The organism is Bacillus sp. PSXD-155, from assembly GCF_049310765.1.
Classification (GTDB): Bacteria; Bacillota; Bacilli; order Bacillales; family Bacillaceae_G; genus Bacillus_A; species Bacillus_A cereus.
The window spans coordinates 57,672-111,689 of the sequence record NZ_JBMOWC010000003.1 but is presented as its reverse complement, the minus strand read 5'-3'; the positions used below and the strand labels follow the sequence as shown (position 1 = coordinate 111,689).

The window sequence follows — 54,018 nt, the reverse complement described above, 5'->3', positions numbered from 1 at the left end:
TTGTTTCTTCCCTGTCCCGCTAACAACAACATTTTCTAATTCTTCTGCTACAACTTCTTTCATAAATGTACGAACATATTTATCTAACCAGCTTGGACCTAATTCAAACATTGCTTTACATACAACTAGGAATCCGCTTAGTTTAAACATTCCTTGATCTACTGTATAGAATCCTTCGTCTGTCATTTCCTTGATGTTATCACACACATCTCCCCAAAATACTACACTTGCACCCTCTTTACGTAGTACCCATTGTGTAGTAGCTCCAGTTGTTTGGAAATTAATTAAAGATAGTAGTGGATGCTCTTTTTCAAGATCTTCAAAAACTCGTTCAAAAATAGTTGGTGGCATTAATTTTGTTACTTCATCAAATGACTGTACCTCAATAGCGGCATTGTAAAATTTCTGTTCTTCATTTGTTAAAGCACGCACACCACGAGCGGCCAATACTTGAGCATCCCATTTCTCGTCTTTTGCTTGTTGCGCTTCGTTAATAATACTATTCATCATGTCTTGAATATGCTGCATGTTTCCTTCCATGTTTGTCACGATACGTTCAGCGACCGCTTGCGCATCACCATTTTCAAGCGCTTCTTTCACATTAGTGATTTGCGATTCCTTATTTTCAATTACACTTCGATCTAAATTTTTAATCGTCATTTTATTACCTCCTGATTTTTTCCAATAAAAAAAGCACTGCTTTATGCGCGCTTAAATTTACTTAATAAATTTGAAGTTGTACTTGCTACTACTTTTTCATTCTGCTGTTTATTTTTATTTCGGAATTTCTGAAGTACATTATTTTTAAATCCCTCTGGATCTACCACTTCATCATTATCTTCTACATGTTCATTTACTTTATGGGCCAATCCAATTTCTACTGCCTCATTGGCTGTAAACCATGTTTCATTCTCAATCATCGTCTCAATTTCTGAACGTTCTCCTTGATAACGAGTCATATAAATATCTGCAATTGATTTGTCAATTCCCTCAAGAGCATTCAATGTCTTACGAATATCTAATTTTGTTCCCCACGTCCATGTAGAAGCTTCATGAATCATTAACATAGAACCGGTATTCATAATTAATTCGTCTGCTGCCATCGCAATAATAGATGCGGCGCTTGCTGCCAGTCCATCTACATTAATGATGATTTTTGCCGGATGATTTTTAAGTTGGTTATAAATCGCAATTCCATCAAATACATCACCACCAGGACTATTCAGATTGATATTAATAACATTTGCTGAAGTAGCTTTCAATGTTTTCTCAATATCAACCGCTGATGTAGAATCACTCCACCATGATTCACCAATATCACCATAAATCGTTATATCCAGTGAATCAGCTTTTGATTCTGCCTTAAAGGTATGTTGGACATTGACTAGATGATTATACTGTTCATTTTTATAACGTCTCATTCTTTTCACCTCCCTCCAAAGAATCAGCTTCTTGATAATTCTTTGTAACAAAGCGCTTATTTGCCCATTTTTCTTCAATCGGCTCTCTACCAAGAATAATTAAAATGTCATTAATAGATAAACCACCGATTGCAAAGAGCTTATCTAATGCTGTTGCTAGTTTCGTAATATCAACAACCTTAATTTTTGTTGTATCAATCTTTAAATATGTGCGGTCTATATATTCTTTTTTACTGTACATCTTCCGGTTAAATTCATCTTGGATCAATTCAGCAATTGGATTAATGCAAAAAGCTAAGAACGAATCCAATTGTTTTTCAATGTCCGCTACATCACCTTTTAAAATCCCTATAGGGACATGAAAAGCAACTGCTACATAGTTAAATATGTCATTGATCAAATCGCTAATATCACGACTTGTGCTATTATTTGATACACCATTTTTACTATCACTCATATCTTCAAAAACATAACCATCTTGTAATTGAAAAGCTGAACCCACTTTATCAGCATTAAACCAATTTTTTAACTGTCCTTCGAACATTTCATCAATGGCGGCCTGCGTTTCTGGATCTTGCGGTCTCAAAAAATCACCTTTGATTAACAAACGTTTATTATTCTTTCTTTTATAGTAATCAATTGACGATGCAAGTAGTTTCCCAAAACTACTATACATTCCATCTATAATTTGCATAATATTACGATCATTGAGTTTAAAGTGAAACACTTCTGATTCATTAAATGATTTTTCAAAAGTAAGCTCACCAACAGTTATGTCCTTGTACATATTCTCTTTTAATGCAAACTTATTAACATTAAAGGAATCTGCAATGTACAATTGCTCATTTTGCATAATAACTACACATTCGTTTTCCATGATTAAATGATTTACCAAACTATGCATAAATTCCGATGCATTTTGATTTTGATTTGGTTGTACATTTAATAAATAGTGATTTTCACCACGTTTTTCTTTCCCTTTTTCAAAGGTTTGAAATTCACACCTTGTTAAAGCATTTGCAATTAAATCAATACAACTTTCTACAGCAAGCTTTTTATAGAAATAGTCAATTCCTAGCTCATAGAAACATGAATCTAGAGTCATTGTCTTCCTACTTCCAAAAAAACCTCTTACCCAATCTCTTAATCCCACATTCTCACCACCTTTTATATACTAAATGATTTAAATATCTTTCTAACATTTTCTTTTGTTAAAGTATTTGACTCTTTTAACTCACTATCACAATTAAGAGCATGTAAAAAAGCGAAAAAACCATCTGTTTTTCGCTTCTCTTTATCAACCTTTTTATATTCAATATTGCCATTCATTTTCTCTTCTTTATAGACATTTCCAACATACCAACGCATTAACGGATCATCACCAAAAATAATAGTATGTTTAATAAAAACTTCTTCTACAAGTGGAGCGAGTTTACTATGAGTTGCTGGACCACGACGGACGATTTCAATTTCAAAGCCAGCCTCTTCAAGCGATTCTTTTAAAATAGCCGAACGGTATAAATCCATGCTGACTTTTTTTATACGGTATTCTTTATTCATCATTACAAACCAATCCCGCACATGTTCTGCACTTATCGATTTGTCATAAACAACAGTAAGTAATTCTTTTTCAATTGCAATTCGAATGATATCAGGATTAATATCTTGCAACTTAGGCGCTGTATGATGCATGAACGTATGCTGCTTCCAATATCGTTTTCCATCTTTTTTAAATAAGATTCCAACTGAACAGAAATCACGTATTTGCGCGAAGTCAACTGCTCCAATACATTCTATCCCTTGTACATTTTCAGGGAATGGTTGATTTGTTGCTAATCGTTCATCATAAGTAGCAACTTCTTTCCTCGTATCCTCAACAGGTAAATTCATTCTTTTCGTCATGAACTCAATACGTAATGCACTGTTACGTTTCATATCATGGTATTCTTTTCGCATTTCATGTTGTAAATTTTCATTGTATCTATATGAAGGATTTGCTTTTTCCCATTTAGACTCGTCATGGACTTCTTCTTCATCATCAAGCTTACATATGAAAGGAAACAGTGTGGAATGTGGTAATTCTTTATTCAACACCATCTGAGCTTCGTCTTTCATATCATCCAATACTCCACCACGGACATTCCCATCTGTTGTAATATAGAAAATCCTTGGATCTTTCTTTTTTCCTAAACCTGATGTAAAAACTTTTATATTTGAATAATCTTCATACTCATGTAACTCATCAAATATAACAGTTCCACTTCGCTTACCATCTTTTGTACGAGCATTTGACGTATTAAATTCAAATTTAGATTTAGTTTTATAATGTTTAATTAGTTTTTTTGATTTATAAAAAACCTTTTTTAATTTCTTTGCAAATTTTGGTGTTTCTAAAATATTTAAAACATCTTCGAATGAGGTTTTCGCCTGATCTTCTGAAGTTGCCACAATATCTATATCATAATTCTTAATCCCGTGATGACCACTTAGCATATAAAAACAGTCATAACTGATATATCCGTTTTTACCTGCTCCACGACCAAGTAGTAACAGATATCTGTCAAACATAAGACGACCGTCATCATAACGCACACCATAAAAAATGGCATTACAGAACCTTTGCCAAGCAAATAGTGAAAAAGAAAAATAAGGGGCTGGCTTTTCTACTGATTTTTCAATAGCATCTGCATCAATCACTACACCAGGTTGGTCTAACTTCCAACGAAGAAACTCCATGAGTTGTTTTTGTTCTTTACAACTTTGTATTTCCTCATTTTCAACCATACGCATATACTCGTCGATGTAAGGATGATACTTATATGTAGTTGAATTTCTAGATGTCGTCATCATCATCATTACCTTCATATACTGGTTCTTTCAAACCAAGAACTTTTAATAATTCTGTCATGCGCTTGTTTGTCTCACGAAATTCTTTTGTAGCTGGATTCGCTTTGACTCCCTTTTGACTCTCACTATTTTGCCATTCAATCATTGGTCCATTCTTTTTCATTTCTCTTGCTAACTTATTTTTCACATCAAACATCGTCATGTAGTCATCAACAAGATCAATGTAGTGCATGCCATACAAACCACTGTTTTCCAATTGTTGTAATAAATCTTGCTTTATCTGTGCTTTTTTTGATAGTTTCCGCACAAGTACCCCCCCTCTTACTTTTTAATTCGCAAAAATGTTTTAACCGCTCTCCTCCCCCCGTTGAATGGTCCTCCTACTAAAAGCCAAACTTTTTGACCGGGGGGTGTTTAAGAAACTAATTCAAAGTAAGTTTCGATAAAATCCAAAATAAAAAAGACTTCTTCAATAGAAATCTTTAGAATGTCTGTCGTAAATATTAAATTCTCTTCTTCTTCCAATCTTTCTCTAACATCATTAAGTTTAAGCCGTTTGCACTTTCTTGGGTTCACACAGTCTCTTATTTGGCAGTAACGCCAGTAAGAATACTTTCGGAACTGATTAAGCATGTCGCGCTCATATGACGTACGCTCGGCCTTCTCAGCGTATTGAATCATTAAGTCAGTATCAAATGTCCAACTACCATCCACAATAATCATAGCTACCACCGTTCCTCATTCATGAACTTAGGTACCTTCTTCTCAACCTTATCTAACCGATCATGTACTTCATTGTGACATCGAATACATAAGCATTGCAGGTTATCTAAATCCATTGCTAAGTGTGGATGTGTCTTCACCTCTTTAAGATGATGTACATTCTCAGCAGGCTTATATTTACCTTTCGACTTACACATTTGACATTCGTGATTATCACGCTGTAGAGCCTTGAGCCTTAGTGCTCTCCACTCTTTAGACTTATAGAACTTCATAAGCTTACCTTCTCTTATGAGCTTAATATAGTCCATTGTTAACACACCGTCCTTGCTCTTATGCATCTAGGCTTACGATCTAACACTTGAGACTTCAGAATATTTACCACAACAGTATGAGGAAGACTATTACGTTCTTTATATTCCAGTTCTTCTTCATATCTAAAAGCTTCTTTGATTAGATCATTAAACTCTTTGGCCTGTTCACTCATAATAGTAAAAGCCTCACGGATTACCTCAAATACTTCTCTTAATGTTACACTACAAACAATTATACCTTTCATCTCTTCACCTCTTCTTTAACTTCCTCCAAAAAAATATATCTTCTTTGAATGTATAAACTACAATTAAAGAAAGTGTCGGACTTTTAATGATGCCGAATTTATGTAGCAAGTATGAGAGCAATCCATTTTTATAATATCTCTTAGCCCATCTAACTTGAGCAATCCACATTCCTAATAAACTCTTCACTTACTCACCTCTTATCTTTCTCTAACAGATCATCCAACAATTTATTGATTACACTTGTTATAGCTTCTTCTTTATCTTCAAGCGTTGTGTTTTCTTGTAGCTCATCTAACACTTGAATTACATCTGGTAACCTTTCTAATCCCACATACTGTTTTATTTTCTTCTTGCTACGAAGAACGCGAAGGATTATTCCAATGACCATTGCTTTTTCAAGCTTATTTAATTCCATCCTCTCACCCCTTGTCTCTATATAATGCAACACGTTTGCGCCTTTCTTTACCTAGATAACTTCAAGAACTCTCTCATGCCATCTACAACTTCTTTATCGTTTTCAACAAGCTTACCTTTAACATAGATATCTCCATTGCTTTTCAGAGATACCATTTCTTGTTCACCAACTCTCAAGATGATACTGTCATGTGAAGTATCTCTTGCTAACTTATTCAAATCTCCATTATGTAACGTTAGATTCATCTCTTCTCCTCCTCCAAAATAAAAAGCACCCGAATGGATGCTATTTTTGTACTAACACTTTTCTAGGTTGACTTCCTGCATAAGGCCCTACAATCTCATTTTCTTCGAGACGATCCATGATCTTAGCGGCTGTCATATAACCAATTCTAAATTTACGTTGTAATGACGATACTCTCGCTATTTGATTTTCAATCACGAACTCCTTAGCTGGTTCATATAACCTTTCTATAACCTCATTAATGTTTACTTCCATTCCCATTTCCTCCCTTAAAATAAAAAAACACCCTAACGGATGCTTTTGGTAATGATTAATTTAAGTTTCAATTGCGGTACGTGAAGTTTTATTCTTTTTCCAATTACCTAATGTTGCTACATTCAACTGCGTCAACATTATTAAGTAACTGGAAGAAGAGCAAAAGCTCTCCCTAATAACGGTGTCATTCAATCGTTACCATCTGCTGGTTTCGGATTTTATTTGCCGCTATTACGAAACCGTTTAAACAACATATATTATAAAGAAATTTATGAGTTGTGTTTTCCGCCACTTCTCACCATACAAATATATCATGTTAAAAACCAAAACGTGTCCGTAAATCGTTCGCAAATAGTCCGCAGATAGTTCACAAATAGTTCGCGTTTTTTATTTCTTTATTTTTTCACATCGGTTTTCAGCCTCTTTTCGCATAGTTTTGAATAAATATGTTCTTTAATCCTAGAAAATGAATTAGCTATAATCTGGATTGTGTTAAATTCACCTATTCCGTTTAACCTTAGATATACCAATCTCTTTCGCATTTTATAAAAATGAATTTGACACTTTCAGTTTAAAGCTAATTCAATAAATGTTAAAAAAATAAAGGAGCTAGATTCTAAACTTCCTTTGATAATCATTTAATGTATCTTGTTCCATTCCAATGTATCTCAATGTTTCTTTTTGATCTGTATGATTTAACATTTTTTGTAGAGCGACTACATCTTTAAATTGTTTGTAATGATGATACCCATATGTTTTTCTAAGTGAATGAGTACCTATACGTTCCAACCCAAACTCTTCTGCAGCTTGATTCAATATGACATATGCCATTGCACGAGTAATCGGTTTGTTTTTTCCGTTCCTACTCTTAATGAGGTATTCATTCTTTGGCTTTCCTTCAGTATAATTTCTGATGGCTCTCTTCAGCTCTGAAGGCATCTTCACATCTTTGATCTTCCTTGTTTTCTTTTCGCGTATCACAATATTCCAGCCTTCTACATCACGAACACGTAAACGTAAAATATCCGATATTCTGAATCCTGTATTAATACCAAGAAGAAACAGAATGTAGTTCCTCTCATTCTGTTCCTTATAAAACTCTTTTATTTCTTGTATTATTTCTTTATCTCGAATCGGCTGTACAATATTCATATACTTTGCCCCTCTTTTTGTTTACGCGTTTTTTGAAACACCTCTTTCTTTAGATTGAAAGCTAAACGCAATATCGCTCGTCCTTTTAACTTATAATATTTTGTTTTACCTATACCTAAATCCATCCAGATATCTTGATCATATCCAGAATCATGTTCCATATAAAATTTCACAATCACTTCACGTTCATCATCTCTTAGACGATTCACACCGTCATACAACCAACTCATAAATTTATTTCGTTCTTGTTCATACTCTATTCTTTCTATTGCAATATTTTCAGTCGAACTGTTAAACTCATTTGTATTCGATGGAGGAACAATAGAATACGACGCTGTCACTTTTGGCAGCATATCACATGGCATAGTTGCTAAATATCTACGATACTCATTAAATACTTTTTCGATTTCTTGTTTTGTTCTTTTTCCATCCACAATTGGCATCTTGAATGATAGTTGTTTATTCATATTAAATTCCTCCATTGTTATTATTTTTGTCTTAATGCTCCACGTCTACGCTCATAACGCGGTCCACGAATCCCCATTAAATCTTCAATGTCACGAGTACTTAATTTTTCTTTTCTTTTTTTCTTATCTTTCTTCTTTACTTGTTTTGATTGCTTTTTCCATTCACGTAGCTGATCCTTTAACACCTTCATTTCCCCATCTCCCTTTTCAAAATAAAAAGGACACCTATTCCTAAAACAGCTTGGATTGCCGCTTTAATGAATTGGTGTCCTCTAGTTTTCTAGCCGGACTATATTCATTTGTAATCTCGAATTTTGTCTAAAATTTGTATTTTTTATTCATTTAGATGCTACATTTGTCCTGTTATAATAAATGTAACATTGCCACTCGAAAAAAGTGACTTGTCCCCAATACAAGTTGCTTTTTTCTTTTTTATTTTAAAAGGATTATTTTGTTCAGTTTTCTATAGTCTCATCAATCTTCTCAATAAACTCGTACAATTCTGATTCCGTTTCTAAATCTGACGTACTTTTCGCAATCTCTGTTAACTTTAAAGATAACGCCATTAAAAAATCTGTTGATGCTTGCATCTTCCTCTACCTCCAACTTTCATATCTTTGAATTTCTTCTTCATTTCTTTTCTTTAATAATCTAAGAAACTTTATAACAGTTTCATCTTTTGTTTCTTTCATTTCCTGTTTAATTATTTCTAACTTATCTTTATGTGTTTTTTGTTTTATTGTTATCCAGTCCATCCCCTATACCTCCTATTTTTCAGAAACATATTCATAAAATTCGATTTTGTTATCAATCTTTTCAATTGGCCATTCATCAAAATAATTAAATTCAATCTTTACGCCTTCAACGAATTCAATCAAAGACATTAAATGTAAAACTTTTTTATATCTATCCATTTCTCTTCCTCCCCTGAATAAAACTCAATATCCCGTCAATACTGTAGACAACCCATTAAGTTACTTTCTCCTTGTTCCCCCTTGGAGATGAGCAGTTAGCTTTTGCTAGCTGCTTTTATTCTGTAAGTACATCCCATCAATAATTACATCTTTTTCAATCAGTTCTTCTTCCTCTACAAGACCATTACGAACTTTATCGATCGCCTTATCCGCATCAGGAGCTTCAACGTACGCTTCATAAGATTTAGTTTCAGTAAATTCAACACGATATCTTTTCATATCCATTCCCCCTTTTCTACAAAATGAAATTTTTATAATAATCTCTCAGCAATTGCATGAATTACATTAACGGTAACCGAATTTCCTGCCTGTTTATAAAGCTGACTATTCGAATTAACTTCTTGTGCTTTATCAAACGCCCAATCAGGAAACCCTTGTAATCTCCAACATTCCCTTGGTGTTAATTTCCGAATACGATAAGGTGGTTTATTTTCAATAACCGCTTGATTACAAGCTGTATCTAATGTTTGAGCAATCTCTTTCCCTGCACGTCCTCTTCTTGTTTCACTTCCTGGTACTGAATAGTTAATACTGTCACCAATTTGAGCTTCAGCATAACCTTTCTTAGTAGCTTCACGAACTTTAACTAATGTAGTTTCTTTGCGCGCGACATTTCTTGGCAAGTAACATGCGTGTGTTCGTGTAGTTAAACAGTATGCGTTACCTTCTTCGGTAAGCGGAAATGGTTCTAATAATACTTTAGGTTGTCTTCCACCACCTTGCATTGTATCTAGAGTAGGGGAAAGTCCTTCCATTCCATAAATTCTATTTAAAGCTTCTTGTGAATAGTGGTTAAGATCTGCCGCTATTTTAATATTAGTTTTTCCACTATTTTGTCGGATAGGAAATACTTCTCGTCTACTTCTTCCTCTAAGATGTCCGATAATGAACACCCTCTCACGGTTTTGGGGAACTCCGAAATCTTTGCTGTTAAGTAGCTGCCATTCCGCATCATACCCCAATTCATCAAGCGTGGAGAGTATTGTTCTGAATGTGTTCCCTCCGTCGTGATTGAGTAAGCCTTTGACGTTCTCAAGGAATAAATATTGTGGTTGGATTTCTTTGGCGAGTCTAGCAATTTCGAAGAACAAAGTTCCTCTAGTTTCTGCGAATCCCAATCGTTTTCCGGCAATGCTGAAGGCTTGGCAAGGGAATCCACCACAGATAACATCGACTTGTCCTCTAAGTAATCGTAAATCGTCGTTTGTAACAGTTGTAATGTCATGTGCCGTCCACTCTCCTTTTGTATTATGAATTGCTTCGTATGATTTTCTAGCAAACTTGTCCCATTCTACATATCCCAGGCACTTATGACCTGCAGCTTCCATTCCCAATCTAAAACCGCCAATTCCGGCAAATAAGTCTATAAAAGTAAGACTCATATCACCACCTCGCTTTCTCCAAAAATGAAGTTTTTGTTTAGTTTTTTACTAACTCTGGGTTTTCGTAAGTATTCCCAATGACTTCAATCTCTGTTGCTTCGTTAAATATCGACCATCCGTTACTTCCATCTGTCTTTTCAAATAGAAAAGCACATTCTATAAACTTAACTATGCCAATTTCGTCAATGTCGCATCCCGGCATAACGCTATACATATGGACAATATCCCCTTCATAAACCTCCTTGCCGTCCTTGTCTTTTAGGCCTGTATATTGCATCGGTATGAAATCTTCATTCAGATAAGATCCGCAAATATTACCGTATTGAATATCCAATATTCTTCCTCTATTAATAATTACATCGTAGTCCATTTTTCTTTCATTAACGTCCCAACCTCTAAACTTAATTTCTCTCATTCTCCATTCTCCTTTTCTAATAAAATAGCGTTTTTATTACAATTCCATATTCATTATTTCTCATTGAAGTTCAATCGAGAGAATTCAAAAAATAAATCGTATAAAATCAATTATTTTTATAAAACTAAAATTTTACCTAAGTGACACATCACAACCTTAATGCATATCCTATGTACTATGTACCATCTACATTTATATAAATTCCAAATTTAAAGTGAGGGAAAATAAAAATGGCATCTTGTACAGGAATAGCTTGTTATTTACTTTCTAATTGGCCGATAGGAACTATCATTACAGTAACAACCAAGTCTGGACAAATAATCGGACCTGCTGCTCTTTCTAGTTTTTATCCAACACTTTGTTTAGTTATATTAAAAGAGGAAGATGTAATAACCCCTGAATCTACTAATATCATATTTATAGGTTGTGAAGATATTGAAAGTGTTACCTTAACATCTTAATGTAGTATTTCTATTATTTGAAAACTTCCTATTCTATTTTTAATTGTGTTATATCAAGCATCCTTATCAGGGTATTTCTAATCCATTTAAAATACCCTGAACCAATCTTTTGCAATCAAATTTAATATCAAAAGAACTATTCCTAATTACACATTTCAACCTTTTCATTTCACAATTCCCCTCCAAATAACGATTTTGTTATAGTTCACCTTCATGTTTTTTTATGATGCTTAGAACTTCCTCTGCATACGGTTCGTCTTGATTAACTACATAATATTTAGGATCTGGATTCCGACCTTCCTCCTCCCTCATGATCCCTATTTTCCGTACAATACCATCCAGAACTGCCAATTCGCTTTGAGTTGACACTTTTAGGACATCCTCAATTTTCAATACCCCAAACTTCATATTGTTTCTTCCTCTCTCCAAAATAAAGATTTTGTCTAAACCCATTCACTAATCTCATACTTTGGCATACAATAATATTGCCTTTCTATATAATGTGAGCTCGTCACTTTCGTTATAATGAGACATAAGGAGCGCTCTCGATCAGCGCTCTTTAGTTTTCATGTGAAAATTCTGGTCAAATGATTCACATTCTTAGAAAAAGGTACATATATTATCATGTACTCTTTTACAATAAGAGTCTTGGTCTTAAGAGCACTTTTAAAAGTGCTCTTTTAAGTTATTTAGATGTATCACGTTTTACATACAATAGACATAGAATACAATGAGCACGCAAGACATAGTTTCTATATAATCGTGTACATTTTTTGTACACGATTTTTTTATTAAATAAGAAGTCTGTTTAAAATTCAGTAACCTTATTGATTCCTTTGCATACATTATTATTGTAAGGAATTTTACAGGTTTCTCCGGTCCAGTTACCTTGAATTTCTTGCACACCTCATCGAAATAACCCGTTTTAAATAGCGGGTTATTTTATTTTTGGTCATAAAAAATTTTTGTTTAACTTTCATTCATTTTTTTACTTATTTTGAATACATTACTATTAAGCCAAGAAATACACAGGTTTCTCTGGACCAGTTACCTTGTATTCCTTGAACTCCTTGTACACAGAACCTGTTAGTAATAACAGGTTCTTTAATTTTTTCATCATACAATAACTATTTTGTTTGAATTTAGTTCTTGCATAAGACCGACTAGACACTAACCTTTTTCTGTAGTAAAATTCCTATCAGAAAAAGGTTAGGAGATTTATTTATGACTTTTGAAGATAATCGTAATTTAGGCATTCAACAAGGATGTATAGTAATAACAGATCATTCACAATATCTTGTTGTTAAAAAGAATGAAAATTATTCTTTATTAAACATCGCAACTGCGGAATGCATGAACTTTGAAGTTTCACTTGAACATCTTGAAGAAATGGTCCAAGTAGATTTAAAAGAAAAAATTCAAGATATCATTCCGCCAGAGAATATTAAAATCGTAGCTCAAAACAGAATATAAAATGTATTTTCTAAGAGCACTTTCGATAGTGCTCTTTTTTCATGAACAATTTCAAATAACGCTTTTGTTTAGTTTTCCTCTGAAAAACTCCATGAACCATCAATGTAATTGTTTGACCACTCTCGCCATTGTTCCTCAAGAAACTTTTCTACATCCTTATCTACTTTCGGATCATAACCTAATTCATCTAATGTAAATGTTTCATCATGTTTTGCGCCTGCATAACCAATGCTTAATGTAAAACGCACTTTTTTATTTGAATCCATTTCTTATTCCCCATTTCTGTACAAAATTCAAATTTTGTCTTACTTTACATCGACACGTGCTTTACTTGCTTCTCGACTAAAACCATCCGGATATCTTTTAGCTAATTTTGCGATATTCATTTGAGCGATATCTTCTAAGGTATATCCCATTTCGTGAGACATGATCGAAATGTAGTACAAGATATCTCCCAGCTCTAAAGCGATTTTATGCGTATTCCCTTCTTCTTCTCCTGGACAATGAGCTGGATCAAATCCATGACCATGAAAAATAGCTTTTTTTACAATATCAGCAACCTCACCAGATTCTCCCGAAAGCCCTAATGCTGCATTTAAAACACGTCCACCAAAATCCTGATTTGTATTCCATGTACGTAATGCCGCTTCTTGATATTGATCTAATTCACAAATTTGATTGTTGCTCATAAAGGCTTGTCCTTCCTTTGATTTACTGATTAATTTAGTTACTTCCATAACGCTGTTTTTCATTGCTTTCATTTTGATTTCCCCTTCCTATTTAGCAAATCCCTAATCCTATTGGACGATTTTCAATTAAATACTTATCAGCTTGATCTATTACAAGAAGCGCAACTTCCGCTTGGTGTCTCCTTAACGCTTTTGCCATCTTTGGTAAGCTCATACCTTGACTCCACATTTTACGAAAACGAACTACATCTCTTTCATCCCAAATGAAGTTAGCCTCTTCTAAAGCGATGTATACCTTTAAGCGTGATTCCTTCATCGCTTCATGATTTCTTGCTACACTCATAAGCGAACCTACTTTCTAAAAATGATTATTTTATCTTTTCAGTAAACTTAGTATCCACACGATCAACCTTACCGTTTACCCAAACCGCAACTTGCTCACCGAATCCGCTCATTGGTGGATTGACTGCTGTAACATTTCCGTCCTTCACTATTAATAGTTTGTTGCTACTAACATCAATTTCTATTTTTTTCATATGTCCCTCTCCCTTTTGCTCAATCCATGTACTGAACGACATCTGGCTTAAATCCACTGCCTAAATAAATCCTTACTGGAATATCTTCCTTTTTATCTCTTGCTGCCTTACATAATTCCTCGGCTGTTTCCCAATTACACGAACTATCAATTGATCGCTCATATCGCCAAATTGCCATTGCGTATTGTTCAAATAATTCATAACGTTCATCTGGCTCCGTTTTACGTGGTAACTCATCTGTACATTTTGCATTTTTAGGAACATGAACGCGTACATCTGCATATGTAGTGCGTCCAGTTCCCCTTTTTACATTTGCTTTCATTACATCGAACTGACAAATTTCCGGCTCTACATCGAAAATATTCAATTGTTTAGGCATGTTCCTTCACACTCTTTTCAAGAGAATTAAGTAACTCAAGTGCTCCTTCCTTACTCAAAAACATTCGGCCACCTAACAATTCGATGTTGGAATCAGATACTTCACCAGTTACAAAGCATGACTTTTCTTGTTTTTTCAAAATGATGTTTTCTCCATAAACATGAAAGTCTACTGCTGTACCTTCAGCAATACCCAAAGTCCTGCGTAACTCTACCGGAATTACTACACGTCCTAGCTCATCAACTTTTCTTACAACACCTGTGTTTTTCATAACTTTCTCCCCCTTGTTAACTTACTTTTTGTTGTTGGTTCCGTTTCAACTCTTGTTTCATTAATTCAAATTTGATTAACCATGCTTGCCAACGCTTATCGTTTTCTTCTTGCTGCTGTATTGCCAATTCACAATTACAACCGCTCGTTTCAATTACACCTGGATAAGTTTCTTTACGAATAATTCCTGTATCATGACATAATGCACACATGTTTATTCCTCCTTAGAAACCAATATCTAAATTTAAAATTCTTTTATCTGTCGTTGTTTTAAACACGATTGTTTCATCTTTTGATACTCCATTTAACAACCTACTCGCTAGTTTTGGATCATACTTTTGAAAAAGCTGTCTACTTGCTAAATTTGATGTAGTAATCGTTGTTTTATTTGCTCCTTGCCGTCCATTAGCAACACCGTAAAGTATTTTATGAACAAAATCGCTTGCTTCTCCGTTTCTATTCATAGAACCACTTTCAGCCCCTAAATCATCAATAACTAGAAAATCGGCTTCAACCATCAAGCTAATACAGTAATCCATCGTGTACTTCGACTCTTTATTCCGAAATGAGTCTTGTATTAAACGAATTAATTTTTCTATCTCTACAAATAAACAACTTTTCATTTCCTTAAATGCGTATTCATCATTAAGAGCTTCACCATCAGAGATTGTCCAATAATGTCTTACTAGTTCATATAACATCGCATAAGCTAAATGGCTTTTTCCTACACCTTGAATCCCTGCAATATAAACATTTAGGGTTTCACCTTTTTTGATACGCTCCAAAATCGCTATAGCTTTTTTCTTATTTGCTGTAGTTTCTGGGCAATCCGTTTCATATGATTCTAGCCTTGATTCTGTAATTGACTGATTTTCGATAACACTATGTTTAAAAAGAAGATTCTTCTGTCGTTCTCTATTGATCTTCTTGTAGTAATTGTTTGCTTGCTGGAATAGGATTGAATCCTGCTGTTCCACTTTGCATCTTGGGCAATAAATCGAGCCATCATTTTTATCAATCATCATTCTTACGGGCTTTACAGTTACTTGTCCGCCTTTGCTGAATGTATGATTTTCGCAATATTCATCTGCAAATTCTAATGCTGCTATCTTTTCAAATGATTTCTGCATTTTTTGCACTTCTGTTCACCTCGTTAAAATGGCATATTCCCCTTGAAACCTGGGATATCTATGTGATTACCGTATTGTTGTTGAGATTCCTTACTTGGTTTTTCATTTAAATAACTTTCAAATTTAGTTCCAAATAATGTGATTGGTCTCAAGTATCCACACATTTCTGTGTTGCCGATCCATTGTGAAGTTTTAGTATCAATTACTTGTTGGAAATGAGATAATTCGAACCCTTCTTTCCACCTTGCTTTGATTAGATCCTGTGTTTTTTTAGATGTATGTTTATAATTGGTTTTTGCTTTTATGTTGAGATAATCAACAATTTCTTGATATGGAATAGGTTGAGTGTTGTCCTGAATGATTTCAGGACTATGTTTTTCTTTTAAATCTTTATCTAAATCTTTATCTAAATCTTTATCTATGTCCGTTACTTCTTCGTTACATGTAACGTTACAACCAAGTGTTTTTTGTTTTTTTCTTTCTCGATGTGCCGCTACGCGTTTTCTAGTGTCTTCCTTAATCTTTTCTAAACGGTCTAAATTCTGATGGTTTCCCCAATTAACAACATTGATGTAATGATTATCATCAATATCAATCATTCCGAATTTCTTAAATACACTTAATGCCATTCGAACTGTATTTAAAGGTCGATTAAAAAGTGTTGCTAGCATATCCTCCGTATATGGGATATTCTCGTTCAGAAAGATATACCCACTTGCATTTGTCTTGCCAGCTTGAGCCAACAACTTAATCCAAATTATTAACAATGTATCAGCTTCAGGCATGCTCTCTATTAAACGTATTTTTTCATCCTCAAACATTGTTGTTGAAAGTTTAATCCACTTCACTTTTACTTCAGACATATTCCTTACCTCCTTACGCAAACCGCTATATACGCTTGTCCACTTTTGATTATTCGTTGAATTTCATAATGCGGATAACCAACGCTGAAATACTTTTCAACCATTTGTTTTAATTCTTTTTTGCTTTTTGCTAAATCCCAAAATTTATTAGGTAATAGCACTTGGTATTCAATTAAACGCATGTACTATTTCCCTACTTTCCGTGATATACTTATAACAAGTGTTTTTTCTTAAAGGACCCACTGCCATGGGTCTTTTTATTTTGTTTCACATCACTCCAAGCCCATTGTTTTATTGGCTCATAAGTGATGTAAAGCAACCATGAACCACATGCGATTAACATTGCGAATATAACTAATGATGTTGTATCTTCCACGAAATCACCTCCTTATTTATCAAACGGTAATTTTGTTAAAAACCTGAAATTCTATTTTAACTAGCATTTGTTCCCACCTTTTGCGCTTCTACCCATTTAAGAAAGTCTTCCGCTTTAACGCGTTTGCTTTTTCCAATTACAATTGTTGGGAAGTCCTCTCTCTTCATAAGTGCGTATGCGGCTGATCGAGAAATATTTAAGAATTCCTGTACATCCTCCGCTTTCAGTGAAAATGGTAGTTGTTTAATTTGGTACATGTTTTTTCACTCCAATCATTTTTTTAGTTTAAATATGGATACACTATCTTATAACGTCGCCCTCAATTGTAGTCCTAAGGGCGACTTAGGTTGTAAAAAAAATCTCTCTCACTTTATTAGATCACTGATCGATACACCATAAAGTTCCGAAAGTTTTTTTAGTTTCTCTACTGATAATCCTGATTCTCCTTTTTCAACGTTATGATAAGAACGTTTGAATTTCAGACCTAAAGCCTTTGAAACGTATTCTAAAGAATAACCATTTTTTTGTCTTAGAGATTTAATTCGTTGTGTATTTAGCATTTTAAGTCACCACCTTCAACTTCTAAACTTAGTATAACCAAAAGTAGCCCTAAAGGCAACTTTTTATTTTCAAAAATTTATTTTTTATTTTTACGTTGCCATTAGGGCTACTCATTGTTACATTTAAACTAGATACTTTTTTACAAGTAGCGCGAAAGGATGTTATAGATGAATATCATAGGGGAGAGAATATTCGAGTTAAGAAAAGAACGAAAACTAACACAAGAAAAAATAGGCGAAAATATTGGTGTGAGCAAGCAAACTATTTCCAAATATGAAAAAGGGACAAAAATCCCCTCACGTGAGAACATTGAAAAATTAGCTGATTTCTTCAACGTTCCCATTGATTACTTATTCGGGAAAAGCGATAATTCCATTAAAAGTAGCAATAATATAAAAGAAATATTTGAAAGTGATGAATTGCATTGGGATGGAAGAAAGCTGTCTCCTGAGGAAATCGAAAGCGTCAAAGCGCTTTTAGAAGTAGCTATCCAAAGAATGTTAAAACAAGAAAAAAAGGATTAGCATGAGGCTAGTCCTTTTTTTGGTTCCATTTGCTGCATGACTTCACTTAATTCATTATCAGTAATGAATCCTTGTTTATGTATTTCTTTCAAAGCATGAAGAGTGTCATTTTCTGAGACTTTATCCCCTAATAAATATTTAATCATGGATTTTATTTTTTCTTCGCCGCTTATTAACAATACGAACTCCTCCATCCCAATAATTATGTGATTTTTTTAACAAACTGTGCATTTTTGTAACGTTTTTCAAAAATGCATACCCCTTAAAAAGCACTCAAGACGCTACTTAGTAGTAGCGTCTTGAAAAATAATTTATAAATTTCTAATGAGTTCCTGGATCAACCATTAGATATGTAGTTTCTACTTTACTTGAATGTGCTTGTGAAGTATCTTTGTTTTGTTCAACTACTCCTAGTAGTCCTAAAACACATATCATTGTAAGAATAACTTTTTTCAACCTACTTCACTCCCTCTTTAATTAAAAGACGTGTTACCAAATTTGAATAGAATACATTCCCATTATTAGCGAATTTTTCTAAAGCCTCTTTGAGAACCATTATATCATTTCTATCTACAAAAAATAAATAATATAATTTAAATGCGGACAAAGTTTTTCCTTGTTTTTTTAAGTCTTCAAAATAAGCTCTAGCTTTAACTCCTGAACCAAATTTAGCATCAAAGAAAGCTTTTTCCGCTTCTCCTACAAAATCCCAATCTATTTTATCTACATTTATTCCATACTCAATTCGCAAAAAAGCTAATGTGCTATGAACTGCACGATACATTTTACTATAAGTAGTAATACCTAAGCTTTTTATTAATTTTAGGCTTTCCAAAAAGTACGTTTCCGCTTGAAAAGGATTTTCAAGTATAAAAGACTCCCCTAAGCAACTCAACGCTTTAGCCTTTATAACTGAATCTTCCGGAGCGGATTTTATTATACTATTACAAATGTCCCTGCATTCTTTTGTTTTATTACTAAACAAATTAATATGAGACTTACGATCATCATGTTGCAAATCCAAATGTTTTTTTATAAATGCATTCTCTACTAATGGTAAGTTTTGATCGATTTTTTTAGAATACGGGACCATAGCCATGAAATTACTACTATCATACAGCGCAAACCCATGTAACATGTCTACTATTATTTGATAGTCTACATTTTTAGAGTATGGTAATTCATCTAATTTTCTTTGCAATTCTTCTCCTTCTAATTTGTTCAAATTTCTTTGATTATATAAATCATACAAATGTAGATATTTGTTTATTTTCCCTTTTTTATCGCTGCTAATATGTTTTTTAATTAATTTTTTCATTAATTGATACTCACCGACTGTTTGGCAGTAAGACAGTGCCTTTTTTATGTTTAAATCACTCTGGCAAAGTAATATAAATTCTCTAATTTTCTTTCTACGTTCCTTCCAATTTGGATACAAGTCGGGAGCAATTAATAAGAATGACTCCAACTTCATTTCTTTAATTTTCCCATTTAAAATCCTATTAAGATTAGTTCTATCAATCTCTGCTTTTTTAGCTAATGTACCAACATCCAACTTAAGATAATTGATATGCTCCTGTAAGTTCTTGATAAAGCTCTTCATTCTAAAATTCCCTCCCAAATCAGAACCCAAAACATATCCCTTTTTTCTCAATAGGAAAATGAATCATAATTTTCTTTACACTTATGAAGTATGCTATACTATGTACTGACTCATGGAAACTTTCCCTATCTAGGCTAGGGTTAAATGTTATAGCTGTGTGGCCTCACATCTATAACACCGTGGGTCTTTTTTTATTCCTTCTTTCGCTAAATTCAGTTTATCATAAGATTTAGAATGTTCGTTCTGATTATGGTCAAATCATGTTGAGAAAGTTTTTTTCAAAAATTCTATTTTTCATTAAGAATATTTTACCACCAAAAGAACGTTTGTTCTATATGTTTTTTGTTCGGATGTCAATTTACGTGACATTTACTATTATAAGGACAAATTTCGTGACATGTATAGTCTAAAAATTCTCATGTATTTATACTAAAACTATGAATACATTTGGAGAAAATTTAAAAAAGTTTAGATCAAGTCGTTCCCTTACTCAATCAGAGTTCGGTGAAAAGGTGCAGTTAAGTCGTAGTCAAGTTGGCAATTTAGAAATTAACTATAATCAACCTGACCTCGACACTCTCGATCGCATTGCAACATATTTAGGTGTTTCTGTTGATGCGTTAATGGGTAGAACGAGCACACCACATGAAAAGAACATAGCAAATGCCCTCGATGAAATTCAAACGGTTTTCGCAGGCCTGGATGAATCTCAACGAGAGCAATTCTGTAAACAACTCGTTTTATATGCAAAGTTCCTTAAAACTCATAACGAGCTGTTATGAGTCGATTGTAGTAGAAAACATTTCCAATCGCAACGGTAAAAATTAACAAATTTTTATCAACAAAAAAAGAGAGCACTTAGCTCTCTTTTTTTATATTCCTGTGCCTGGATCTTTTATGTATCCTCCACCTGCCCCAGGATCATACATACCCATTCCGCCACCTGGATCTTTCCAATCCCCTCCACACGGATTTGGGTCATACTTCAATTGACTTCCACCTAAACCGCCTGGATCAAAGTTATCTATTTTCATTTTCTTAAACCTCCCGGTTCTTTTCGCCATCCACCACCTGGATCAGTTGTATATCCCCCGCCTGGTCCTGGATCGAAAATCCCCACTCCTGTCCCCGGATCGTATAACTTCCATCCTGTACCAGGTTTCTGTGATTCTTTAGAGTGTAATAACATAATTACCATCCTCCTGGATCAGTATTATTTTTTAAACCTCCACCACCTGGCTCATTCATTCTATGTCCACCTGGTTCTATTTTTAATCCTGCGCCCCCATTACCTGGATCAAGTACTAATGGACTTCCACCTGTTCCTCCTGGATCAGAAATTACCTTTGAACCTCCTGGGTCTTTTATATAACATTTCATAATCTCGTTCTCCCCTTTCTTTTATATACCTGTCCCCGGACCAGAAATTGATTTCCATCCTGTTCCTGGGTCTTCGTTGTATTTCCAACCACCACCGCCTGGGTCGTTATGCCAACCTACACCAGGATCAGCTACTCTGTGACCACCAGGGTCCTTTGTGAATTCCTCCATATTTTCCCCTCCTTTATTTAATATACAAATATTGTAGCTCACTTCTTTTATATCTGTAAATTAAAGCAAACAGAGCTAATATTAAATAGCTCTGTTTAATCATTATCCTCTATGCCGTTACTAAGTTTTTTCTTTCATTCCTCTCAAAATTAAATCGATTTTTTAACAACATATTGAATGAAGTTAAAGTATTATCGACTATCTAGCTCTTGTATCATTCATCTTGTAAACCTTTACTTACAAATAAAAATAGCATTTTAACATTACGAATTGAAATGAAAATAGAATGCATAAAAATTGACATCCAAATAACTAATATAGCCCACAACCATATTGGAACAACAAATTTTAAAAGATATGGTTGAATTAAAAATTGACTACAAAAATGTAATAGTATACCAAACAATACAATAGTCAGCTGTATTGAAATAGCCCATGTGAAAAATATAATCAAAACAGAAAATTTTGAAATAGATGGATCTATTGAACTCCTAGTTTCTTTAAGGCGATTTATCATATCAGATTGCGAACTCGATATTACAGCAATACTCGCCATATTAAACCCCGCTAAAATTGATATTGCTGTAATAACTATATTATTTAGCGATTGAAAATTAGCTATAAACTCTTTCACTTTTATATCTGAAAAATAAGCTGCTGCTATTACAAATAATAGGGATATAAAAAATGCTATATAAATATCAAAAGCTTTTTCTGATTTTGTAGAAAATTTTCTATAGTTTCGAAAAGATTCAACTAAAAATTTATTAGCTTTAAAAAAAGCTTTCGTTTTGGTCATTTAATTACTCGCTCCTTTTTAATACCTCACGACCTTTAGCTATAATTGCTACCTTATCATATAAATCTTCACTGCTTGGATTATTATTTTTATCTACTTTTATTTGAGGCCTAAAAGTCTCATGAGATGTATTAATATTTATTTTCTTCTCAGCGCCTTTTTGATCACCGACTACTTTGATAGACGTAACTCCCTTTTGCCCACGAAATTTTTTAATAAAGGGGACTACCGCCTGCAATCCTTCTTTCACACGTCTCGCTTTAAACTCCAGTGAAACATGTGTAGCTTCTAATTCTCCCATTTCTCCTTGCATTTCTCTTATAAATTCATTTTCATCAGATTCTGTTTTGGAAGTTATTTCAATAAGAGTAGACTTAACTGTGTCTAACTTCTTTAAATCTTCAATAAAATCTAAACTAAGAAGTGTACAAATATTAAAGCTAAAGTACTTAGAACTTCCAATTACATCTTTTCCAAGCTTCTCCAGATAACTTTGAAGTTTCGCCCTTGTCAGCTTTCCGTCATACTGTAACAGCATAAAACCATCTTTTTTTCGAATTACAAAATGGACCAGATTTTCTTCTCCCTCTCTAAGTTTCTTCGGATTTAATCTGCTTTGTAATGTATCTGCATGAATCAAGTCTGCAACTTTTCCATAATCAGCACATTTAAAGTTTCCATATATATTATGTTCATCTTCCTTAACTTCATTTAATATCATAAACCACTCATCTGAAACAGCATATTTCTTCTTAGATGCTTCAATATGATTTATATTAGTCAATAACTTATACATAAACTTATGATTCCATGTATTCTTAATCTCATCAGCTCTTTGATTGTCTGATTTCTTTATATACTGTATATCTATTTGATATGCAGAAAAACCCACTTTTTTACTTGTCTTTTTCGCCAAAATTCTCACTCCCACATTATATATGTACTATTCTCTAAAGTATTAATAAGTGCCTTATCTCCTTGATGAATTTTAACGCATTAAATTAAATAGATTTATATTTCTCCTCCCTTTCAACACAATATTCCATATATTTCATTATACATATTTATTTTTTATTTGATGGAATTTTTTTATTTTTCAACACTTTGTTCAGCGTTTATCTACGTAATTTGCCTTTTACAAAAATTAGATTTACATGCTATCATTTCTTATACCACTTATCACATATCACAACTTGTATCTAGAAAATGATTATGACGAGGTGAAAATCATGGCATACTTTCGTAAACGTGGTGAGAAGTGGTCTTTTACTATGGATGTTGGCAAAGACCCGCTCACAGGTAAACGGAAACAAATCACTAAAGGTGGTTTTAAAACAAAGAAAGCTGCTCAAGAAGAAGTGGCTAGAGTGACAAATGATTTAGCAAATGGAGATTATGAGAATAGTGATATTCGCTTTTCTCAGCTCGTAGAAATCTGGATGCAAGAAAAAGAAGCATCATGTAGACCATCAACATTGTATCAATACAAACGCATTCTACGCTCACGTGTTATGCCTGAATTTGGCGAGAAGAGGTTATCAGATATAAAACCTCTAACTGTTCATAATTTTCATCAGAAGCTACTTAAAGAGGGTCTAACTACGAAATACATTTCATCTGTTGATGTTATGTTAAAACAAATCCTTGATAAAGGTGTAGAGCTAGAAATGATTAACTCTAATCCAGCTAAGAAAGCAAAACGACCAAAAGTTAAAAAGAAAGCGCAAGCTAGTTGGACAATTGAAGAAGCAATGAAATTTATGGAGTATGCAAAAATACAAGGAAGTTACTATATTACATTTGTTTTAGCATTGCATACAGGCATGCGTATCGGAGAAGTATTGGCTCTAAAGTGGAATGATATTAATTTCGAAAACAAGACTATCCATGTTCAAAGAACGTTAACACTTGTGGATGGTAAGTATGAATTAGGCGAGACAAAAACCGAAGCATCTAATCGGATGATCCCAATGACAGAAGAATTAATGGGAGAATTGTTAGAATATCAAAATCACAAGAAGGAAAATTCTTTCGACCTATTAATTTGTACAAGAAATAAAAAAATCGTGCATCCATATACGATACGCTATCAAATGAAAGCTTTGTGCGAAGCAATTGACGTACCGTATATTAGATTCCACGATATCCGAAGAACGTTTACAACTATTTTAATCGATTCTGGAGCAAATGCAAAGGTTGTTTCGAAATTACTTGGGCATACAAATGTTTCTACAACTTTAAATATTTATACTGATGTTTATGAAGAGCGCCAAATTGAGGTAACTGAAATGCTAGGAAATGTCTTGAAAAGTGGTCGAAGTGGTCAAAAAGTGGTCGGTGATGAAACAAAAGAAGGTTAAACCCTGCGGTACAAGTGATATAATGCATTTATAGTGTAAGTTTTTTCTTTACACTATAATGAAGTCATCATAGTAAATAATATATAGAGTATCACGTTTTTCAAAAAGATGCTACATCGAAAGGAGAGATTACCATAAAAGCTGGTGGTATTGTTGTTGAATATAACCCTTTTCATAACGGTCATCTTTATCATGTGCAAGAGACAAAAAAGTTAACACAATCCGATATAATAATTGCCGTTATGAGTGGTCCTTTTTTACAGCGTGGTGAGCCCGCACTCATTTCCAAATGGTATCGCACTAAAATGGCCTTAGCAAACGGCGTAGACCTTGTTGTAGAGCTTCCATACGTCTTTGCAACACAAAAGGCTGAAACCTTCGCAAATGGTGCTATTTCCATTTTAAATGCCCTACGTGTTTCTGAAATTTGTTTCGGTAGTGAGGATGGACAAATCGAAAATTTTTATAATACCATCTCCGTACAAAAAAACGAAGAAGAGACTTTTAACTGCCTTGTAAAACAATTCATGGACGCTGGAAATAGTTATGCAAAAGCAACATCGGATGCTTTCTCACACATTTTAACATCCGAAAAAAACATAGATATGTCACAACCAAATAATATTTTAGGCTTCCAATATATGAAAGCAATTCTGTCACAAAATAGCTCTATACAAGCTCAAACTATAAAAAGATTCGCCTCTCATTATCATGATGAAACATTTAATGACCAACATATTGCAAGCGCGACAAGCATTCGGAAACAACTCTTTAGCGAAGAAGGATCATTTACAACAATTGAACCTTTTCTCCCACAGGCAACCACTTCGCTTTTAGCAAATTACAAACAAAACAACGGGATATTACATAATTGGGAACAATACTTTTCATTTTTTAAATATAAACTCATGACAATGTCTTCAGGAGACTTACGACATATATATGAAATAGAAGAAGGTTTAGAGCATCGTATTTTATCAAAAATACAAAACAGTTCCTCCTTCTATTCATTCATGGAAGCATTAAAAACAAAACGTTATACATGGACTAGACTACAAAGAGCTTGTACACACATTTTAACAAACACAACAAAAGAGGAAATACGTAGCGCAAATATAGAACAACATGCACCATATATCCGCCTGCTAGGCATGTCACAAAAAGGACAAACTTATCTTTCAAAAAACAAGAAAAAAATCGAACTTCCAATCCTTACTCATACAAAAACATTTGACCATGCTGCTTTAGATATAGAGAAAAAAGCAAACTCTGTATATTTCTCCATCATGCACGAACCGTTACGCACGCAACTATTAAAACAGGATATAACACACCATCCTATTCGCTATGATGAAACAACTACAAAATTCCTATAAAAAACCTCTCTATTTCAGAGAGGCTTTTTCCTTATCCATCTTTTCTAAATATGTTAACGCATCATTCAGCGTATCCACTGGTACAATTTTCATTTTTGTTTTAATGTCCTTTGCAGTCTCAAGTGCATCTTTATAGTTCGATTTCTCCGCTCCTTTTTCATTTGGCGCAAAGAACACCTCAGCCCCAGCATCGCTAGCAGCCACCACTTTTTGATTTATACCACCAATCGGGCCAACTTCTCCTTTTTCATTAATTGTACCTGTTCCAGCTATTTCATGTCCTTTTGTTAAGTCTTCTTCCACAAGTTGATTATATATTTCTAATGTGAACATTAAACCTGCGGATGGTCCACCAATTTCATGAGAATTAATTTTCACTTTCGGATCGACCACTAATTCTCTTTCCGTAACGATAGAAACACCTATACCGACACGTCCATTCCCATTAGGAATCGTCTTTACATTTAAATTTTCTTTCAATTGTTTTCCATTTCTCATGTACTCAATACTTACAGCATCGCTTTCTTTTTTCCCAGTCATATATTCAATAAATTGCTCCGTCTTTTCAAATGTTTTTCCATCAACAGCTATAATAACATCACCAAGCTTAAGCTTTCCTTCTGACGGCATTCCTTTTGCCACACCAGCAACTAATACACCTTTATTTTCAAAAGAAACGGAGCGATTTGCACGTTTATATGCATTATAAATTGCTGCATTTTGTGAATCTTTCATCGCATAATTTTGGCGAAATTGATATTCTTCATTACTCTCACCTTTTTGCAATATTTCTTCCGCTTTTGAAATATGTGTATATTTATTAAACTGTGCCGCTATTAAATTCACCACATTTGCTGGTCCCATTGAAACCGTAACAAGCATAAAATCACCAGATTCTTTCGTTCCACCCTCAACTTGAACGTAAGGCTCTAATTTGGCAGCCATTCCTGGTTTTGTTACATAATACGGTAAACGCACGTAAACAAGTAACATCGCCAATATAACCCCTATTAAGATTGCATATATAAACCGAAAACGCTTAAACATTATGTTTCTCCTTCCACTGCTCAATTAATAAATAAATATTTGAAACATGTTTTTCCGCTTCTACTTCTCCAACTCGAATAATGTCTTCAATGTTTGTAAAAGCACGTGAACTAAATTGCTCTACAGCTGGTCGCATCATTAAATCCGATGCAATTTGCCGATTCATTACAAGCTCATGCTGCATAATTTCTATGCTTTGCATGATTACATCATAAATGGACGTAACATCGCCATTCACCTTAATTGGAGACACATCCACAGCGATAACAATATCGGCCCCTAATTCTTTCACAACCGATACTGGGATGCGATCAATAACCCCACCATCCACTAATAATCGTCCATCTATTTTTTCTGGTACAAACACTCCAGGAACAGATATGCTAGCCCTCACCGCATCTGCCACTGGTCCACTTGTAAAAACCACTTTTTCCCCCTTCAATATGTCAGTAGCCACAACAGCCGTCGGGATATCTAACTCTTCTAAATTTTTATTATATGTAAACATTTTAATCATATCTTTGACACGTTTTCCAGCAATAAATCCCATTTTCGGTACCGTGAAATCTAAATAATACTTCCGCTTGAAAACAGATGCCAATTTATACAATCTTTCAACGTTACTACTTGCCGCATAAAACGTACCTATTAGCGCCCCCATACTACTTCCTGCAATCATATGAATAGGAATACCAGCTTCCCTTAAAACCTTTATTACACCAATATGAGCAAACCCTTTCGCTCCTCCAGACCCAAGTGCTAAACCAATCTTTGGTTCTTTCATTTTTCTCACCCTTTAATTTTTTTCATTCCTTTTTCATACTTATGGTCTAAATTCACTACGTATCCACGTATACTGAAATGAACGTTTTTTGGGACAAAGGGGGATTTACTTACATGTATGAAAAATGGAAAACCGCTTTCCTTACCATATCAACGCTTTTTTTAACCTTTTCTCTTGTACTCCACCCCCAAGCCGCTTTACAAGCTTCTATTCGCGGGTTAAATATATGGTGGGAAGTTGTATTCCCTTCACTACTACCGTTTTTCATCATTGCGGAACTTCTAATTAGTATCGGTGTTGTAAAATTTATTGGCGTTATATTAGAACCACTCATGCGCCCACTTTTTCGCGTTCCAGGGATAGGTGGATTCGTTTGGGCAATGGGAATGGCTTCAGGTTTCCCTGCAGGCGCCAAACTAAGCGCTAGACTACGAAAAAGCAACCTTTTAACTCAGATTGAAGCGGAGCGCCTCGTTTCTTTCACAAATTCTTCTAATCCACTTTTTATTTTCGGTGCTGTGTCTATCGGTTTTTTTAATAATCCGAAATTAGGGATTATATTAGCGGCTGCCCATTATTTAAGTAACTTTGCTGTCGGATTAATTATGCGTTTTTACGGCCATAATACCGCTTACAAAAATAATACACACACTACAAAAAAACGCCGCTTTCAAAACCCTTTTTTAATTCTTCACGAGACACGCTTACAAGAAAAAAGACCAATCGGTAAATTACTTGGGGATGCTATCGTTTCTTCTATTCAAACATTACTTATGATTGGCGGATTTATTATTTTATTCTCTGTGTTAAATAAAATGATTACTGTATTCCACATTACAGCAGCTCTTTCTTTTATTATGCAACATATTTTATCATTCTTCCAACTAAGTACAGATTTTAGTATACCTATATTATCAGGTGTTTTCGAAATGACACTCGGAAGCCAAATGATTAGTCAAATAAATGAAACACCCCTCTTACAACAAGCTATGGTAACAAGCTTCATTTTAGCATTTAGCGGTCTTTCTATTCAGGCACAAGTTGCTAGCATATTAGCTGAAACAGACATCCGATTTAAACCCTATTTTTTCGCACGAATTATTCAAAGTATTCTTGCCCCTATTTTTACATTTATATTTTGGACACCATTTTATGAGAAAGTAAGTTCTTTCTCACCTATGCAAAAAGATATTCCTGTATTTTTATCCAAGCATCCTTCTATACTACATGAAATTTGGACATCTTTTATACATTACGGACCAATTTTCACATTATTTTGTCTATATTTATATGTTATTTTATTATTTTTTCGCACGTATAAAGAAAAACCCCGTTCACTTTAACGGGGTTTGAAACTTTTCTTTTAAAGCACGCTCTACAATAGGAGGCACAAGATCTACTACACTGCCTCCATACCTCGCAACTTCTTTCACAATACTCGAGCTTAAAAATGAATATTGGTTGTTTGTCATAATAAAAAATGTTTCAATATTTTCATCTAATTTTCGATTCATAGAAGTAATTTGCATCTCATATTCAAAATCAGAAACTGCTCGTAAACCACGTAATATTGCATTTGCATTACGCATTTTTGCATACTCTACTAACAGCCCACTATGCGAATCTACTTTTACATTCGGGATATCCTTTGTCGCTTCTCGAATTAGTTCTAATCGCTCTTCAACTGAAAAGAATGGTTTTTTAGATGAATTGTTTAAAACGACTACGTACACCTCATCAAATACTTTTGCTCCCCTTTTAATAATATCCAGATGCCCAAGGGTAATTGGATCAAAACTTCCTGAAGAAATAGCTATACTTGTCATTCTGTCCCCTCACCTTCATACTTATAAATCGATATTGCAGTAATCCCATAATTCTCAGCTCGTACTTTTACAAGCTTTCCTATTGAATCAGGTAAAACCACATCATTACCATGCTCTGCCATAATTAATCCATCACTATGTAGCAATCCATGTTGATCCATTACACTAATTAAAGATACAATTTTTTGCTCTTTATATGGTGGGTCTATTAATATAAGATCGAATGACATTTCACGTTTTATAAGCGCCTTTACTGCACGTTCCGCATCATTTCGATATACTTCAGCTTGTTCCTGTATTCTACAACTTTCTAAATTTTGATGAATTACTTTTATCGCTTTACTATCCCTATCAACAAAAATCGCTTTATCGATCCCTCTGCTCAAAGCCTCAATTCCAAGGCCACCACTACCACCAAATAAATCAAGGGCGATACCACCATCAAAATAAGGACCTATCATATTAAAAATAGATTCTTTTACTTTATCTGTCGTTGGACGTGTTGTATTACCAGGAACCGCTTTAAGTGGGTGTCCTTTACATTTTCCTGAAACTACTCTCATCTGTTGTCACTACCTTTATTTCAATCTATCGAGCGATTATAGAAAGCCATTCCCACTTCGGTAACCGTTAACAAATTACATTCACCAAAATATTAGAAAACTCAGCATCAAATAACCACTCATTATTTTTATGTATTCATCTCATCATTCACTAATATGAATCCAATATGTATATTAGTTCCACTTTATCTTTTTTATCCTATCACAAAATAAAAAAAAGAAAAATAAAAAGCCTGACATAAAATTTAATTTCATTATGTATATCTTCATTTAGATTGGACATAAATAATTATAACAACATCACCTTCGATGTTGTTGCCAACCGCGGAGAAGACTTACGTTTCCCCATAAGTTCTTCCTCCGGTTTCTCCTCTCCCTTTGCCTTCTTACTAGTACATGCTAGTATAAGAAGGGCCCTGCTATGCAGGGTTTTTTTTCTTTGTGTGCTTTTCATTTAAAAAGTGAAATGGTACAGTAAAAGAAAGAGGAGGAAAAAATATGATTCAACGCTTTATAGAACTCGGAGAAGGCTACTCTGATTTATATGAATTACTTGAAATTGCCAAAACAAATCAAGAACGTATAGCACATATGTTACAATTTGAAACGATAAAAAACGATAAAAAAGTGTGTTCGCTTGTTGTAATATTAAAACCAACTACTACTGGTGATTTCCAACCATTATACATATGTCGTGAAGGCATTCCTGTATTTGAAAATAAAAAAAGTAAACGTGTCATTTTATTTGAAGAAACGGCAGAGCAACTCGGAAAAAAAGTGGCTACTTTTACTGTAAAGCCATCTACAACTTTCCCAGAAAAAGAACTATTTTTTAATCATTTAATTGGTATTTTACGAATGAACAATTTCATTCCTCCGATGAAATAACACTTTATTTCAATTAAAAAATCCCCCGCTAAATTTAGCAGGGGATTTTTTCTATTAGCTATAATCGTATTCTTTTGCTCGATCAGGACGGGAATTTTCAAATTCCGTTTTTAAATACGGGCGATACGACTGTTCTATCTTTTTCACAAAAGGAAGTTTGTTCAATTTATGCATCATATGCTCAATTTGTTCCATGTCACAATATACTACAGCATATTTTAATCGTTTTGATATGTAATGTATGTTACCATATTTCCTTAAAATCTTGGCATGTTTCAATGAATGTAAATAAACAATCATACTTTGTCGTTGCCCGAACATAATCTTCTCCATCTTCTCCTTTTAAAAACATATATTTTATATTCTATGAAAACCAATCAGAAATTTATAACATTACAGGACAAACTCTGTATACGTTTCCTTCCAACTTCTAAAAAACGGGGTACATCACCCCGTTTTTTTACAACCACAACCTCCGCCAGTACCACAACCTCCACCACAGCCACCAGCATCAAAGAATGGATTCCCTGTTGGCACTTTAATGGAAGAAGACACTTCCGAACCGATTGCTACACTAACTTCATCTAATAACTTCTGCAAAGCAGTTTCTGCTCTTTTAAAAGCTGCAACCTTATCATGTAAGTCCACAGAACGCTTTAATTCTCTCATTTTCATCGATACGGTAGTGTAGTCAGGATGGTATTTTCCAAAACGCTGTACTTCCTCATACCGTTCTTTCATCGCTGTAAATTGCTGAATTAACGTCTGAAGTTCCATATCTTCATGTAATTCTCTATAATACTTACGATAATCTTCTGCTATATCTGAACAGATAATCGCTTTTGCAAGCTGCTCTGCCTTATCTAATATTAATACGCTTTCTAGCGTCGCTACAATCATGAGAGACACCTCCGAGTATCCATCATACCACATTTAGATTAGAACTACTAATTGAAGTGACTTACTCAAAAGAAAGATATAATGAAACTATTTTCACACTATATCCGTACACACTTATACATTAATATGTTCCGCTATATTATATTTAAGAACATCCCATTTCCCACTATTTTGTTTCACATAACTAATACACGCATTTTTTAATGGTGTCTTAAATGTAATTTCATCTGGTTCAATGGCATGTAAAATTGCTTTTATCGCGTGTGAGTGAGCAACAATAATAATACGTTTGCCAAAATGAGTTGTTGCAACATCTTCTAAAGCAGCAAAGCAACGAGCTACAATCTCTTCATCTTGCTCCATACCTTCTACTTTACCCTCAGCAATCAACTCTCTAACAGTCGCAACTGGCTTCCCTGAAGCTTCTCCAAAATTCCGTTCAACAAATCGATCATCTAATAAAATCGATTGTAATCCAGCCGCCTTTGCGATTTCATTAGCCGTTTCTTGCGCTCTAATTAACGGGCTACTTATAATGATATCCCACGTTTCTTCTTGTAAAGCAGCTGCACTTTGACTCGCTTGCTTCTTACCAACTTCATTAAGCGGAATATCTTCTCGCCCCTGAATAATTTCTTGAAAATTCCAATCAGTTTGTCCATGTCGTACTAAACAAATTTCCGTCATGCTGCAACTCCTTTTTAAATAATCAATCTCTATTGTAACAAAAGTTCTGCATGACGGACATATTTTTCACTTGTAATTAGGTTGCATTTTGTTGCTTCATATACTGAAACATATCAATCATGATCGAAGCAACAGCCAATTGATTTTGAAATTTTTCCACTTTATCTGGTATTGTTTTTTTGAAATGTTGCATCGCCGCTAACTCAAAAGCCTCTTTTTCTTCAGGATTTCGTGTTAATTTTCTATACCAGTACGGTTGCTCTCTAATATAGCGAGATAAATCCTCATCAGCCTTTATAAACTCCATAATTTCTGCTCTCATCATCTTTCCCCCTAATCCTTTTGAAAGAAAAACGGGTTATTTTCTGAAGTACTTTGTTCTTGCTGCGTACGGTTACCTTGAAATTGCTGAATAACTTGTTGCACGCTCCCAATAGCACTCGTCACATTAGCTAAATGGTTCTGCATTTGTTCCACGTCCAACTTTTTAAAAAAAGAAAGCATTTGCCCCATCACATCAGCAGTTTTTTCCTCTTCAGTTCGATTATCTTTTTCTTTTTTATTTTCTTTTACCGAAGAAAACGCAGGCGCTCCATCCGGTCTATAAGTTGCCCATATTGGATCTTCTTCACCAAGTAAGTACCATTCTTCATAAAATTGTTGCCAAGTTTTGTGACCACTTCTAACCTCATGAACCATTTTAGGGTGATGGTTTACAAATTCTTTAAACTGTTGAACCGATGGATGTAACGGCCCTTTTGTTGTTGGCATAATCCTCACCTCTCCATGTATATCTACTATATAGTAAGAAAAAAAAGGCGCATGGTTCGCCTATTTTTAGACGATTCATGCACCTTTTTTTCTGCTATTTGCATACGGTCAGATTCCCACCTACAATTCAGTGAATACGAAGTAACTAATTAGGTGATGTAACACCCCATTGCTTACAGTTTCGCTTTATTTTCGAATAAAGTTTTGTGTATAAAATTTATCGTATACACCAACACCTAATCCTGTAAATTGTTCATTTAATAAATTCTTTCTATGCCCCTCACTATTTAACCAACCTTGCACTGCCGCAATTCCATCACTATGTTGCGCCGCTATGTTCTCACCAGCAAGTTGAAATCCTACTTTCCCGCGCTGCAAACGATCTCCTAGCGTACCTAATGTAGGTGAGTCATGAGAAAAATAATTATTGTCTTTCATATCTTTACTGTGACCAACAGCAACATCTGCCGTTTCCTGATCCCATGTTAATAATGGTAATTTATGACGACTTCGAATGATATTTGTTAAATCAAAAATTTGTTGCATATTCCCATTTTCTACTTGTTTTATCTTTTCTGGAGTCAATGGTTGTTCTGCTATTAATTCACCTGAATAAACGAGCTGATACGGTCTTTGGCGTAATAAAGTTTCATCATCCATATAACGAACACCCACAAGCTCATGTGTAAATTGATCAAAATACAATTGCGCCCATCCATCTTCTACAGGTATTAACGGCTGTTCCATGACTTCGGTATCAGATAGTTCAAATTGATAACTATTTTTCCCTCTTTTTAATGAAATTTCATGCGAAAGCGGACTTTTTTTATATACTTCTTCATATTTTTCATTTATATAATAAGGTGGAACCTTAACTTGTTCACCAGCAGCGTACGCCGTTATAACTTTACGTTCAGAAACTCCGAATTGAACATACTGAGTTAAATCCTGATTGTATACCCACCATTCATATCCGTATGCAGATGGCTCTATTCGAGAGGGTTCTCCCCACTTCGCTAATAAATTTTCAGAGTCTTCACCAATCATATTTAAAACAGTGTCTGAGGAGTCTTCCTTAATTTGCTTTTTCTTTTTCACAATTTTATTTTCTTGCTTTGATTGAGATGGGGTTAATATATATTGTGAAACGAGTAATTTCCCGTATAAATCAACAGCTAAAATTAAAATTGTAATCATTACGATACGCAATAATTTCTTCAAACGATATACCTCCTGAACAAAACATAAAATTGAGATATACACAAATCCTTTTCTTTCTTTTTGTGTGTACCGTACTCTTTTCACTATATCATATTTTTGTGAAAAAAGTCTGGATTATCCCTTTTCTCTCAATATGAATTGCACTTTCTTATTATTCATACTATTATAAAAATAATGGTGTAACATTAAAAAAGGAGGTATTATATGCAATTTACAAATACGAAATTTAATGGAGCCGTCGTTGAATTAACTCTTTTAACTGAAATCATGGAAAACAACCACTTCGTACTTGCTGGACAGTGGGATTATGAACGGGTTACATACGATTATAAATTTGAAATATTAAATGATGTTTATTATTTGCGAGTGCAAGGAGTTGCTGTTGAAGGTGACATCGGCAGTAGACACGCTGAAGTAAAACTACTCCCTCCCTTATTAGGAAAACATTATTATCCTCACGGCGTTGAATATGGCGATGATGAGACTTTCCCAACGAATGTACTTCAAAAAAGTGAACAACTCCTACAAAATGTCGAAAAAGAGTTAAAAGAACTTCAAATTATTGATTAACAAAAACAAGCGCATCAATATGATGCGCTTGTTTTATTTCCCTTCCCTAAGAATGTATCGTTTTTTTTACTGGATATCCATAAAGAGATCCATCTTTTACTTTAATCTCATCTTCCCAAGGAACCTTATATTTACCTTCAGCTAAATCTTTTACAAACGTATATGGGTTTTCTTTCACCCCACCAGGAGTTGCTACATATCCTCTTGAACCTAGATTATATATATTATTTTCTAATCCCCATCCTAATCTAGCCTGATCTGCTAGTTCTGGATATACTTCAGCAGTAACAATCTCCCAAGGATTTCGATGCCCCTGTACTAAAGTAGTCCCATCAAAATTACATACTTGTCCTTCACCAAAGTAATAAAATACACCATCATAACCCGCTAAGTTTACCGACAATGTATACATTAAATTCTGCCATGCATTTGAACGATTGGTTAGCATCCATTGTTCACTAACTTGTGTGCTATACCCAGAAATACGAATCAAGACATTTGCACCTTTATAGGCCGCTTCACGAGCTACTTCAGGGAACATGCCATCATGACAAATACAAACAGCTAATTTACTTCCTCCAGGTCCATCACAAACAGGCAAGCCTAAATCTCCAGCTTTCCAAGGCTCGACTGGCACCCAAGGATTTAGCTTACGATACTTCAAAATCATTTCACCTTGTGGATCAATAATAACTGCTGTATTATATGGCTCTCCACCATCAGGGTTTTTTTCCATTATTGAAAAAACACCATATACTTCAGATTCCTTACATGCCTCAGCAAATAAGTCTGTTTCTGGCCCAGGCACTGTACATAAAAATTCTTCTGTAGTCCATTTTTTTGTATTGAGCCCTTGTGTACTATATTCAGGAAATACTATCAATTCTAATCCAGGGTAACCTGATTTGGTCGAATGAATTGTTTTTATGATTTGTTGAATTTGTTTATCAATGTCTGCACGTGACTCTACTACTGGTACTGGATATTGAATTAGCGCTGTCAAAAAACCACTAATCGGCTTTACCATACTTCCACTACTACCCATTTAAATTCCCCCTTAAAATAGTTCGTATTTATTAAAGATAACAATATATATTTGTAACTCTCTAAAAAACTTGCACTACATATGGAATTATTGCGTATGAAAGCTAGTAGTAAATTTTATATCCACTTTTAGTACACGCCTACACTAACTTAACATAAATAATTAGAAAATTCAATCTTTTATAAAAAGCTAAAACTAAAAAAGAAAAAGCATATGGAAGCCCATACACTTTTTTTTACTTAGTTTGTAAATACGGCGGCAATTGCTGTAACTGCTCCTTATCCTTTTCACGTTCTCTACGTGCCCATCTAAAGAATACATAGCCTATAATTGTACCGTACACTATTTCCTGGACAATTTTCATTATGATACCACCAGTTTGCTGGTCTTGTACTACTGGCATCCAGTGCAAAAATTCCGGTCCCGTTATATTTAAATCTGATAAAGTGCCCGCTGGTACACATAGTTCCATCGCTTTCATCCAAGCAGCCGGATCCGTATACGTTGCAAATAACGGGGCTGTCGCAAAAATTATTAACGCACAAGCTGGCGTTAATAATATACCATTAGCAAACATGTAACCAAGTTTCTTTATATCACTTAACGTTTGATATTCTGGTAATGGATTTAACATCGGCCACCACATCATGATTGCTGTAAAAAATAATATAGCGAGACAAATAGGATGAGCAATTTGACTTTGTTTTACCGTATCAAAAACAACTGGTAAATGATAAAAAGAAAACAGGCCGTTAAATACAAACAACGCAATAAGTGGTTTAGCAAATACCTTTAATATAATTTGAACGAACTTAAAAGAAGTAATGTAACGATATAACCAAGTTGGTATACCAAGCAACAGTAACGGTGGAACTGCAATATACATGACTGCCATTTCAAACATATGAGCACTAAATATAATATGGCCAATTAAATCAATAGGCCCTCCCTTTACAAAATACAAAAGAACAATACCAGTCGTAAAATAAAAAATTTGCTTCTTACTTACCTTCGTCGCATTTTCAAATCGCATTCTATAAGATCCAATAATTAAGAAGTACCCAATAAGAATCGAAAGCATAAATAATAAAAAAATTGGACTCCATAAAGCCTGAAAACCAAATATCCACAAGTTACTCATTTTCACACCTACCTTCGTAAGGTTATCCCATAATATGAAGAGGGAGCTGTGACAACACAAGCTCCCTTATATTTCACTTTTCAAATCCACACAATTGTCATAAAAGCTAAAATTGTAATTAACCCTATTAGCAGGCCAGAGTAAAGAAAGAAACTTGCTGCTTCATGTCCTTTATGGCTCATATGCATAAAATAATACAATTGAAAAATTACTTGTACCACTGCTAATAGTAAAATAAATGGCACAGAGAAAGTCGGACTAAAAGTTTTTGGATACGCCACTGCTACAAATGCAACTAATGTTAAAAAAATCATTAATGCAAACGTAATAACTTGATGCTTCATTTCCTCCGCACTTTTTCTCTTCCGATAAACAAGATCAACTTTAGGATTATTCGTTTGCTTTATCGCCATTGTTTATCCCACCATTCCCATTAAATATACTACAGTGAAAATAAACACCCAAACTACGTCAATAAAGTGCCAATAAATCGATGCAACATAAAACTTCGGTGCATTGTATAAATTTAAACCTCTCTTCGCATTTCTAAAGATTAATGTTAAAATCCAACACAACCCAAACAATACGTGGAGTCCATGTGTACCAACAAGAGCATAAAATGCAGAGCCAAACGCACTACTTCTCATAGTATGCTTAAATTCATGTGTATAATGGTAAAACTCATATATCTCAAACCCTAAAAATCCTAAACCTAGCAATACAGTTACTAGTAACCAAAGTTGCATTTTCTTAAAGTTAAAGTTTTTCATGTGATACATCGCATATACACTTGTTAAGCTACTCGTTAATAAAAGCATCGTCATAATGAAAACGAGTGGCATTTGGAACATTTCTTGAGATGTTGGTCCACCATTTGTAGAATTCTTTAATGCTAAATATGTTCCGAATAAGGAAGCGAACAACACTGTTTCGCCTCCAAGAAATAACCAAAAACCGACAAACTTATTTTTCCCTTCAAGGGTTGCTTTTTCAGGCTCTGCTGGAAATGTTTCATTCGTTAATTTTTCATCTACATGCATTATGCCTTGCCCCCCTTATCATCTAAATCTTCCTTATGAATATGGTATCCATGATCATCGATTACTGAACGTAGGAACATTGCGCCAAATGTAATGATTAAACCAATAATTGCTACTAATAACCAGAACTTATCTTTTCCGCCCTGCATATACATTGCACCAAATGCCGCTATAAACAATCCGAAAGAAATGACAAATGGTGAAAACGAAGGATTTGGCATATGAATATCACCAACTGGTTCCGCTGCTGTCATCTCTTTATTACCTTCACGTTTTTCAATCCAAAACGGATCTAATCCGCGAACAAATGGTAGTTGTTTAAAGTTATATTCTGGTGTCGGTGCTGGCATCGTCCATTCTAATGTACGTGCATCCCACGGATCACGACCAGCTTTTTCTTTTGATACTGTCGTTTTAATTACATTGAATAGAAGAACAATCGTCCCAAGGGCCATAAACACCGCTCCGATAGAACTAATCATATTCCCCATTTCCAACCCTTGCCCTTCAAGATATGTGTAGTAACGGCGTGGCATACCAATCAAGCCAAGGAAATGCTGAATAAAGAACGTTAAATGGAAACCGATAAAGAATAGCCAAAACGTTATCTTTCCTAATGTTTCATTTAATACTTTATTAAACATCAGTGGCCAATAATAATGAGCTCCTGCAAGTAGACCAAATACAACACCGCCAACGATTACATAATGAAAATGTGCTACTACGAAATAGTTATCATGAAATTGATAATCAGCTGGTGCAGATGCTAGCATAACCCCTGTAACTCCACCCATGACGAATGATGGAATGAAAGCTACTGCCCACATCATCGGTGTCGTAAAACGAATATTTCCGCCCCACATTGTAAAGAGCCAGTTGAATATTTTGATACCAGTCGGAACCGCAATCGCCATTGTTGCAACTGAGAAAATAGCATTAGCAACTGGACCAAGTCCAACAGTAAACATATGATGCGCCCATACCATAAATCCTAAAAATCCAATTAATACAGTCGCAAACACCATCGATGAATAACCAAACAATCGTTTTTTCGAAAATGTCGCGAAGATTTCTGAGAATATTCCGAAAGCTGGGAGTATAAGAATGTATACTTCTGGATGACCGAAAATCCAGAATAAATGCTCCCATATAATTGTATTCCCACCCAATGCTGGATTAAAGAAACTTGTTCCAAATAAACGATCTAACATTAAAAGTCCTAATCCTACAGTTAACGGTGGAAAAGCGAATAATATAAGCGAAGATGTTACAAATGTCGTCCATGTAAACATCGGCATACGCATATACGTCATTCCTGGCGCACGCATATTAATAATGGTGACAAGGAAGTTAATCCCTCCAATTAATGTACCAATACCTGAGATTTGCAAACCGAGTACATAGAAATCAACACCATGACCTTTAGAGGCTAAAGCTAAAGATGCATAAGATGTCCATCCTGCATCAGGTGCTCCACCTAAAAACCAACTTAAATTTAAAAATACTCCACCAAAGAAAAATAACCAAAATCCGAGTGAATTCAAAAACGGGAACGCTACATCACGTGCACCAATTTGAAGTGGTACAGCGGCGTTCATAAATGCAAACACGAGTGGCATAGCTGCGAGGAAAATCATTGTTGTACCGTGCATCGTTAATACTTGATTATAAGCATCCCCAACAAGAAAAGCGTTGTTAGGAATCGCTAATTGAAGGCGAATAAATAGAGCTTCTATTCCGCCTATTACAAAAAACAATCCACCTGCAATTAAATAGAGAATGGCAATCTTTTTATGGTCTACTGTCGTTAAATAATCCCATATGACAGCACCCATCCCCTGTTTTTTTGCTACAGAACTCACGTTTTCAACCTCCCCTTCGCGAATAATCCCTCTTTACTTTTCAACTTTTAACGTTTGTAAGTATGCATTTAATGCATCAATTTGATCATCCGTTAAGTTGCCATATTTGCCAGTCATTTTGTTTCCTGGCTTCATATTTTCAGGATCTTTCAGCCATTTTTTTAAGTTTTCTTCATTGTTTTCGGCAATACCGGCAACCATATCGCGATCCGCAAAGTTTGCTAAGTTTGGTGCGATACGAGCGGAAGGTGGTCTACTATCATTAGATCCAACTGCGTGACAACCAATACAGCTTTTATTAAATATTTCTTGGCCCTCTTGCGCCTTTGTTGAAGCTACTTCTTTCTTCCCATCAATCTTCTTCATATCAGCAAGCCAATTTTTGTACTCGCTTTCATCTAAAGCTTTCACTTTAAATTGCATTAAAGAATGTGATGGGCCGCAAAATTCTGTACAAAAACCATTATAAGTGCCCGATTTATCTGCCTTTAACCACATTTTGTTCACATTGTCTGTATTTGTATCCATTTTCCCAGCTAAAGATGGAACCCAAAATGAGTGTTTAATATCGGCACCCTTCAAATTTAAATACACTTTCTTACCTGTGGGGATGACTAAATCTTGCGAAGTTACTATCTTTTCTGATTTATAAGAAAATTCCCACCAATAAAGATTCGCTGTTACATCAACAACGATAGTATCTTTATCAATATTCTTTTTCTCCATCGCACTTACATCAGCAAGTTTGAATGTATATGTAACCGTTGGAACAGCTAAGATTAGTAAAAGAATAATCGGAATAACTGTCCATATAATTTCTAGCTTGTGATTTCCTTCAACTTGCTCTGGAATATAATCTTCCTGACCTTTCTTTTGTCGGAAACGCACAATTACATACAAGAAAATAATAGTAACTACTAGTACTACTCCTACCATAATTGCACTTGCCAGTAGAAGTAAATCATATTGCATTTTTGCTACTTCTCCTTGCGGAATTAAAGTAGATTGAAAGGCTTTACCGCATCCCCCTAACAGTAAAGCCAGCAGTGAAACGAACGAAAGCAGTCGCCACTGTTTCTTCATACAAACAACCCCCACTTTCCTTGTGAATTAGATTGTACTTTATAGTTAAGTAAAGTAAATCTCAACGTAAAGAAATCCAATTATGTCGTTGTCTTAGAAGAATGTAACTACAATCATTGATACAAATAAGATTGTTAAATAATTTAGGGAATAAACAAACATTTGCACAGACCATTTTATGTCATCTTTCTTACGGAATCCATAAAATCCTAAAGCGATCCATCCGATGTTAAGCAGTGTTGCAATTACCATAAATGTTATCCCTAGTCCACTCATATAAAATGGTAGTGGTAATAAACATACTGTCCAAATCATAATTTGGCGTTTCGTAATTTCAAATCCATGAACTACAGGAAGCATTGGAATTCCTGCATTTCGATATTCATCAACACGTTTCATCGCTAATGCAAGGAAATGTGGGATTTGCCAAATAAACATAATTAAAAATAACATCCAAGCAATTGGATGACCTAAAGATGGATCAATTGCTGCCCATCCAATTAAAGGTGGAACTGCACCAGATATACTACCTACAACAGTATTTAGTGTATACTTTCTCTTTGTCCATAAACTATATAGAACAACATATGTGAAAGCACCAATAAATCCCATTAAGACTGCCATTGGTGTTGTTAATAATAAAAATACAAAACCAAGAAGTAATATGACTAGTCCAAATGTAAGTGCAAATCCTGGTTTATACTTTCCAGTAACCGTTGGACGGGTCTTTGTTCTTTCCATTAATGGATCGATGTCTCGATCAATGTAGTTGTTTAAACAACATACCCCTGCCATAACTAATCCAGAACCAACGATTGTAAAGAATAACTTATCCAGATTGTCCATTACACTTAATCCATTAAAGTGTAATGCCAACCAAAATCCTGTAAATACAGTAAGTGTATTTGAGTTTACAATCCCCATTTTAACGAGTGCTTTTAAATCTTGTATCCGAGTTGTTTCCGGTACACTTGTAACAGCGGACTCATCATGCAGCTCACTTGTTGCATGGTTCATCACTCTAACCCCCTCTTAAAACTTTCATCTTTCTTTTTGCGCCTATTTCAAATGAAATAATTCGCTTCTATATAGCAATATTATTACAGTAGAAACATTGTTAACCCATTCTACTACTAATCTACGCCCATACTCCAATATATTAAATCATATTTCCCGAACATTTTGTGAAGAAAACATGAACTTTTTGTGTCGAATATAAAAAACTTCATTCTGACTTGTCCTTATCATAACATGATGTTACCTTCTATAATAAACTATTTTATCCTATTTAACACGTATTCTCCCCATTTCTTTTCAAAATAGCCTATTTTTCACCTAATTTTTTCCTTAGGAACCCTGTTTTTACACCTATTTTCTCCCCCTTTCCTTTCCCCTCCATTTCTTTGCTATTTTATTATTTTTTATATATCATAGGAACTAGCGCATTTTATTCTATACATAATGGAATGAAAATATTTCGCAATAACTTCATAGCAGAAAGATGGTGAAAGAGATTGCAACGCTTTATTAAATGGTTAGCAGTCATTACAAGCCTTGATTTATTAATAGTTTTATTAGGAGGCGCTTTAGTTACAAAAACAGGTTCTGGTCAAGGTTGTGGTAAATCATGGCCACTTTGTAACGGTGAATTTGTTCCATCTAATTTATCAATGGAAACTATTATTGAACTTAGCCACCGATTAACATCAGGATCAGCTGGAATTCTTGTCACTCTCCTTTGTATTTTGTCCTGGAAATATTATAAACATGTGCGTGAAACAAAAACGTTAGCAATTTTATCCTTCGTATTTTTAGTTGCACAAGCATTAATGGGAGCAGCAGCAGTTGTTTGGGGACAAATGCCAGCTGTACTTGCTATCCATTTCGGTATTTCCTTAATTTCATTTGCTTCTGTCATTTTATTAACGTGTCTTATCTTTGAAATTGACCAAAAATTTGATGCACGTTCTCTTATTATGGACAAAAAAATGAAATTTCATATTTATGGTGTAACAATTTACAGTTATATCGTCGTCTACACAGGTGCTTTAGTACGTCACGAACGAGCTAGCTTAGCCTGTCCAGACTTTCCTTTATGTAGCAAAAACAGACCTATGCCAACTCAACTACATGAATGGGTTCAAATGGGCCATAGAGTTGCAGCAATGTTAATTTTCGCTTGGATACTTTACGCGATGATTCTCGCTATTCGTCATTACAAACAGCAACCTGTAGTATATTGGGGATGGATCATTTCATTTATCCTTGTTACACTTCAAGCTGTAGTAGGAATTTTAGTTGTATTTACAAACGCTAGTTTAGCAATGGCATTGTTACATTCTCTATTCATTTCTTGCTTGTTTGCCGTACTATGCTATTTAGTTATGTTAGGAACAAGAAGTAAAGTGAATGCAAAAGAAGCTGGATCAACTTCTAAACAAACAAAATAATTTAAAACTAAAATCCCTTGCCAATTCGGCAAGGGATTTTTTGCAATAAAGAAAAGAGCTGTATTTACACAGCTCTTTTTTTATTTTAGTGATCTAATTCAATAAGTAAATCACCCGTTTGAATTGCATCACCATCGTTAACATATACTTTTTTCACTTTACCATTGAACGGCGCTTGAACTGTCGTTTCCATTTTCATCGCTTCTGTAATTGCCATAGAATCGCCTTTTTTCACTTCATCGCCTTCTTTTACAACTACTTTAATTACCGTTCCTGGCATTGTTGCACTAATGTGATTTGGATTTTCACGGTTTCCTTTCACACGTTGTGCAACTGTTGCTTTCACACTCTCGTCTTTCACGACAATTTCACGTGGTTGACCATTAAATTCCAAGTAAAGGACACGATTTCCATCCGGCTGTGGTTCTCCAATTGATACAAGTTTAACCATCAATGTCTTACCTTGTTCAATTTCCACATCAATTTCTTCACCTAGTCTCATACCATAGAAGAATGTCGGTGTATCAAGTACAGATACATTTCCATAAAGCTCAGCAACTTTTTCATAGTCCATAAATACTTTTGGATATAATGCATATGCAACTACATCAAAAATTGTTACTTCGCGTCCAAGTTTATGGAATAATTCTTCTTTTAACGCGTCGAAATCTACTGGCTCTAGTAGTTCACCTGGTCTTACTGTTAACGGCTCTTTCCCTTTTAAAATAATCTTTTGCAATTCTTTCGGGAAACCACCGTACGGTTGACCTAAATCACCAGAGAACATTTCAACAACAGATCCAGGGAAGTCCAAAGCATGTCCACGCTCTAAAACATCTTGTTCTGTCAGGTGGTTTTGAACCATAAATAACGCCATATCGCCAACAACTTTTGATGATGGTGTTACTTTTACAATATCTCCAAACATGTCATTCACACGACGGTACATTACTTTCACTTCATCAAAGCGATCTCCTAAACCAACCGCCTTCGCTTGTTGCTGAAGATTACTATACTGTCCACCTGGCATTTCATGCATATATACCTCTGTGTGAGGTGCATTCATACCACTTTCAAACGGTGCATAGTATTTGCGTACATCTTCCCAATAATGAGATAGCTTTTCTAAAGAATCGATATTAACATCTGGTTGTCTTTCATTTCCACCTAGTGCATAGAATAATGTGTTCGCACTCGGTTGTGACGTTTGACCAGCCATAGAACTCACTGCTACATCGACAATATCAACACCTGCTTCAATTGCCTTCGTATACGTTAATATACCATTTCCACTCGTATCGTGCGTATGCAGGTGAATCGGAATCGATACCGTCTCTTTTAATGCTGAAACTAAATCATATGCTGCGTTTGGTTTTAGTAAGCCAGCCATATCTTTAATACCTAAAATGTGAGCTCCCGATGCTTCCAACTCTTTTGCTAAGTTTTTATAATAATTCAAATCATATTTACTACGTAATGGATCATGAATATCTCCTGTGTAGCACATTGTTGCTTCTGCAATTTTACCAGTATCTCGTACAGCATCAATTGCAACTCTCATACCTTCTACCCAGTTTAAACTATCAAAAATACGGAACACATCAATGCCTGCTTGAGCAGAACACTCCACAAATTTTTGAATTAAATTATCTGGATAGTTTTTGTAGCCAACTGCGTTTGACGAACGTAGTAACATTTGAAATAAAACGTTCGGCATTTTTTCACGAAGATCTAGTAATCGTTCCCATGGATCTTCTTTTAAGAAACGATACGCGACATCAAACGTTGCACCGCCCCACATTTCAGCTGAGAATAGGTTTGGTAACATTCTCGCTGTTGGCTCTGCAATTTGATGTAAATCTTTTGTACGAATACGAGTTGCAAGTAATGACTGATGTGCATCACGGAATGTTGTATCCGTTAAAAGTACACGGTTTTGATCCTGTACCCATTTTACTAATCCATCTGCTCCACGCTCGTCCAAAATTTGTTTCGTTCCATTTTGGATTGGCTCTGAATGTTTTAAACATGGAATACGAGCATCTGGGAATATTGGCTTTTCTTTTTTCCCTACTCCTGGGAAGCCATTTACTGTTACTGAACCAATATAATTTAACATTTTCGTTCCGCGGTCTTTACGTTTCGGGAATAAGAATAGTTCAGGTGACACATCAATAAACGAAGTATCATATTCTCCTGATAAGAAGTTTTTATGTTTTACTACATTCTCTAGGAATGGAATATTTGTTTTAATACCACGAATACGGAATTCTTTTAAGTTACGTTCCATTTTTGCAGCAGCTTGCTCAAAAGTAAGTGCCCAAGTTGTAACTTTTACAAGTAAAGAATCGTAGTATGGTGTAATAACTGCACCTTGGAAGCTATTTCCTGTATCAAGACGCACACCAAAACCACCGCCTGATCGATACGCCATAATTTTTCCTGTATCCGGCATAAAATTATTTAGTGGGTCTTCAGTTGTTACACGAGATTGAATTGCAAATCCGTGTACAACCACTTCCTCTTGCTTCGGAACACCTACTATTTTACTATGTAATGCATGTCCATCAGCTATTAAAATTTGTGATTGAACGATATCGACTCCTGTGATCATCTCTGTAATCGTATGTTCTACTTGAACACGTGGATTTACTTCAATAAAGTAAAACTCATCATCTTTTACAAGGAATTCTACTGTTCCTGCATTTAAATAGTTTACATTTTTCGTTAACTTCACAGCAGCATCACAAATACGCTGACGCAGATCATCTGAAAGTGATACACTCGGTGCTATTTCTACAACTTTTTGATGACGACGTTGTACAGAACAGTCACGCTCGTATAAATGAACAACATTGCCTTCTTCATCGGCTAAAATTTGTACTTCTATATGTTTAGGTTTTTCAACGAATTTTTCGACGTAAACTTCATCATTACCAAAGGCTGCTTTCGCTTCTGATTTTGCTCGATTATATGATTCTCCTAATTCCTCACTAGTACGCACAATACGCATACCACGACCGCCACCACCAAGGGACGCTTTAATAATAATCGGGTAATCATACTTTTCAGCAAATTTTTCGACTTCTTCTAATGAATCTACTGGACCATCACTACCAGGTATAACTGGAATTTGTGCTAGCTGCGCTTGTGTTCTTGCTTTCACTTTATCTCCAAACATATCTAAATGCTTACTTTTCGGACCGATAAAGATAATTCCTTCTTCTTCGCAACGTTTCGCGAATTGAATATTTTCTGACAAGAAACCATATCCAGGGTGGATTGCATCTACATGATTACTTTTTGCAATCTCAATAATGCCTTCAATATCTAGATAAGCATCAATTGGTTTTTTTCCTTCCCCAACTAAATAGGACTCATCGGCTTTATAGCGATGATAAGAACCACTATCCTCTTTCGAATAGATTGCAACTGTTTTTAATCCAAGTTCCGAACAAGCTCGAAACACACGAATTGCAATCTCTCCACGGTTAGCTACCAATACTTTTTGAATACGTTGCAGCTTTGTCATGATTTTCCCCCTCTACTTTCCTACCACTCTAGAGATAAAATATATACACACCTTAAAAAGCGTGAAGTTCTTCACTTTCCACATTATATTATACTTAGAAAGCTTCACTTTATTTTTATCCATCATACCTTATTTTTTAACAAATGATAAGTTTTCTGTGCAATTTGTTTCACAAAAATAGTATAGCATACCTCTTCCTTTTCTAACAACTTAATTGTATATCACATTTAAACAAATGTGATATATCTTTTAACTGAAAGAGAAATTAATACATCATATTTAAAACTACTTGAAAATAAAAAACACATCATGCTCTAAAGCACGATGTGTTTTTTATTTTACAACTACAAGATGTGGTCCATTTTGTTCTCTTTCTTTTATTACCTCATTCTGCTGTTTTTCTTCTCGTTTTACATGACTAGCAATATTAAGTAGTATTCCCATCGCAAGTAGATTAGCTAATAAAGAACTACCACCGTAGCTGACAAACGGTAATGGTACTCCTGTAAGTGGTATTACTCCAGACATACCACCAACATTAATAAACGTTTGAACTCCAAACAAGCTTGCAATTCCGATAGCTATTAAACTTCCAAATGGATCTGTACATTTTTGTGCAACTCTAAATGACCGAATAATAATAAGTAATAAACAGATTAAAATGATAGCTACACCTATAAAACCAAGTTCTTCAGATATAATTGCCATTATAAAATCCGTTTGCGGTTCTGGTAAATAACCATATTTTTGTACACTATTCCCTAACCCTCTACCATTAAGCCCTCCAGAAGCGATTCCAATAAATGAATTCACTAATTGAAACCCATCCTTTTGAGGATCATTAAACGGATCAAGGAAAACAGAAAAACGCGCCTTTTGATATGGATTTAATGCATAATTACCAAGAAGATATAGTGCCGGAATCCATACTATAGAAGTTAAAGCAATTCGTTTAATCCATAAGTTAACCTGTACTCCCGAACAAAGAAACATAATTCCTACTGTTCCTGCAATTAACAAATCAGTACCTAAATCATTTTGCTTTAATATTAAAAACATGATTATACCAACACCAATAAGTACTGGACCTGACCCTTTGGAAACAGGTGTATTCGTTTCTTGTCTTTTGGCAAAGAAATGAGCTAAGACAAGAATAACTGTTATCTTAACAAATTCTGCAGGCTGTATTCCAAATATCCAGCCGTTTGCACCGTTTACTTTCTTAGTGAAAAAGGCAGCTGCAGCTAATAAGGCAATACTAGCACCGTAACTCCCCAACAAAAAAATTCGTTTTCTCCAAACTTTATATGGGATAGTAGCAATAATTATTAATACTATTGTCCCAACAACTAAAGTAATTAATTGTCTTTTAAAAAAGAAATTTGCTGGTTTATCAAACCTCGAAATCGCAACAATGGAACTAGAACTATATACCATTATTACTCCCAGCACACATAAGATAACAAGAGGAAGTAACAATGAATAATCCATTGATTTCCATACTTTTTTCATTTCATTTCCTCTTTCTGTTTCAATTTAATTATTGTTGTATTCCATATGTACATTGATTCTTCCTGCTTTATTATACAAATAAAAAGCCCAAACTAATTTAGTTTGAGCCCCCTTATTTGAACCCGTTATTGTTGTTTGTTTGTAAACGCTTCATGAAGTGCAGATAACTCACGTTCGAGCTCACCTAACATTGCTTTCCCTTGTTCTTCTGCAATAAGACCAAGGCGAACTGCAAAATCGACCTCGCGGGATAGTCCAAACATTTGTGTGTCTAACACTTCTTCATATAATGGACATTGCGGCATTGTAAGATGGTCCATTTGCACCTTAATAAGTCTTAAAATCTTCTCTGCATCCGCTTGTAGAAGGGCTAGTGCCTTTTCCTGATGATTTGCTACTGTCTCAGACGCCAAATTGATTCCCTCCGTTTCCGTCCTACTCTCCTCTATCCTATCTATTAATATTAGCGATAGTTTTAATAAATTGCAATAGAAACATTTTTTGTGACAACAGTGTCTAATGCTATTATACTGAAAAGTGGGAGTATAACACAAATGGGGGAACAACAATGAGCGAAATTTTATTTATTAACGGAAAAGTACGTTTTCCAATCACTATTGATCCAACTGTTTGGATCTTTGATGATCGAAAAGTAGATTTGACAACTTACTTTGATGAAACTAGAGAAAACACGTCTGAACTAGAAACTTATTTAAAAAACACTTCAGAACATTGGGATCGTGAAATTCGTGATGGTGCTGCCTTCCCGCCGATACAACAAAGTGTAAAGAAATATAAAAAAGAACAGCTAATTACTGGAACATTTGGTATACCATTTCATCCATTCCTTGCTAACGCTGAAATTTTAGAGGACGCTACGCAAGTTGAAATTGAAACGGTAGATCATACAATGACACTTCCATTAGAAACTGTCAAAAATGCTATACTAGGTTTTTCAAAAGAAGGAAAGCCATTAAAAGAAGACGGACCTGTTCATCTCTATTTCAATGATGGATCTAATCGACAAAATCCAATCCGGAACATCCGTAAATTTACAATTATTTAAAGAAAAGGAGTGAGCTTAAGCTCACTCCTTTTTACAATAAATCTGCTGCTAGTTGAGCTAAATTAGATCGCTCCCCTTTAACAAACTTCACATGACCACTAATGCGCTGTTCTTTAAACTTCTCTACAACATACGTTAAGCCATTATTATATTCATCTAAATATGGGTGATCAATTTGCTGAGGATCTCCCATCAATACAATCTTACTCTTTTCCCCTACCCTAGTTAGTATCGTTTTCACTTCATGCTTTGTTAAATTTTGTGCTTCGTCAATGATAATGAACTGATCCGGAATACTTCTCCCGCGTATATAAGTAAGGGCTTCTACTTCAATCGAACCCATTCCAGCTAAAATAGCATCTAACTCTCCTGGCTTTTTCGTATTAAATAAATACTCTAGGTTATCAAAAATTGGTTGCATCCATGGTCTTAACTTTTCTTCTTTTTCTCCTGGTAAATAACCGATATCTTTTCCGACTGGGACAATTGGTCTTGCAACGAGTAATTTTTTATATAACCCTAAGTCTTCTGTTTGCATAAGTCCCGAAGCTAACGCAAGTAACGTTTTTCCTGTGCCGGCTTTCCCCGTTAATGTTACAAGCGGAATATCTTCACGAAGCAACAATTCTAACCCCATAATTTGCTGCACGTTTCGTGGTCGTATCCCCCACACTTGTTCATTGTGAAAAATAAGTTTCTTTACCTTCTTACCTAAGTGATCCACAATGCCAAGCGCAGAACTAGAGCCCCCTAATGCATCTTTCATTACTACAAATTGATTTGGGTAAAAAGGGTGATTCGCAATTTCAGATAGAGGCAATTCACCTTTCTCATAAAAATAATCCAATTGTTCTTTTGATATATATCCTTCTAAAAAGCCAGAATATATATTTTCTACTTCAATTACGCGATCACTTAAATAATCTTCAGCCTTCAAACCAATTGCATCAGCTTTTACCCTTACGAGTACATCTTTACTTACTAAAATAACAGACTTCCCGTCCTCTTTTTCCTGTTCTTCTAAAGATAGATTTTTTGCTACAGCTAAAATTCGATTATCATTTGTTTTTTCTACAAAAATATCTTGTAGTTGCACAAATGAACGATGGTTTAATTCAATACGAAATGTTCCGCCATTTTCTAGCGGGATACTTTCATGCAGCTTTCCTATTTCACGAAATTTATCTATTAACTTAGATACATAACGAGCATTTCGTCCTACTTCATCCATATAACGTTTTTTCGAATCAACCTCTTCTAATACAACTGCTGGAATCACTACTTCATTGGTTTCAAATGAAAAAATAGATAAAGGATCCTGCAAAAGTACATTCGTATCTAACACATAAATTTTATCCAACCTGTTACCCCCTGACTCCACTTTTAAATTTGTAGAACAAGGGTTTCATCCATAAAATATGGACGAACCATTGTTATAATTATATGTACCGTGTAAACGAGGTAGAATCGAAAATCATAGTCATTAAACCTTTTATTTATTCTTTATTCATTTCTATTCAATATATTACTTTTTATTATAATTATTAACGTTAAATCACAATAACCGATTACAAAAGTGAATAAACGAATTTCTTATTTAGCACATTTATAATTCTCTTATTCCTACTAGCACTTCGTTATCCAGCTTTTTGGCCGCCCGAAGATCGTATGTTTTTTCATATGTTGGTTCAATTGCAAGTTTCGCTCCATAAAACATAACATCACGTACTTCTTGCACATTAACTTCTATTACAGTTAATTTCAAAGAAATACCTTCCATTCTATCAGTCAAAATTTCACCTGCACCACTTATAGAAAATACGGATTCATTCGCCATTATAGTCAATACCACACCTGTATTATGACGTATATTTTCCACAATACGTGAACGTTGATCTACTGCAAATCGAATACTAGTTTTGCTCACTGCATACACCCAAGAAATAGCACTTACGTTAGGAACTTGTTTTTCGAAATCTGTCGTTGCTATCATCACAATACACTCTTTACGCAACGTTTGTACTAAACCCTCTGTTAAAGTAGGCTCTACTACATTCGCCATATTTTCACCTCCAAACATACTTGGTATATCCTTATCATAACTTATTTTTTGAATTGCGAAAATATTATTTTTTCCCACTATTATTCAAAAACATTATACTTCCATGATATACTTATACTGATAGAATTCGTATTGAGGTGACGAAATGAGAGTCAAATGTATGATTTGTGATAAAAAAGATATGTTAGATGATGAAAATCCTATGGCAAAAAAACTGCGTAATCGCCCTATTCATACATATATGTGCATGGAATGTTCGGAACGAATTGCAGAGCGTACAATGGAACGTCATGCAAGTGGTAATTTCCGATTATATCGTGATAAAAAAGTCGAAGACGATTGGTAAAATGTAAATAAGTCCTTACTCATATAGATAAGGACTTATTTATATTTTTCAGGTTCACGATTCATTTGATCCAAGAAACAATCAATAGCTTCCAATGGAAACCTTGCAGATTTCCTTTCCCCATTCATTTCATATGTAATTAAATACATTTCCTCGTTCTTTTTAACTTCCACATTTTTTAATTTATGTTCTTCATATATCATATTTTGAAATAACAAATACGTTTCTTTTGCAGCACTATCATCCGGACGTGCTTCCGCAACTGTTTTAATTGTTAACCAATTATATAGTGCATCTTGTACTGAACGCATAAAACTTCGCCCCCTCACCCTGCTTTTTGTTGTTTCGCTTGACGCAAACGCAATCTATAAATTCCAAGTACAATTGCCGCTACAACAAGTCCTTCTCCAACAGGTAAAAATACAGCAAAAAAGGTTAATACTGTACATCCAATTGCTAATGATATGTATATTACTATATTTTTTAGTACAGACAACTTTCTAGCAAATCCTAAATTATAGACGAGAGCACTTAATATAATAATCGTCCCATAAAGTAACCACATTCCTAACTCTGGATTTTCATCAACTTTACATAATTTCGCAAAAAAAGACATTCTTTCTAACACTATTTATCCCCCTTTCTCATAAAAAACAAAATTTCTTTATGTACTTAATACAAGAGTAACCTGCGAAAAAAATACTGTCCACTAAAAAGAGTAAATATTCTAAAAAAATAAACATAAAAAAACAGCTACCTTAAAGGTAGCTGTTTTATTTTTTATGCTTCTACAGATTTCTTTTTCTTAGCAGCTCTTTCACGTTCGCTCTTATCAAGAATCTTTTTACGTAAACGAATTGATTCTGGAGTTACTTCACAGAACTCGTCATCGTTTAAGTACTCTAATGACTCTTCTAGAGTCATTAAGCGTGGTTTTTTCATTGTTGAAGTTTGATCTTTCGTTGCAGAACGAATGTTAGTTTGTTGTTTCATTTTCACAACGTTAACTGTTAAGTCGTTCTCACGAGTATGTTCTCCTACAATCATACCAGCATATACTTCTGTACCTGGTTCAACGAAGATTACACCACGGTCTTCAACTTGCATAATACCGTATTGTGATGCTTTTCCTGTTTCAAGTGAAACTAGAACACCTTGGCGACGTCCACCCACTTGTCCAGCATGTACTGGTTGGTAGCAATCGAATGTATGGTTTAAAATACCGTAACCACGAGTTAATGTTAGGAATTCTGTTGTGTAACCAATTAAACCACGTGCCGGAACCATGAAAGTAAGGCGAACTTGACCGTTTCCGTTATTCACCATATCTAACATTTCACCTTTACGTGCACCCATTGATTCCATAATAGAACCAGTGTATTCTTCAGGAACATCGATTTGTACGCGCTCTACAGGTTCACATCTTACGCCATCGATATCTTTAATAATTACTTCAGGCTTAGATACTTGTAGTTCATAACCTTCACGACGCATGTTTTCAATTAAGATAGATAAATGCAATTCCCCGCGTCCAGATACGATCCATGCATCAGGAGAATCTGTATTATCTACACGTAAACTTACATCTGTTTCTAATTGTGAACGAAGACGCTCTTCAATTTTACGAGATGTAATAAATTTACCTTCACGACCTGCAAATGGGCTGTTATTTACAAGGAATGTCATTTGTAGCGTTGGCTCATCAATACGTAATAATGGTAAAGCCTCTTCATGCTCAACCGGACATACCGTTTCACCTACGTTGATGTCTTCCATACCTGAAACAGCTACTAAATCTCCAGCTTTTGCTTCTTCAATTT

The 54,018-nt window shown here is 34.7% G+C and carries 80 protein-coding genes (2 of these 80 running past the window's edge); 12 read left to right on the top strand and 68 right to left on the bottom strand.

Going from position 1 to position 54,018, the window contains the following annotated elements; genetic code table 11:
* From ACO6VI_RS03435 to ACO6VI_RS03340, 20 genes are all read right to left on the bottom strand, one after another.
* Positions 1–660 carry the 5' portion of a phage major capsid protein gene (locus ACO6VI_RS03435; RefSeq protein WP_251199644.1) on the bottom strand. 504 nt of this gene lie to the left of the window's left edge, so only the first 660 of its 1,164 coding nucleotides appear in the window; it begins with the start codon at positions 658–660; the stop codon falls past the left edge of the window.
* A gap of 41 nt (positions 661–701) precedes the next feature.
* Positions 702–1,421, bottom strand: coding sequence for a head maturation protease, ClpP-related (locus ACO6VI_RS03430; protein ID WP_422422993.1), 720 nt, complete (start codon positions 1,419–1,421; stop codon positions 702–704).
* On the bottom strand, positions 1,408–2,574 hold the full coding sequence (locus tag ACO6VI_RS03425; protein WP_251199642.1) for a phage portal protein: 1,167 nt from the start codon (positions 2,572–2,574) through the stop codon (positions 1,408–1,410). Before ACO6VI_RS03425 ends, ACO6VI_RS03430 begins: the two co-directional genes overlap by 14 nt.
* Positions 2,575–2,588: 14 nt before the next feature.
* A complete protein-coding gene (locus ACO6VI_RS03420) occupies positions 2,589–4,271 on the bottom strand; it encodes a terminase TerL endonuclease subunit (RefSeq protein ID WP_251199641.1) in 1,683 nt (560 codons plus the stop codon).
* Complete coding sequence (locus ACO6VI_RS03415; protein WP_063537242.1) at positions 4,255–4,575, bottom strand: P27 family phage terminase small subunit; 321 nt, start codon at positions 4,573–4,575, stop codon at positions 4,255–4,257. Before ACO6VI_RS03415 ends, ACO6VI_RS03420 begins: the two co-directional genes overlap by 17 nt.
* Before the next feature lie 107 nt (positions 4,576–4,682).
* Positions 4,683–4,991, bottom strand: coding sequence for a hypothetical protein (locus tag ACO6VI_RS03410; protein WP_000587659.1), 309 nt, complete (start codon positions 4,989–4,991; stop codon positions 4,683–4,685).
* Between the two features lie 2 nt (positions 4,992–4,993).
* Positions 4,994–5,263, bottom strand: coding sequence for an HNH endonuclease (locus ACO6VI_RS03405; RefSeq protein ID WP_002164449.1), 270 nt, complete (start codon positions 5,261–5,263; stop codon positions 4,994–4,996).
* A gap of 38 nt (positions 5,264–5,301) precedes the next feature.
* Complete coding sequence (locus tag ACO6VI_RS03400; RefSeq protein ID WP_000676190.1) at positions 5,302–5,547, bottom strand: hypothetical protein; 246 nt, start codon at positions 5,545–5,547, stop codon at positions 5,302–5,304.
* A gap of 191 nt (positions 5,548–5,738) precedes the next feature.
* The gene (locus tag ACO6VI_RS03395) at positions 5,739–5,963 is read right to left on the bottom strand and encodes a hypothetical protein (RefSeq protein WP_000422427.1); all 225 of its coding nucleotides are present in this window, start codon (positions 5,961–5,963) and stop codon (positions 5,739–5,741) included.
* Positions 5,964–6,010: 47 nt separating this feature from the next.
* The gene (locus ACO6VI_RS03390; protein ID WP_001054638.1) at positions 6,011–6,208 is read right to left on the bottom strand and encodes a hypothetical protein; all 198 of its coding nucleotides are present in this window, start codon (positions 6,206–6,208) and stop codon (positions 6,011–6,013) included.
* A 40-nt stretch (positions 6,209–6,248) separates the two neighbouring features.
* Complete coding sequence (locus ACO6VI_RS03385) at positions 6,249–6,461, bottom strand: DNA translocase FtsK (protein ID WP_000453545.1); 213 nt, start codon at positions 6,459–6,461, stop codon at positions 6,249–6,251.
* 609 nt (positions 6,462–7,070) lie between these two features.
* A complete protein-coding gene (locus ACO6VI_RS03380; protein WP_001028515.1) occupies positions 7,071–7,613 on the bottom strand; it encodes a tyrosine-type recombinase/integrase in 543 nt (180 codons plus the stop codon).
* Positions 7,610–8,080, bottom strand: coding sequence for an ArpU family phage packaging/lysis transcriptional regulator (locus ACO6VI_RS03375; RefSeq protein WP_001041469.1), 471 nt, complete (start codon positions 8,078–8,080; stop codon positions 7,610–7,612). Before ACO6VI_RS03375 ends, ACO6VI_RS03380 begins: the two co-directional genes overlap by 4 nt.
* Before the next feature lie 20 nt (positions 8,081–8,100).
* Complete coding sequence (locus tag ACO6VI_RS03370) at positions 8,101–8,271, bottom strand: hypothetical protein (protein ID WP_080470791.1); 171 nt, start codon at positions 8,269–8,271, stop codon at positions 8,101–8,103.
* Positions 8,272–8,535: 264 nt separating this feature from the next.
* Positions 8,536–8,670 carry a hypothetical protein gene (locus ACO6VI_RS03365; protein ID WP_422422992.1) on the bottom strand — a complete coding sequence of 45 codons (135 nt, stop codon included), beginning with the start codon at positions 8,668–8,670 and terminating at the stop codon, positions 8,536–8,538.
* A gap of 6 nt (positions 8,671–8,676) precedes the next feature.
* A complete protein-coding gene (locus tag ACO6VI_RS03360) occupies positions 8,677–8,835 on the bottom strand; it encodes a hypothetical protein (RefSeq protein ID WP_422422991.1) in 159 nt (52 codons plus the stop codon).
* A 12-nt stretch (positions 8,836–8,847) separates the two neighbouring features.
* Entirely contained in the window at positions 8,848–8,994 is a 147-nt protein-coding gene (locus ACO6VI_RS03355; protein WP_422422990.1) for a hypothetical protein, read from the bottom strand.
* Between the two features lie 105 nt (positions 8,995–9,099).
* Complete coding sequence (locus ACO6VI_RS03350; RefSeq protein ID WP_422422989.1) at positions 9,100–9,273, bottom strand: hypothetical protein; 174 nt, start codon at positions 9,271–9,273, stop codon at positions 9,100–9,102.
* Between the two features lie 32 nt (positions 9,274–9,305).
* On the bottom strand, positions 9,306–10,436 hold the full coding sequence (gene dcm / locus ACO6VI_RS03345) for a DNA (cytosine-5-)-methyltransferase (RefSeq protein WP_422422988.1): 1,131 nt from the start codon (positions 10,434–10,436) through the stop codon (positions 9,306–9,308).
* Between the two features lie 37 nt (positions 10,437–10,473).
* Positions 10,474–10,851 carry a YopX family protein gene (locus ACO6VI_RS03340; RefSeq protein ID WP_422422987.1) on the bottom strand — a complete coding sequence of 126 codons (378 nt, stop codon included), beginning with the start codon at positions 10,849–10,851 and terminating at the stop codon, positions 10,474–10,476.
* A gap of 230 nt (positions 10,852–11,081) precedes the next feature.
* On the opposite strand from ACO6VI_RS03340, the gene ACO6VI_RS03335 reads away from it, so the two are divergent.
* Entirely contained in the window at positions 11,082–11,312 is a 231-nt protein-coding gene (locus ACO6VI_RS03335) for a CGEA protein (RefSeq protein WP_422422986.1), read from the top strand.
* A 198-nt stretch (positions 11,313–11,510) separates the two neighbouring features.
* On the opposite strand, the gene ACO6VI_RS03330 is transcribed toward ACO6VI_RS03335, so the two are convergent.
* Positions 11,511–11,765 (bottom strand): hypothetical protein, encoded by a 255-nt coding sequence (locus tag ACO6VI_RS03330; RefSeq protein ID WP_422422985.1) that lies wholly within the window; start codon positions 11,763–11,765, stop codon positions 11,511–11,513.
* Between the two features lie 771 nt (positions 11,766–12,536).
* On the opposite strand from ACO6VI_RS03330, the gene ACO6VI_RS03325 reads away from it, so the two are divergent.
* Positions 12,537–12,785 carry a hypothetical protein gene (locus ACO6VI_RS03325; RefSeq protein ID WP_247728010.1) on the top strand — a complete coding sequence of 83 codons (249 nt, stop codon included), beginning with the start codon at positions 12,537–12,539 and terminating at the stop codon, positions 12,783–12,785.
* Positions 12,786–12,853: 68 nt separating this feature from the next.
* Here ACO6VI_RS03325 and ACO6VI_RS03320 read toward each other — a convergent pair whose 3' ends face one another.
* The 13 genes from ACO6VI_RS03320 to ACO6VI_RS03260 all read right to left on the bottom strand — a co-directional run bounded on the left by ACO6VI_RS03320 (position 12,854) and on the right by ACO6VI_RS03260 (position 17,588).
* Positions 12,854–13,051 carry a DUF7167 family protein gene (locus tag ACO6VI_RS03320; protein ID WP_353842173.1) on the bottom strand — a complete coding sequence of 66 codons (198 nt, stop codon included), beginning with the start codon at positions 13,049–13,051 and terminating at the stop codon, positions 12,854–12,856.
* A gap of 39 nt (positions 13,052–13,090) precedes the next feature.
* Entirely contained in the window at positions 13,091–13,546 is a 456-nt protein-coding gene (locus tag ACO6VI_RS03315) for a nucleoside triphosphate pyrophosphohydrolase family protein (protein WP_016099718.1), read from the bottom strand.
* A gap of 19 nt (positions 13,547–13,565) precedes the next feature.
* Entirely contained in the window at positions 13,566–13,817 is a 252-nt protein-coding gene (locus ACO6VI_RS03310) for a hypothetical protein (protein ID WP_000109497.1), read from the bottom strand.
* A gap of 25 nt (positions 13,818–13,842) precedes the next feature.
* Entirely contained in the window at positions 13,843–14,010 is a 168-nt protein-coding gene (locus tag ACO6VI_RS03305) for a DUF3954 domain-containing protein (protein ID WP_000717826.1), read from the bottom strand.
* 19 nt (positions 14,011–14,029) lie between these two features.
* Positions 14,030–14,389: a hypothetical protein gene (locus ACO6VI_RS03300; RefSeq protein ID WP_001125975.1), complete on the bottom strand. Its 360-nt coding sequence runs from the start codon at positions 14,387–14,389 to the stop codon at positions 14,030–14,032.
* Positions 14,382–14,660 carry an AbrB/MazE/SpoVT family DNA-binding domain-containing protein gene (locus tag ACO6VI_RS03295; RefSeq protein WP_000799103.1) on the bottom strand — a complete coding sequence of 93 codons (279 nt, stop codon included), beginning with the start codon at positions 14,658–14,660 and terminating at the stop codon, positions 14,382–14,384. The genes ACO6VI_RS03300 and ACO6VI_RS03295 overlap by 8 nt, the downstream gene beginning before the upstream one ends.
* A gap of 16 nt (positions 14,661–14,676) precedes the next feature.
* Positions 14,677–14,871: a hypothetical protein gene (locus ACO6VI_RS03290; protein WP_000332459.1), complete on the bottom strand. Its 195-nt coding sequence runs from the start codon at positions 14,869–14,871 to the stop codon at positions 14,677–14,679.
* Positions 14,872–14,883: 12 nt separating this feature from the next.
* Positions 14,884–15,798 (bottom strand): AAA family ATPase, encoded by a 915-nt coding sequence (locus tag ACO6VI_RS03285; RefSeq protein WP_042595748.1) that lies wholly within the window; start codon positions 15,796–15,798, stop codon positions 14,884–14,886.
* A gap of 14 nt (positions 15,799–15,812) precedes the next feature.
* On the bottom strand, positions 15,813–16,652 hold the full coding sequence (locus ACO6VI_RS03280) for a phage replisome organizer N-terminal domain-containing protein (RefSeq protein ID WP_098771445.1): 840 nt from the start codon (positions 16,650–16,652) through the stop codon (positions 15,813–15,815).
* A 5-nt stretch (positions 16,653–16,657) separates the two neighbouring features.
* Entirely contained in the window at positions 16,658–16,834 is a 177-nt protein-coding gene (locus tag ACO6VI_RS03275) for a hypothetical protein (RefSeq protein ID WP_170962332.1), read from the bottom strand.
* Between the two features lie 29 nt (positions 16,835–16,863).
* Entirely contained in the window at positions 16,864–17,028 is a 165-nt protein-coding gene (locus ACO6VI_RS03270; protein ID WP_098995651.1) for a hypothetical protein, read from the bottom strand.
* A gap of 56 nt (positions 17,029–17,084) precedes the next feature.
* Positions 17,085–17,285 (bottom strand): helix-turn-helix domain-containing protein, encoded by a 201-nt coding sequence (locus ACO6VI_RS03265; protein WP_098875086.1) that lies wholly within the window; start codon positions 17,283–17,285, stop codon positions 17,085–17,087.
* Positions 17,286–17,393: 108 nt separating this feature from the next.
* Positions 17,394–17,588 (bottom strand): helix-turn-helix domain-containing protein, encoded by a 195-nt coding sequence (locus ACO6VI_RS03260; protein WP_000935436.1) that lies wholly within the window; start codon positions 17,586–17,588, stop codon positions 17,394–17,396.
* Positions 17,589–17,756: 168 nt separating this feature from the next.
* On the opposite strand from ACO6VI_RS03260, the gene ACO6VI_RS03255 reads away from it, so the two are divergent.
* Positions 17,757–18,113, top strand: coding sequence for a helix-turn-helix domain-containing protein (locus tag ACO6VI_RS03255; RefSeq protein ID WP_001021266.1), 357 nt, complete (start codon positions 17,757–17,759; stop codon positions 18,111–18,113).
* Here the strand turns inward: ACO6VI_RS03255 and ACO6VI_RS03250 are convergent.
* The 3 genes from ACO6VI_RS03250 to ACO6VI_RS03240 all read right to left on the bottom strand — a co-directional run bounded on the left by ACO6VI_RS03250 (position 18,110) and on the right by ACO6VI_RS03240 (position 19,716).
* Positions 18,110–18,292, bottom strand: coding sequence for a hypothetical protein (locus ACO6VI_RS03250; RefSeq protein ID WP_000908628.1), 183 nt, complete (start codon positions 18,290–18,292; stop codon positions 18,110–18,112). The genes ACO6VI_RS03255 and ACO6VI_RS03250 overlap by 4 nt on opposite strands.
* Positions 18,293–18,434: 142 nt before the next feature.
* Positions 18,435–18,569 (bottom strand): hypothetical protein, encoded by a 135-nt coding sequence (locus ACO6VI_RS03245; RefSeq protein WP_000755859.1) that lies wholly within the window; start codon positions 18,567–18,569, stop codon positions 18,435–18,437.
* A 1-nt stretch (position 18,570) separates the two neighbouring features.
* A complete protein-coding gene (locus tag ACO6VI_RS03240; RefSeq protein ID WP_098582751.1) occupies positions 18,571–19,716 on the bottom strand; it encodes an AimR family lysis-lysogeny pheromone receptor in 1,146 nt (381 codons plus the stop codon).
* Between the two features lie 437 nt (positions 19,717–20,153).
* On the opposite strand from ACO6VI_RS03240, the gene ACO6VI_RS03235 reads away from it, so the two are divergent.
* On the top strand, positions 20,154–20,498 hold the full coding sequence (locus ACO6VI_RS03235; RefSeq protein WP_044821771.1) for a helix-turn-helix domain-containing protein: 345 nt from the start codon (positions 20,154–20,156) through the stop codon (positions 20,496–20,498).
* Positions 20,499–20,588: 90 nt separating this feature from the next.
* Here ACO6VI_RS03235 and ACO6VI_RS03230 read toward each other — a convergent pair whose 3' ends face one another.
* From ACO6VI_RS03230 to ACO6VI_RS03205, 6 genes are all read right to left on the bottom strand, one after another.
* Positions 20,589–20,750, bottom strand: coding sequence for a hypothetical protein (locus ACO6VI_RS03230; protein ID WP_170965391.1), 162 nt, complete (start codon positions 20,748–20,750; stop codon positions 20,589–20,591).
* Positions 20,747–20,905, bottom strand: coding sequence for a hypothetical protein (locus ACO6VI_RS03225; RefSeq protein WP_080448604.1), 159 nt, complete (start codon positions 20,903–20,905; stop codon positions 20,747–20,749). The genes ACO6VI_RS03230 and ACO6VI_RS03225 overlap by 4 nt, the downstream gene beginning before the upstream one ends.
* A 2-nt stretch (positions 20,906–20,907) precedes the next feature.
* Complete coding sequence (locus tag ACO6VI_RS03220; protein WP_422422984.1) at positions 20,908–21,096, bottom strand: hypothetical protein; 189 nt, start codon at positions 21,094–21,096, stop codon at positions 20,908–20,910.
* Positions 21,097–21,117: 21 nt separating this feature from the next.
* On the bottom strand, positions 21,118–21,267 hold the full coding sequence (locus tag ACO6VI_RS03215; protein WP_422422983.1) for a hypothetical protein: 150 nt from the start codon (positions 21,265–21,267) through the stop codon (positions 21,118–21,120).
* Between the two features lie 214 nt (positions 21,268–21,481).
* The gene (locus tag ACO6VI_RS03210; RefSeq protein WP_098294267.1) at positions 21,482–22,066 is read right to left on the bottom strand and encodes a hypothetical protein; all 585 of its coding nucleotides are present in this window, start codon (positions 22,064–22,066) and stop codon (positions 21,482–21,484) included.
* A gap of 4 nt (positions 22,067–22,070) precedes the next feature.
* A complete protein-coding gene (locus ACO6VI_RS03205; RefSeq protein ID WP_422422982.1) occupies positions 22,071–22,982 on the bottom strand; it encodes a hypothetical protein in 912 nt (303 codons plus the stop codon).
* 313 nt (positions 22,983–23,295) lie between these two features.
* Between ACO6VI_RS03205 and ACO6VI_RS03200 the strand changes: the two genes are divergently transcribed.
* Both ACO6VI_RS03200 and ACO6VI_RS03195 read left to right on the top strand, forming a co-directional pair.
* A complete protein-coding gene (locus ACO6VI_RS03200) occupies positions 23,296–24,426 on the top strand; it encodes a tyrosine-type recombinase/integrase (protein WP_422422981.1) in 1,131 nt (376 codons plus the stop codon).
* A 194-nt stretch (positions 24,427–24,620) separates the two neighbouring features.
* Positions 24,621–25,802, top strand: coding sequence for a nucleotidyltransferase (locus tag ACO6VI_RS03195; RefSeq protein WP_237655377.1), 1,182 nt, complete (start codon positions 24,621–24,623; stop codon positions 25,800–25,802).
* Between the two features lie 9 nt (positions 25,803–25,811).
* On the opposite strand, the gene ACO6VI_RS03190 is transcribed toward ACO6VI_RS03195, so the two are convergent.
* Both ACO6VI_RS03190 and ACO6VI_RS03185 read right to left on the bottom strand, forming a co-directional pair.
* A complete protein-coding gene (locus ACO6VI_RS03190; RefSeq protein WP_071729775.1) occupies positions 25,812–26,849 on the bottom strand; it encodes a SepM family pheromone-processing serine protease in 1,038 nt (345 codons plus the stop codon).
* A complete protein-coding gene (locus ACO6VI_RS03185) occupies positions 26,842–27,633 on the bottom strand; it encodes a patatin-like phospholipase family protein (protein WP_000662590.1) in 792 nt (263 codons plus the stop codon). Before ACO6VI_RS03185 ends, ACO6VI_RS03190 begins: the two co-directional genes overlap by 8 nt.
* A gap of 113 nt (positions 27,634–27,746) precedes the next feature.
* Between ACO6VI_RS03185 and ylbJ the strand changes: the two genes are divergently transcribed.
* The gene (gene ylbJ, locus ACO6VI_RS03180; protein WP_000273089.1) at positions 27,747–28,976 is read left to right on the top strand and encodes a sporulation integral membrane protein YlbJ; all 1,230 of its coding nucleotides are present in this window, start codon (positions 27,747–27,749) and stop codon (positions 28,974–28,976) included.
* On the opposite strand, the gene coaD is transcribed toward ylbJ, so the two are convergent.
* On the bottom strand, positions 28,968–29,459 hold the full coding sequence (gene coaD, locus ACO6VI_RS03175; RefSeq protein WP_000200601.1) for a pantetheine-phosphate adenylyltransferase: 492 nt from the start codon (positions 29,457–29,459) through the stop codon (positions 28,968–28,970). The genes ylbJ and coaD overlap by 9 nt on opposite strands.
* Positions 29,456–30,022, bottom strand: coding sequence for a 16S rRNA (guanine(966)-N(2))-methyltransferase RsmD (gene rsmD, locus ACO6VI_RS03170; RefSeq protein ID WP_001266976.1), 567 nt, complete (start codon positions 30,020–30,022; stop codon positions 29,456–29,458). Before rsmD ends, coaD begins: the two co-directional genes overlap by 4 nt.
* 498 nt (positions 30,023–30,520) lie before the next feature.
* Here rsmD and ACO6VI_RS03165 point away from each other — a divergent pair, with 498 nt between their 5' ends.
* The gene (locus tag ACO6VI_RS03165) at positions 30,521–30,910 is read left to right on the top strand and encodes a DUF7147 family protein (protein WP_000616017.1); all 390 of its coding nucleotides are present in this window, start codon (positions 30,521–30,523) and stop codon (positions 30,908–30,910) included.
* 54 nt (positions 30,911–30,964) lie between these two features.
* Here ACO6VI_RS03165 and ACO6VI_RS03160 read toward each other — a convergent pair whose 3' ends face one another.
* From ACO6VI_RS03160 to ACO6VI_RS03135, 6 genes are all read right to left on the bottom strand, one after another.
* Entirely contained in the window at positions 30,965–31,231 is a 267-nt protein-coding gene (locus tag ACO6VI_RS03160) for a YlbG family protein (RefSeq protein WP_002082261.1), read from the bottom strand.
* 126 nt (positions 31,232–31,357) lie between these two features.
* A complete protein-coding gene (locus ACO6VI_RS03155; protein ID WP_000634366.1) occupies positions 31,358–31,810 on the bottom strand; it encodes a YlbF family regulator in 453 nt (150 codons plus the stop codon).
* Positions 31,811–31,924: 114 nt separating this feature from the next.
* Positions 31,925–32,497: a histidine phosphatase family protein gene (locus ACO6VI_RS03150; protein WP_000134944.1), complete on the bottom strand. Its 573-nt coding sequence runs from the start codon at positions 32,495–32,497 to the stop codon at positions 31,925–31,927.
* Between the two features lie 76 nt (positions 32,498–32,573).
* On the bottom strand, positions 32,574–32,819 hold the full coding sequence (locus ACO6VI_RS03145; protein WP_001200990.1) for a YlbE-like family protein: 246 nt from the start codon (positions 32,817–32,819) through the stop codon (positions 32,574–32,576).
* Positions 32,820–32,830: 11 nt separating this feature from the next.
* The gene (locus ACO6VI_RS03140) at positions 32,831–33,268 is read right to left on the bottom strand and encodes a YlbD family protein (RefSeq protein ID WP_001143346.1); all 438 of its coding nucleotides are present in this window, start codon (positions 33,266–33,268) and stop codon (positions 32,831–32,833) included.
* Positions 33,269–33,454: 186 nt separating this feature from the next.
* Positions 33,455–34,489, bottom strand: a complete 1,035-nt coding sequence (locus ACO6VI_RS03135; RefSeq protein ID WP_000735387.1) for a CAP domain-containing protein — start codon at positions 34,487–34,489, stop codon at positions 33,455–33,457.
* Between the two features lie 204 nt (positions 34,490–34,693).
* Between ACO6VI_RS03135 and ACO6VI_RS03130 the strand changes: the two genes are divergently transcribed.
* On the top strand, positions 34,694–35,059 hold the full coding sequence (locus tag ACO6VI_RS03130; RefSeq protein ID WP_001160949.1) for a YugN family protein: 366 nt from the start codon (positions 34,694–34,696) through the stop codon (positions 35,057–35,059).
* Between the two features lie 46 nt (positions 35,060–35,105).
* Here ACO6VI_RS03130 and ACO6VI_RS03125 read toward each other — a convergent pair whose 3' ends face one another.
* The 7 genes from ACO6VI_RS03125 to ctaB all read right to left on the bottom strand — a co-directional run bounded on the left by ACO6VI_RS03125 (position 35,106) and on the right by ctaB (position 42,247).
* On the bottom strand, positions 35,106–36,104 hold the full coding sequence (locus ACO6VI_RS03125) for a formamidase (protein ID WP_098355623.1): 999 nt from the start codon (positions 36,102–36,104) through the stop codon (positions 35,106–35,108).
* A gap of 235 nt (positions 36,105–36,339) precedes the next feature.
* Entirely contained in the window at positions 36,340–37,245 is a 906-nt protein-coding gene (gene ctaG / locus ACO6VI_RS03120) for a cytochrome c oxidase assembly factor CtaG (protein WP_098564182.1), read from the bottom strand.
* An 80-nt stretch (positions 37,246–37,325) separates the two neighbouring features.
* Positions 37,326–37,658 (bottom strand): cytochrome c oxidase subunit IVB, encoded by a 333-nt coding sequence (gene ctaF, locus ACO6VI_RS03115; RefSeq protein ID WP_000985703.1) that lies wholly within the window; start codon positions 37,656–37,658, stop codon positions 37,326–37,328.
* A 3-nt stretch (positions 37,659–37,661) separates the two neighbouring features.
* Positions 37,662–38,285 carry a cytochrome c oxidase subunit III gene (ctaE, locus tag ACO6VI_RS03110; protein ID WP_000557861.1) on the bottom strand — a complete coding sequence of 208 codons (624 nt, stop codon included), beginning with the start codon at positions 38,283–38,285 and terminating at the stop codon, positions 37,662–37,664.
* Positions 38,285–40,120, bottom strand: coding sequence for a cytochrome c oxidase subunit I (gene ctaD / locus ACO6VI_RS03105; RefSeq protein ID WP_153596374.1), 1,836 nt, complete (start codon positions 40,118–40,120; stop codon positions 38,285–38,287). The genes ctaE and ctaD overlap by 1 nt, the downstream gene beginning before the upstream one ends.
* A gap of 60 nt (positions 40,121–40,180) precedes the next feature.
* On the bottom strand, positions 40,181–41,230 hold the full coding sequence (gene coxB / locus ACO6VI_RS03100) for a cytochrome c oxidase subunit II (RefSeq protein WP_000745273.1): 1,050 nt from the start codon (positions 41,228–41,230) through the stop codon (positions 40,181–40,183).
* 93 nt (positions 41,231–41,323) lie between these two features.
* A complete protein-coding gene (ctaB, locus tag ACO6VI_RS03095; protein WP_001015053.1) occupies positions 41,324–42,247 on the bottom strand; it encodes a protoheme IX farnesyltransferase in 924 nt (307 codons plus the stop codon).
* A gap of 497 nt (positions 42,248–42,744) precedes the next feature.
* On the opposite strand from ctaB, the gene ctaA reads away from it, so the two are divergent.
* A complete protein-coding gene (gene ctaA / locus ACO6VI_RS03090) occupies positions 42,745–43,680 on the top strand; it encodes a heme A synthase (protein WP_001188740.1) in 936 nt (311 codons plus the stop codon).
* Between the two features lie 85 nt (positions 43,681–43,765).
* Here ctaA and pyc read toward each other — a convergent pair whose 3' ends face one another.
* The 3 genes from pyc to ACO6VI_RS03075 form a co-directional block, all read right to left on the bottom strand.
* A complete protein-coding gene (pyc, locus tag ACO6VI_RS03085) occupies positions 43,766–47,212 on the bottom strand; it encodes a pyruvate carboxylase (protein ID WP_000164055.1) in 3,447 nt (1,148 codons plus the stop codon).
* A gap of 333 nt (positions 47,213–47,545) precedes the next feature.
* The gene (locus tag ACO6VI_RS03080; RefSeq protein ID WP_161520100.1) at positions 47,546–48,724 is read right to left on the bottom strand and encodes an FtsW/RodA/SpoVE family cell cycle protein; all 1,179 of its coding nucleotides are present in this window, start codon (positions 48,722–48,724) and stop codon (positions 47,546–47,548) included.
* A gap of 125 nt (positions 48,725–48,849) precedes the next feature.
* On the bottom strand, positions 48,850–49,137 hold the full coding sequence (locus ACO6VI_RS03075; protein ID WP_000135694.1) for a YlaN family protein: 288 nt from the start codon (positions 49,135–49,137) through the stop codon (positions 48,850–48,852).
* A 155-nt stretch (positions 49,138–49,292) separates the two neighbouring features.
* Here ACO6VI_RS03075 and ACO6VI_RS03070 point away from each other — a divergent pair, with 155 nt between their 5' ends.
* Entirely contained in the window at positions 49,293–49,790 is a 498-nt protein-coding gene (locus ACO6VI_RS03070) for a hypothetical protein (RefSeq protein ID WP_001289810.1), read from the top strand.
* A gap of 31 nt (positions 49,791–49,821) precedes the next feature.
* Here the strand turns inward: ACO6VI_RS03070 and ACO6VI_RS03065 are convergent, their stop codons facing one another.
* Together ACO6VI_RS03065 and ACO6VI_RS03060 are read right to left on the bottom strand one after the other, a co-directional pair.
* The gene (locus ACO6VI_RS03065) at positions 49,822–51,150 is read right to left on the bottom strand and encodes a PhoH family protein (protein WP_000358083.1); all 1,329 of its coding nucleotides are present in this window, start codon (positions 51,148–51,150) and stop codon (positions 49,822–49,824) included.
* Positions 51,151–51,396: 246 nt separating this feature from the next.
* Positions 51,397–51,852 carry a pyridoxamine 5'-phosphate oxidase family protein gene (locus ACO6VI_RS03060; RefSeq protein ID WP_000024600.1) on the bottom strand — a complete coding sequence of 152 codons (456 nt, stop codon included), beginning with the start codon at positions 51,850–51,852 and terminating at the stop codon, positions 51,397–51,399.
* Positions 51,853–51,997: 145 nt separating this feature from the next.
* Between ACO6VI_RS03060 and ACO6VI_RS03055 the strand changes: the two genes are divergently transcribed.
* Positions 51,998–52,198, top strand: coding sequence for a YlaI family protein (locus ACO6VI_RS03055; protein WP_001995040.1), 201 nt, complete (start codon positions 51,998–52,000; stop codon positions 52,196–52,198).
* Between the two features lie 35 nt (positions 52,199–52,233).
* On the opposite strand, the gene ACO6VI_RS03050 is transcribed toward ACO6VI_RS03055, so the two are convergent.
* The 3 genes from ACO6VI_RS03050 to typA form a co-directional block, all read right to left on the bottom strand.
* Positions 52,234–52,509 (bottom strand): hypothetical protein, encoded by a 276-nt coding sequence (locus ACO6VI_RS03050; protein ID WP_088020435.1) that lies wholly within the window; start codon positions 52,507–52,509, stop codon positions 52,234–52,236.
* A gap of 14 nt (positions 52,510–52,523) precedes the next feature.
* Entirely contained in the window at positions 52,524–52,826 is a 303-nt protein-coding gene (locus ACO6VI_RS03045) for a YlaH-like family protein (RefSeq protein ID WP_000893662.1), read from the bottom strand.
* 152 nt (positions 52,827–52,978) lie between these two features.
* Positions 52,979–54,018 carry the 3' portion of a translational GTPase TypA gene (gene typA, locus ACO6VI_RS03040; protein ID WP_000914752.1) on the bottom strand. The gene runs 805 nt beyond the window's last position, so the window shows 1,040 of its 1,845 coding nt (coding positions 806–1,845); its start codon lies beyond the right edge, outside the window; it ends in the stop codon at positions 52,979–52,981.

Bases quoted from the DNA above. Each gene is read 5' to 3' on its own strand.
- ACO6VI_RS03260 (WP_000935436.1), bottom strand. From the start codon at position 17,588: ATGCTAAATACACAACGAATTAAATCTCTAAGACAAAAAAATGGTTAT.
- pyc (WP_000164055.1), bottom strand. From the start codon at position 47,212: ATGACAAAGCTGCAACGTATTCAAAAAGTATTGGTAGCTAACCGTGGA.
- ACO6VI_RS03160 (WP_002082261.1), bottom strand. From the start codon at position 31,231: ATGTTCGGGCAACGACAAAGTATGATTGTTTATTTACATTCATTGAAA.
- ACO6VI_RS03430 (WP_422422993.1), bottom strand. From the start codon at position 1,421: ATGAGACGTTATAAAAATGAACAGTATAATCATCTAGTCAATGTCCAA.
- ACO6VI_RS03215 (WP_422422983.1), bottom strand. From the start codon at position 21,267: ATGGAGGAATTCACAAAGGACCCTGGTGGTCACAGAGTAGCTGATCCT.
- ACO6VI_RS03360 (WP_422422991.1), bottom strand. From the start codon at position 8,835: ATGGACTGGATAACAATAAAACAAAAAACACATAAAGATAAGTTAGAA.
- ACO6VI_RS03365 (WP_422422992.1), bottom strand. From the start codon at position 8,670: ATGCAAGCATCAACAGATTTTTTAATGGCGTTATCTTTAAAGTTAACA.
- rsmD (WP_001266976.1), bottom strand. From the start codon at position 30,022: ATGAGAGTAGTTTCAGGAAAATGTAAAGGACACCCACTTAAAGCGGTT.
- ctaD (WP_153596374.1), bottom strand. From the start codon at position 40,120: ATGGGTGCTGTCATATGGGATTATTTAACGACAGTAGACCATAAAAAG.
- ctaG (WP_098564182.1), bottom strand. From the start codon at position 37,245: ATGAGTAACTTGTGGATATTTGGTTTTCAGGCTTTATGGAGTCCAATT.
- ACO6VI_RS03280 (WP_098771445.1), bottom strand. From the start codon at position 16,652: ATGTCTGAAGTAAAAGTGAAGTGGATTAAACTTTCAACAACAATGTTT.
- ACO6VI_RS03295 (WP_000799103.1), bottom strand. From the start codon at position 14,660: ATGAAAAACACAGGTGTTGTAAGAAAAGTTGATGAGCTAGGACGTGTA.
- ACO6VI_RS03350 (WP_422422989.1), bottom strand. From the start codon at position 9,273: ATGAAAAGATATCGTGTTGAATTTACTGAAACTAAATCTTATGAAGCG.
- ACO6VI_RS03240 (WP_098582751.1), bottom strand. From the start codon at position 19,716: ATGAAGAGCTTTATCAAGAACTTACAGGAGCATATCAATTATCTTAAG.
- ylbJ (WP_000273089.1), top strand. From the start codon at position 27,747: ATGTATGAAAAATGGAAAACCGCTTTCCTTACCATATCAACGCTTTTT.
- ACO6VI_RS03380 (WP_001028515.1), bottom strand. From the start codon at position 7,613: ATGAATATTGTACAGCCGATTCGAGATAAAGAAATAATACAAGAAATA.
- ACO6VI_RS03210 (WP_098294267.1), bottom strand. From the start codon at position 22,066: ATGACCAAAACGAAAGCTTTTTTTAAAGCTAATAAATTTTTAGTTGAA.
- ACO6VI_RS03220 (WP_422422984.1), bottom strand. From the start codon at position 21,096: ATGAAATGTTATATAAAAGACCCAGGAGGTTCAAAGGTAATTTCTGAT.
- ACO6VI_RS03315 (WP_016099718.1), bottom strand. From the start codon at position 13,546: ATGAAAGCAATGAAAAACAGCGTTATGGAAGTAACTAAATTAATCAGT.
- ACO6VI_RS03375 (WP_001041469.1), bottom strand. From the start codon at position 8,080: ATGAATAAACAACTATCATTCAAGATGCCAATTGTGGATGGAAAAAGA.
- ACO6VI_RS03080 (WP_161520100.1), bottom strand. From the start codon at position 48,724: ATGAAAAAAGTATGGAAATCAATGGATTATTCATTGTTACTTCCTCTT.
- ACO6VI_RS03155 (WP_000634366.1), bottom strand. From the start codon at position 31,810: ATGATTGTAGCGACGCTAGAAAGCGTATTAATATTAGATAAGGCAGAG.
- ACO6VI_RS03060 (WP_000024600.1), bottom strand. From the start codon at position 51,852: ATGGCGAATGTAGTAGAGCCTACTTTAACAGAGGGTTTAGTACAAACG.
- ACO6VI_RS03140 (WP_001143346.1), bottom strand. From the start codon at position 33,268: ATGCCAACAACAAAAGGGCCGTTACATCCATCGGTTCAACAGTTTAAA.
- ACO6VI_RS03305 (WP_000717826.1), bottom strand. From the start codon at position 14,010: ATGAAAAAAATAGAAATTGATGTTAGTAGCAACAAACTATTAATAGTG.
- ACO6VI_RS03385 (WP_000453545.1), bottom strand. From the start codon at position 6,461: ATGGAAGTAAACATTAATGAGGTTATAGAAAGGTTATATGAACCAGCT.
- ACO6VI_RS03400 (WP_000676190.1), bottom strand. From the start codon at position 5,547: ATGAAAGGTATAATTGTTTGTAGTGTAACATTAAGAGAAGTATTTGAG.
- ctaB (WP_001015053.1), bottom strand. From the start codon at position 42,247: ATGAACCATGCAACAAGTGAGCTGCATGATGAGTCCGCTGTTACAAGT.
- ACO6VI_RS03145 (WP_001200990.1), bottom strand. From the start codon at position 32,819: ATGAGAGCAGAAATTATGGAGTTTATAAAGGCTGATGAGGATTTATCT.
- ctaE (WP_000557861.1), bottom strand. From the start codon at position 38,285: ATGCATGTAGATGAAAAATTAACGAATGAAACATTTCCAGCAGAGCCT.
- ACO6VI_RS03330 (WP_422422985.1), bottom strand. From the start codon at position 11,765: ATGGGTTTAGACAAAATCTTTATTTTGGAGAGAGGAAGAAACAATATG.
- ACO6VI_RS03185 (WP_000662590.1), bottom strand. From the start codon at position 27,633: ATGAAAGAACCAAAGATTGGTTTAGCACTTGGGTCTGGAGGAGCGAAA.
- ACO6VI_RS03355 (WP_422422990.1), bottom strand. From the start codon at position 8,994: ATGGATAGATATAAAAAAGTTTTACATTTAATGTCTTTGATTGAATTC.
- dcm (WP_422422988.1), bottom strand. From the start codon at position 10,436: ATGAGTCTTACTTTTATAGACTTATTTGCCGGAATTGGCGGTTTTAGA.
- ACO6VI_RS03125 (WP_098355623.1), bottom strand. From the start codon at position 36,104: ATGGGTAGTAGTGGAAGTATGGTAAAGCCGATTAGTGGTTTTTTGACA.
- ACO6VI_RS03300 (WP_001125975.1), bottom strand. From the start codon at position 14,389: ATGCCTAAACAATTGAATATTTTCGATGTAGAGCCGGAAATTTGTCAG.
- ACO6VI_RS03310 (WP_000109497.1), bottom strand. From the start codon at position 13,817: ATGAGTGTAGCAAGAAATCATGAAGCGATGAAGGAATCACGCTTAAAG.
- coaD (WP_000200601.1), bottom strand. From the start codon at position 29,459: ATGACAAGTATAGCTATTTCTTCAGGAAGTTTTGATCCAATTACCCTT.
- ACO6VI_RS03070 (WP_001289810.1), top strand. From the start codon at position 49,293: ATGAGCGAAATTTTATTTATTAACGGAAAAGTACGTTTTCCAATCACT.
- ACO6VI_RS03420 (WP_251199641.1), bottom strand. From the start codon at position 4,271: ATGATGACGACATCTAGAAATTCAACTACATATAAGTATCATCCTTAC.
- ACO6VI_RS03230 (WP_170965391.1), bottom strand. From the start codon at position 20,750: ATGAAAATAGATAACTTTGATCCAGGCGGTTTAGGTGGAAGTCAATTG.
- ACO6VI_RS03200 (WP_422422981.1), top strand. From the start codon at position 23,296: ATGGCATACTTTCGTAAACGTGGTGAGAAGTGGTCTTTTACTATGGAT.
- ACO6VI_RS03165 (WP_000616017.1), top strand. From the start codon at position 30,521: ATGATTCAACGCTTTATAGAACTCGGAGAAGGCTACTCTGATTTATAT.
- ACO6VI_RS03255 (WP_001021266.1), top strand. From the start codon at position 17,757: ATGAATATCATAGGGGAGAGAATATTCGAGTTAAGAAAAGAACGAAAA.
- ACO6VI_RS03130 (WP_001160949.1), top strand. From the start codon at position 34,694: ATGCAATTTACAAATACGAAATTTAATGGAGCCGTCGTTGAATTAACT.
- ACO6VI_RS03325 (WP_247728010.1), top strand. From the start codon at position 12,537: ATGACTTTTGAAGATAATCGTAATTTAGGCATTCAACAAGGATGTATA.
- ACO6VI_RS03340 (WP_422422987.1), bottom strand. From the start codon at position 10,851: ATGAGAGAAATTAAGTTTAGAGGTTGGGACGTTAATGAAAGAAAAATG.
- ACO6VI_RS03265 (WP_098875086.1), bottom strand. From the start codon at position 17,285: ATGTACCAAATTAAACAACTACCATTTTCACTGAAAGCGGAGGATGTA.
- ACO6VI_RS03390 (WP_001054638.1), bottom strand. From the start codon at position 6,208: ATGAATCTAACGTTACATAATGGAGATTTGAATAAGTTAGCAAGAGAT.
- ACO6VI_RS03275 (WP_170962332.1), bottom strand. From the start codon at position 16,834: ATGCGTTTAATTGAATACCAAGTGCTATTACCTAATAAATTTTGGGAT.
- ACO6VI_RS03320 (WP_353842173.1), bottom strand. From the start codon at position 13,051: ATGGATTCAAATAAAAAAGTGCGTTTTACATTAAGCATTGGTTATGCA.
- ACO6VI_RS03290 (WP_000332459.1), bottom strand. From the start codon at position 14,871: ATGTGTGCATTATGTCATGATACAGGAATTATTCGTAAAGAAACTTAT.
- ACO6VI_RS03395 (WP_000422427.1), bottom strand. From the start codon at position 5,963: ATGGAATTAAATAAGCTTGAAAAAGCAATGGTCATTGGAATAATCCTT.
- ACO6VI_RS03335 (WP_422422986.1), top strand. From the start codon at position 11,082: ATGGCATCTTGTACAGGAATAGCTTGTTATTTACTTTCTAATTGGCCG.
- coxB (WP_000745273.1), bottom strand. From the start codon at position 41,230: ATGAAGAAACAGTGGCGACTGCTTTCGTTCGTTTCACTGCTGGCTTTA.
- ACO6VI_RS03235 (WP_044821771.1), top strand. From the start codon at position 20,154: ATGAATACATTTGGAGAAAATTTAAAAAAGTTTAGATCAAGTCGTTCC.
- ACO6VI_RS03050 (WP_088020435.1), bottom strand. From the start codon at position 52,509: ATGCGTTCAGTACAAGATGCACTATATAATTGGTTAACAATTAAAACA.
- ACO6VI_RS03370 (WP_080470791.1), bottom strand. From the start codon at position 8,271: ATGAAGGTGTTAAAGGATCAGCTACGTGAATGGAAAAAGCAATCAAAA.
- ctaF (WP_000985703.1), bottom strand. From the start codon at position 37,658: ATGGCGATAAAGCAAACGAATAATCCTAAAGTTGATCTTGTTTATCGG.
- ACO6VI_RS03225 (WP_080448604.1), bottom strand. From the start codon at position 20,905: ATGTTATTACACTCTAAAGAATCACAGAAACCTGGTACAGGATGGAAG.
- ACO6VI_RS03410 (WP_000587659.1), bottom strand. From the start codon at position 4,991: ATGATTATTGTGGATGGTAGTTGGACATTTGATACTGACTTAATGATT.
- ACO6VI_RS03055 (WP_001995040.1), top strand. From the start codon at position 51,998: ATGAGAGTCAAATGTATGATTTGTGATAAAAAAGATATGTTAGATGAT.
- ACO6VI_RS03405 (WP_002164449.1), bottom strand. From the start codon at position 5,263: ATGAAGTTCTATAAGTCTAAAGAGTGGAGAGCACTAAGGCTCAAGGCT.
- ACO6VI_RS03190 (WP_071729775.1), bottom strand. From the start codon at position 26,849: ATGTTTAAGCGTTTTCGGTTTATATATGCAATCTTAATAGGGGTTATA.
- ACO6VI_RS03150 (WP_000134944.1), bottom strand. From the start codon at position 32,497: ATGACGGAAATTTGTTTAGTACGACATGGACAAACTGATTGGAATTTT.